The following is a 43,939-nucleotide window of genomic DNA, read 5'->3' on the forward strand; positions in this document are numbered from 1 at the left end:
AAGCTGCCGCTGGCCGAGGTCGCTGAAGGCTACCGCGCCATGGACGAGCGTCGCGCCATCAAGGTCATGCTTTCGGTGTGAGCAAAGATCGGGCGGACGGCCTGTGCGCACCACAACTCAGAAAAGGGACAACATATGACGATGAGATTGAAGATTGCCGCCCTTGCGCTTGCGCTTTCGGTCGCCACGCCGGCTTTCTCGCAAGAATCCGCGATCATCGGCGCATGGCGCATGATTTCGCTCGAGGCCGGCGCCGAGGGAAACCTGAAGCCCGTGCCATATTCCGGCCAGGTCATCTTCACCGAGGCCGGCACCCTCTCTGTGCAGGCGCAGAACCCCGACGCCAAGGCGCCGGACACGCCTTACACGGCGAATGGCTACGAAGCCTATTACGGGCCGGTCGCCATCAACGACCAGGACAAGACCTTCGTCATCACCATCGAGTCCTCCCTGGTCCGCGACCTCGTCGGCAAGAGCATGAAACGCAAATTCGAGGTCTCGGACAACAAACTGGTCCTCACGCCTGACAACCCGGCCGAAGGCTGGCGCGTGACCTACGAACGCTACTGATCCGAACAGTTGGGCTGCCGATGGCCAAAATGGCGCGGATTCCAGACCGAGATGGCGTCATGGCGGAGCTGGTACCGATCATGGCGGCCGTCTTCGCCGGCTTCCTGCTGATCGGCCTGGCGCTACCCGTCCTGCCGCTGCATCTTCACCAGCAGCTCGGCTTCGGCCCCTTCGCAGTGGGACTGGTGACGGGCAGCCAGTTCGTCGCCTCGATGCTGTCGCGCATCGGGGCTGGAAACTATGCCGATGGACGCGGCGGCAAGCGCGCCGTCGTCGTCGGCCTCATTGCCGCTGCCCTTGCCGGGTTATTTTACCTCGGCTCGCTGGCATTGCTCGACCGGCCGGTAGCGTCCGCATCGGCGCTGTTCGCCGGCCGGGCGGTGCTGGGCGCGTCCGAGAGCTTCATCATCACCGGCGGCGTCGCCTGGGGCCTCTCCGTTGCGGGCGGACAGAACTCCGGAAAAGTCATAGCCTGGGTGGGCACGGCCATGTTTGCGGCGCTCGCGCTAGGAGCGCCGGTCGGATCTGCGCTCTATGCAGCGAGCGGTTTCACCGCGATCGCGCTCGCGACGATCCTCCTGCCGCTGGCGACGCTGCTTGCCATCCTGCCGATGCGCGGCACCAGCGCCGCCGCGGGCAGCGTGCCGCAGTCATGGAGGAGCGTGGCGAAAGCGGTCTGGCTTCCTGGCGTCGGAGCTGCTTTCAGCAGCCTCGGCTATGGTGCTATTCTGGGCTTCGGCGCCCTGCTCTTCGCCGAGCGGGGCTGGCAGCCGGTATGGCTTCCTTTCACGGCCTATGCTGCGTCTCTGATTGTGGCAAGGCTGTGCTTCGGCCACCTGCCCGACAGGCTTGGAGGCGCACGCGTCGCCGTGATCTTCGTCGCGGTCGAGGCGGCAGGGCTGATGCTGATCTGGCTTGCGACCGGGCCTGTTGTCGCCGCAATCGGAGCGGGTCTGACTGGCCTCGGCTACTCGCTGGTCTATCCCGGCCTCGGCGCCGAGGCCGTAGGCCATCTTCCGTCGCGCAGCCGCGGCCTGGCCATGGGACTCTACACCGTCTTCCTCGACGTGGCGCTCGGCTTCGGCAGTCCGGCGCTCGGCCTGGTCGCCGCGTCGACCGGGCTGCAATTCGTCTTCTTCGCCGTTGCGGCGGCAACGCTTCCGGCGTTGGGCATCGCTCTGCTGCTGGGTCGCCGTAACGCTCCATTGTAGACAGCTCGCCGGCGCCGTCCGCATGAGGTTCGCTCATAGTCTCTTTCCGGGTTGCCACCAACGCTGAGGCCCTCCCCCGCAAGGTGCAGCGAGCGGCCGGCCAAGCTCCCCGCCCAGACACACTCCAGAAACAAAATTCAACAGTTCGGAAAAACCGGCGAAAAGATCGGGTGGCATAAGCTTCCCGGTCGGGATTCCGGGCACTTCCTTTTTGGAAGCCCTCCACCAACAAAATCGCAGCGGCGGCACAAGCCTGTTCCGGCGGCGGCATGAACAGCCGGGCAATGCCCCAGGACGAGAGAGTATGGACATGGACTACGATATCGCCGGGCTGGACAGCGACGCGGCAACACCGATCGGCGGCCTGCCAGGCATCGATGCGCTGGCACGGATCGCTCGCGGCCCGGCAAGGAACGGCCCGGTCCTGACGGGCGCCGACTTTGCCCGGCAGCCGGGTAAGCGGCTCGATGCGGTCTTCGAGCAGCTCGCCGTCACCTTCGCCGCGTTGCCGGCGGTGATCTCCGACGGGCGCGTCTGGACGTATCAGGAGCTGAACAGCCGTGCCAACCAGTGCGCCCGCATGCTGATCAAGCACGGCGTGCGGCCGGGCCACCGGGTCGGGCTCATTCTCGACCGGTCGGCGGAGACCTATGTGGCGTTGCTGGCGGTGATGAAGGCGGGGGCTGCCTTCGTGCCGCTAGCCACCGCGTTTCCGCAGGAGCGGATGGCGCTGATCATCGAAGACGCCGCCGTCAGCATGATCGTCACCATCGCCGCCTATGCGTCGCGCGCCGGTCAACTGCCCGTTCCCCATGTGCTGATCGACAGCGCCGCCGCCGAAATCTCCGCACAGTCGCCCGCGCCGCTGAAGCAGCAGGCGACCGACGACATTTGCTACATCCTCTATACCTCGGGCACCACCGGCAAGCCCAAGGGCGTGGTCATCACGCACCAGAGTTTCGTCAATTTCATACACGTCGCGGCCGCCTCCTATGGCTACCGGCCGGGCGACCGGGTCTATCAGGGCATGACCATTGCCTTCGACTTTTCCTCCGAAGAGATCTGGGTGCCGTTCGTCGCCGGCGCGACGGTGGTGCCGGCACCTGGCCAGATGCCGCTGGTGGGCGAGGAACTGGCGGATTTCCTGCGCCTCCATGACATCACCTGCATGGCCTGCAGCCCGACATTGTTGTCATCGATGACATCGGACGTTCCCAGCCTGCGCACGCTTCTGGTGGGCGGCGAGGCCTGCCCGCACAATCTGGTGGTGCGCTGGTCGAAGCCGGGCCGGCAGATCCTCAACACCTACGGGCCGACTGAGGCGACCGTCACCGCAACGATGGGGGCGCTGACGCCGGACCGTCCGGTGACCATCGGCGCTCCGTTGCCGACCTACTCGATCGTCATTCTGGACGCTTCGCTGCCGCAACTTGCCGAGCCCGGTGAACTGGGCGAGATCGGCATTGCCGGCATCGGGCTCGCCGTCGGTTATCTGAACCGGCCGGACCTGACCGACCAGAAATTCATCGCCGATTTCGTCGGCCTGCCGAACAACCCGTCGCAGCGCATCTACCGCACCGGCGATCTTGGCCGGATCAACGATAGCGGCGAGATCGAGTATGCCGGGCGCATCGACACGCAGGTGAAGATTCGCGGCTATCGCATCGAGCTCGGCGAGATCGAGGCGGTGCTGCTCGACCAGCCCGAGATCGCCCAGGCCGCCGTCACCACCTGGGAGATCGAACCCGGTCGCGTCGAACTGGTTGCCTATTACGCGCTTAAAACCGGCGTAGCGGCGATTTCCCGAGGGGATCTCGCCCAGACGATGAAGCGGCGGCTGCCCGACTACATGGTGCCCGCCTATCTGGAGGAGCTGCCTGCCATCCCGATGACCGTCTCCAACAAGGTAGACCTGCGCCAACTGCCGAAGCCGACGAGCGTCCGGCTTTCGGCCGATCGCACGATGGTGCCGCCCGGCAATGAGGACGAGCGATTCCTGGCGGAAGCGCTGGCCACGGTGCTGAAATTCGACGCGGTGTCGGTCGAGGATCACTTCTTCGACGATCTCGGCGCCAACTCCTTGCTGATGGCGCATTTCTGCGCGCGCGTGCGCACTAGGAAGGAATGGGCGACGACGTCGATGCGCGACATCTATCTCTATCCCACGGTGGCGCGCCTGGCGCTGCATCTGGGGGTAGCGGAGGAGATGACGACGGCAACCAACGAGCCGGTCCTCACCCGCCGGGCCTCGAATGTCGCCTACTGGACCTGCGGCGCGGCGCAGCTTTCGTTCTACAGCCTCTACAGCTACGTGGCGCTCTGGGCGATCAATGACGGCCTCAACTGGATGTATGACGCGCTCGACGATCCGCTGCAGCTCTATATCCGGTGCGTGGCGCTTTCGGCGGCCGTGTTCTTCGGCATGTCGGGCTTTGCCGTCCTTGCGAAATGGGTGCTCATCGGCCGCTGGAAGGCCGAGGCGTTTCCGATCTGGGGCGTGCGCTACTTCCGCTTCTGGGTGGTCAAGACATTGATCCGCACCGCGCCCGTCGTGCTGTTCCGCGGCAGCCCGCTCTACAGCCTCTATCTGCAGCTGCTCGGCACCAAGCTCGGGAAAAACGCCGTCATCGAATCGAAATCCGTGCCCGTCTGCACGGATCTTATTTCCATCGGCGCCAACACCATCCTGCGCAAGGAATCGATGATCCTCGGCTTCAGGGCCCAGTCCGGTTATATCCACACCGGGCCGCTGACCATCGGCCGCGATGCCTTCGTCGGCGTCGGCTCCACGCTCGATATCGACACCAGGATCGGCAACGGCGCCCAGCTCGGCCATTCGTCCTCGCTGCATCGCGGGCAAAGCATCCCGGACGGCGAGCACTGGCATGGATCGCCGGCGGTGCCGACCACGGCGGACTATTGCAAGGTGCGCAATGTCAATCCTTACCAGGTCCGGCGCTTCCTCTATGAAGCGCTGCAGCTGATCGGCCTGTTTGGCCTCGTCACCCCGCTGCCGCTCCTGTTCCACAGCTACTGGGAATATGTCGGCGACGACTATCAGGAGACGATCGGCCTTGTCGCAATCGGCACCACGGTCACGCTTTTCGGCTATATCGCGGCGGCTTTCCTGGCAGCGACGCTGGTGCCGCGCCTGACCAGCCTCATCTTGAAGCCGGGCCGCACCTACACGCTTTACGGTTTCCGCTACTGGCTGCAGACCGTCGCCGAATTCGCCAGCAATTCCCGCGTGCTCGGGCTCCTGGCCGGCGACAGCTCGGCCATCGTGCACTACATGCGCGCCATCGGCTGGAACCTCAACAGAGTGGTGCAGACCGGCTCCAATTTCGGCTCCAACCAGCAGCACGAAAATCCGCTTCTGTGCGAGATCGGCACCGAGACCATGGTCTCGGACGGGCTGTTCATGATCAACATGCACAAGTCCGCCTCGGCCTTCAGGCTCGAGCCGACGCGCATCGGCGAACGCAACTATCTCGGCAACAACATCTATTATCCCCCGGACGGCCGCACCGGCGACAACGTGCTGCTCGGCACCAAGGTGATGATCCCCATCGATGGGCCGGTGCGCGAGAATGTCGGCCTTCTCGGTTCGCCTGCGTTTGAAATCCCGCGCATGGTGAACCGCGACAAGGAGCTTATCGCCGGCGTCGACGAGGCCGACCGGCGCCGGCGCATCCCGCACAAGAACCGCCACAACCTGGTGACCATTCTTCTGTTCCTGGCAACGCAATGGGTCATGCTGTTCGTCACGCTGGCGATCTGGGACCGGGCGCTGAACTACTATACGGAATGGGCGGAGGTCGCCCTGTTCGCCGCCGTGCTTTTGACCTCGGCGATCACCATTCCGTTCTACATTCTGGTCGAGCGGGCAAGCCTTGGCTTTGGCCGGTTAAAGCCGCAGATGACGACGATCTACGACGTCACCTTCTGGCGCCACGAACGCCACTGGAAGCTGGCGGATTCGCCGATCGTGCGCCTGTTCGCCGGCACGCCGTTCCGGCCGATGATCCTGCGCCTGCTCGGCGTCAAGGTCGGCAGGCGGGTCTATGATGGCGGCAGCAACCTGACCGAGCGTTCGCTGGTCGAGATCGGCGACGACGTCACGCTAAACGAAGGCTGCGTCATCCAGGCCCATTCGCTGGAAGAAGGTGCGTTCAAGTCCGATTTCATCCGTATCGGCAAGGGCTGCACGCTCGGACCGTCCGCCTTTGTCCACTACGGCGTGGTGATGGGTGAAGGGTCGATGGTCGATGCGGACTCCTTCGTGATGAAGGGCGAAGAGCTGGAGCCCAACTCGATCTGGCGGGGCAACCCGGCCAAGCTGCATCGCTTCGTCACGCCGGTGCCGGAGGATAGCGTCAAGGCAACGGCTTGATGAGCGCAGACATCCGCCTCGTTTCGGTGACCGGGGCCAACCGGGCCCTGGTCGCGGCTCTGGAACTGGCTGCGGATCAGATGGATTTCGTCGCCAGCAATGCGGAGTCGCTGGACGAAGCCGAAAGCGACGGGGACGCTCGGCCGCGCGTCGTCATGGCAGGGGATCGCGTCGTCGGTTTCCTGATGTACGAGGCGCCGCAGGACGACGACGAGGCGCGGATCTACCGCTTCATGATCGATCGCGTCCATCAGGGCCAAGGCTACGGCAAGGCCGCTTTGCGCGAAGTGCTGGATGAAATCATGCGGCTCGGCCACATCAGCCACGTTTCGATCTGCTACGAACCTGGGAATGAAGCGGCACGCCGCCTCTATCGCGCTGCCGGTTTCGTCGAAGAAGGGCCCGACGAGGACGGGGAAATGATCGCCGACCTCGCTCTGCGGGGCGAACAGCCATGACGCGCCGGCTCGATGCCGGTGCCAGCCTGTCGGCGCAGTTGCTGGCGGCGATGGCCGCCATGGCACCGGCCGGCGTTCGGATCGGATGCCGCACGATCCGCGAAGGCGATGAGAACCATTTGCTGCCGCAGGAAGCACGCTCCATCCCGTCACGCCTGCCGCTGATGCGGCGGGCGAGTGGCGCGGCGCGGTGGATCGCGCACGAGCTGCTGGCGGATATGGGCTTGAACGACGTCGCTATCCTCCGCGGCTCCTCCGGCGCACCGGTATGGCCTCATGGAGTAACGGGGTCGCTGGCTCACGACGACGAGATAGCCGTGGCGGCCGTCGCGCCGCTCTCCCACGTCGCCTCGCTCGGCATCGATATCGAGCCCGCTTTGCCCCTGCCCGACGACATCTTCGCGCTGGTTGCAGTCCCCGCTGACCGGATCGACGCAACCGACTTGTGTCTTGCCGGTCGCATCCTTTTTGCCGCCAAGGAAGCTGTCTACAAGGCCGCCTACCCGCTTGATGGCGAAGTGCTGGGCTATGAGGACATCACCGTCGATCTCGACGCAAGCGACGCTGTGACGAAGACGGGCCGCAGAGCGAGACTGGTTTACTGCGTTGCTCCGTGTGTGGTCGTTCTGGCGTTTGTCGATGGTGTCCGAAGCGCCCCCCTTTAAGCGCGATGGGCCAGCGCCCGACAGCAACGCCTGCTCAACAAAGCGCTTTTTTTTCGCAGAGCGGTCGCAAAAGGCTCACACGGTTCGTCCTTTGACAGAAGAAGGAGAGCGCCATGAGAAACCTTATTATCACCGAGTTCATCAGCATCGATGGCATCGCCGAGGTCGAGAAGCTGCCCAGCGTGACCTGGAACGATGAGATGCAAAGGTTCAAGGAGGACGAGCTTGCCGACAGCGGGGCCATGCTTCTGGGGCGCACGACCTACGAGATTTTTGCCGGCTCTTGGCCCAAGGAAACCGGAGACTTCGCCGACCGGTTCAATGCGCTGCCGAAATATGTCGCGTCGACAAGCCCGAAGGCACTCGACTGGAAACCGGCCGAGTTGCTGAAGGGTGTGTTGCCGGAAGCGGTTCGGGCGCTGAAGCAAGGCAGCGGCGGCAACATCTATGTGCATGGCAGCCTGAGCGTCGCGCGGGAATTGCTGCGCCATGGTCTGGTCGATCGCGTCAGGCTGCTGAGCTACCCTGGCTCCGTCGGGGAGGGCAAGAAGCTGTTCCCGCCCGATATGCCGGTGGCGTTGGAGCCGATCTCGACCGTACAGTTCAGCAATGGCGTGGTGGCGCTGGAATATGCGGCTGGGAGGGTGTGAGACGCTGGTAGGTAATCTCCCCTTGAGGGGAGATGTCGCCGAAGGCGACAGAGGCGGTCGGTCCGTCCTGACGCAACCTCCTATCGACCGTAGGAGGTCGAGCTTCACGCGAGACGACCCCCTCTGGTCCGCCGGCCATCTCCCCCTCGAGGGGGGAGATCGGCAGCTCACCCTGCTTTCTTCCCCCGCTTGCCCTTGGCATGCGCCTCGACCACTCTTTCCACCTCGCGCTTCAGTTCGTCCTTGACCTCCTGCGTCTCGGCCAGCAGCGTGTCGATCTTCATGAAATCGAGCACGCGGTATTTTGACACTGGCGGGCGGATCAGTATGTCGGGGGGGCGCTGGTTCAGCTTGTGGGCGATGATCGACTGCATCATCAATTGCGTGGCGCCGTACATCAGATCGACGGTGGTCGGGTGCTTGCGCTCGGCCTCGCTCGGCGCACCGACGACGTCGATCGCGATGATGATGTCGGCGGCGTCTTCGATGAGGTCGAACGGCACCGGATTGTAGATGCCGCCGTCGATCAGCACGCGGTCGTCGCGCGTCACCGGGCGGAACACGGCGGGAATGGCAGCCGAGGCGGCGAGCGCCGAATGCAGGTCGCCCTCGTCGAAGACGGCCAGCTTGTGACCGAAATAGTCCGTCGCCGTCACCTTGAGCGGGATCATCAGCTCGGCGAAGGTTTCCGGGATGGCTTCCGGCAGGAACGCCTTCAAGATGCGCTCTATGTTGAACTGGCTGACGCGGATGCCGCCCTGCATCGCCTCGGCGATGGTGCCGGGACGCGAGCGCCACATGCGCGCCGCCACCTCGGCGCGGCGGCCGAGGATCGAGCGGGCGTAGTCCTCGATGTCCTTTCCGCTCATGCCCGAGGCCATGCCGGCGCCCATGATGGCGCCGATCGAGGAGCCGGCGATGGCCACGGGCTTGATGCCGAGCTCGTCCAGCGCCTCGACGATGTGGATATGGGCGAGGCCGCGCGCGCCGCCGCCGCCAAAGGCGATACCGAAAGTCGGACCTGTCATTTGGCCTCCAGCTTCGGCCCGATGCTCATGATCGCGGGCGCCGGCGTCAGCAGCTTCTTCGCCGCTGCCTTGACCTGATCGAGCGTCACGCCGTTGATGAGCGCCGCGCGGCGCTGCACGTAGTCGATGCCGAGATTGTCGAGCTGCAATTCCACCAGGGTCGCGGCAATGGCGCTGGAAGAATCCAGATTGCTGATAGCATAGGAGCCGACCATGTATTTCTTGGTCGCGTCCAGCTCGGCCTCGGTCGGCCCCTCCTGCGCCATCTTCTTGACCACCTCCTTGACGATGGCGAGCGTCTCGGCGGCGCGGTCGGAACGCGTCGCCGTGGTGATGATCAGCGCATTGGAATGCTGGTGGTCGACCAGGTTGGAATCGACGGAGTAGGCCAAGCCGCGCTTTTCCCGCACCTCGTCATAGAGGCGCGAGGTGAAGGTGCCGCCGCCGAGAATCTGGTTCATCAGCACCGCGGGGAAGAAATCCGGCGCATCGCGCTTCACACCGGGATAGGCAAACTGCAGCGAGGTCTGCGGCAGGTCGTAGTCGACCTCGAGCTGCTGGCCGAGCTTCAGCTCGGTATCGGCAACCGGTTGCAGCACCTGCTTTTCCGGCAGATCGCCGAAGACCTCATCGAGCTTCCGTTTCAGCGTCGCGGCATCTATGTCGCCGACCACCGCAACATGCAGGCCGCTGCGGGCGAAATTGGCCTTGTGGAAGGCAGCCAGATCCGCTGCCGTGATGGTGGCGATGCTGTCCTTGGTGCCCTGGTCGGGCCTGGAATACGGATGGTCGCCATAGATGGCGCGCAGCCATTTGGTTTGCGCGACGGTGTTGGGGTCACGCTCATTGGCGATGATGCCGGACAGGATCTGGGCGCGGATACGGTCGATCGGCGCCTGGTCGAAGCGCGGGCTGGTGACCGCCAGCCTGAGCAGGTCGAAGGCCGCATCCTTCTGCTCGGCCAGCATCCGCATCGCGCCATAGGTGCCGTCGCGCGCCGCTTCGAAGCCCATTTCGGCGCCGGCATCGTCAAGCTTGATCTGGAAGGCCTCGCTGTCGAGGTCGCCGGCGCCCTCGTCGAATAGGCCGGTCATCAGATTGACCAGCCCTTCCCGCCCCGCCGGATCCTGCGTCGAGCCGCCATCGAAGACGAAGCGGATGGCGACGATCGGAATGGAGTGGTCCTCGACCAGCCAGGCGTTGACGCCTTTCGATGAGGTCACCGGCTGAATGTCCATCGCGTGCGCGGCAAGCGCCGGCAGGATGAGGAAGAAGATGCCGAGGAACAGTGTGGCGAAGACGTGGAGAACCGCGATGCGCCTATGAGTAATCGCATCAGGCCATTGATCGCCAAGGTCAGCTCCGCCCCTCATCGCGCTGCCGGGCACTTCTCCCCGTATAGTGACGGGGAGAAGGGGTCTCGCCGCGACGCTGGCGCTCTTCTTACGACGCTGATGGTTGGCGAAATCGACGATGACAGCGCCCCTCTCCCCGTCACTATAGGGGGAGAGGATGCCGGCAGGCAGGTGAGGGGCAGCGCTAACGCTCAATCTCGTCATCATCAATTCCCCGCCTGTTGCTGCGGCAAGAGATAGCCGGTCGTCGTACGATCGAGCAGCAGATAGCGTGCGGCGACCGCCTTGATCTCATCGGCGGTGACCTTGCGAATGCGGTCCGGCCATTCCTCGATATCCCTGACGTTGCCGCCGGTGGCGAGCTCGGCGCCGTAGAGATTGGCCATCTCGTCCTGCTTGTCGCGGGCGAAGATCATGGCCCTGATATAGCGGGCCTTGGCCTTCTCCAGCTCATCGGCGGTGACGCCGTCCTTGACGATGCGGGCGATCTCGGCGTCGACGGCCGCCTCGACGTCGCTCAGCTTGGCGTCGCCGCGCGGCGCGCCATAGACGGTGAAATTGGTGGCGTCGAGCATCGTACCCTGGAAGAAGGCGCCGGTCGCCGATGCGATGCCTTGCTTGACCACGAGTTGCTGGTAGAGCCTGCTGCGGCTGCCGCCGCCAAGGATCTCTCCCAGCAGGTCGAGCGCCTCGGCCTCGCCGGGTTTTGCCGTGTGGTAGGACGGAACCACCCATTGCGTCGAAAAGCTCGGCACCGAAACGCGCCCATCGGTGAGCGTCACCGTGCGCTTGGTGTTCTGCTCCGGCTCGACCGGGCGGATGCGCGGGGGCAGGTCGGGACCGCGCGCGACCTTGCCATATGTTTTTTCGGCCAGCGCCTTCACGACCTCCGGCTCGACATCGCCGGCCACGATCAGCACCGCATTATTGGGGCGGTAGTATTTGTCATAGAAGGCAACCGCATCGGTGCGGTTCAACTGCTCCATCTCCTGCATCCAGCCGATCACCGGAATGCGGTAGGGCTGGTTCTGCCAGAGCGTCGCGTCGACCTCTTCGTCGAGCACCGCCTGCGGATTGCTGTCGATGCGCGCGCGGCGCTCTTCCAGGATCACGTCGCGCTCGGTCTTGATGACCTCGTCGGTCAAGATGAGGTTGCGCATGCGATCGGCCTCGAAGCTCATCATCTCACCAAGTGCCGAGGGCGCCACCGTCTCGTGGAAGGCAGTGTAGTCATATGAGGTGAAGGCGTTGTTGGAGCCGCCGATGGCCGATATGGCGCGGTCGAACTCGCCCGCGGCGTGGTTGGTCGTGGCCTTGAACATCAGGTGTTCGAAGAAGTGCGCTATGCCGGACTTGCCTGGCGGCTCGTCGGCGCTGCCGATCTTGTACCACACCATATGGGTGACGATGGGGGCGCGATGATCGGGAATGACCACCACCTCCATGCCATTGTCGAGCAGGAAGTTGGCCACCTTGCCATCATCCGCGGCCAGGGCCGGGCCGGCCATGGTCAGCGCGGTGGCGAGCAAGGCTCTCCGCAGCCATTCAGTATGAGATGTCATTGATGGCTCCGGTTGTTATCGCGCGACGATAGGCAAGGTCAGCCGCGGAGGCAAAGTGAATTGTGCGTCATTTTGAAGGCGCCGATCGCCACACCCTTACGCAAGCTCGATGAACCGGACCACCGTCTCGCCGTAGTTTCGTTCATCAACCACCGAGAATTCCGGCCCAATCTCGAAGGGCGCCGAGGCGGCTTCCTCGATCACGCAGAGCGCGCCGGGCAGCAACCAGCCGCCATCCCTGGCCGAGCGCAGGGCGCGCTCGCCAAGGCCCTTGCCATAGGGCGGATCGGCGAAGACCAGGCCGAATGCCGCAAGCGTACCGGCCTCACCCAGGGCGGTCGCGTCGCGGCGGAAGATCTTGGTGCGGCCGGTAAGGCCAAAAGCCTCGACATTGGTGCGGATCAGGCCGCGCCCTTCGGCCGATTCTTCGATAAAGACGCCATAGGAAGCGCCGCGCGACAGCGCTTCGAGGCCGAGAGCGCCGGTGCCGGCGAAAAGGTCGAGCACACGCGCGCCGTCGAGCTTGTCGGCAAAGCGGTGCGCCAGCACGTTGAAGACGGCCTCGCGGGCGCGGTCGGTCGTCGGGCGGATGGCATGGTCGCGCGGCGTCGCCAGCGGACGCCCGCGAAATTGGCCGCCGACGATTCTCATTTATGCCCGGGTCTCATTTAAGGCCAGATCTCATTTAAGTCCCGGCATCATCTGGTCCTCGGGCCCTTGGGACCGTTGCGTGGCCGCTCGCCGCCCCGACCGCCATCCGGACGCTCGCCACCCGGCTTGCCGAACGGCTTGGCTCCGCCCGGCTTGCCATAGGCCGGCTTGCCATAGGACGGCTTGAACGACGCCTTGCGCGCCTTGGCCTCGGCCGCCTTGGCGGCATCGGCTTCCGCCCTGCCCTTGCCGATCGGACGCGCGCCCGGCGCCATCCAGACATTAGCCTTGCGCTGGCCCGGCGGATCGATCGGCCGCTGCTCGCGCTCGGGCTTCTTGCCGCCGCGCGGTTTGTCACCAAAGGCGCCGCGCGGCTTGTCGCCGAAGCCTCCACGGGGCTTGTCGCCAAAATCGCCGCGCGGCTTTTCGCGAAACTCGCTGCGCGGCTTGTCCGAAAACTCGCTGCGCTCGGGTCTCGGGCCGCGTTCGCCAAAGCTCTTTTCCGGCCTCGCGCCCCTTTCGGGACTGGTCGACAGCTTGCCGAGCGCTTCGTCGCGGCTGCCTTCGCGGCGCTTGCGGTTCTTGATAAGACCGCCCTCGCCGATCGGCCGATGGTCACCCTCGCGGGTGACTTTCGGCCGTTCCGGCTCCGCGTCACGCTCTCGCCGCACCGGCTGGTTGGAAAACGGCTTGATGATCTCGGCGTCGAAATTGGCGCCGGATTCCTCGACCAGTCGCTCGCCGAGCTGGTCGCGCAAGACGCGGCCCTTGATCTCCAGCACATGGCCTTCGGCGAGATCGTCGAGCTGGAACGGTCCGTAGGAGATACGGATCAGCCGCGTCACGTCGAGGCCGAGCGATCCAAGGATGTTCTTCACTTCGCGGTTCTTGCCTTCGCGCAGGCCGATCGTCAGCCAGGCGTTGGTGCCTTGTTCACGATCGAGCGTCGCCTCGATGGCGCCGTAGAAGACGCCGTCGACGGCAATGCCTTCACGCAGGCCTGCGAGCATGCTTTCCTCGACCTTGCCATGAACGCGCACGCGGTAACGGCGCAGCCAGCCAGTGGCAGGCAGTTCGAGCACGCGCGACAGACCGCCATCATTGGTGAGCAGCAGCAGGCCTTCGGTGTTGATGTCGAGGCGGCCGATGGTCATCAGCCGTGGCAATTCGGCCGGCAGCACGTCGAACACGGTCTTGCGGCCCTCGGGGTCGCGGTTGGTGGTAACGACGCCGGCCGGCTTGTGAAACAGGAACAGGCGGGTGCGCTCGATCGGCGGGATCTCCATGCCGTCGAGATGGATGATGTCGCCCGGCATGACGTTGAAGGCCGGCGAGGTCAAAGCCCGGTTGTTGACCTTGACACGGCCCGCCGCGATCAGGTCTTCGGCGTCGCGGCGCGACGCCAGGCCGGCGCGGGCCAGCCGCTTGGCGATACGCTCGCCGGCTTCTTCAGCCTCGGCCGGACGCGGGCGCGGCTTGAAGGGGCCGCCAGATGCTTGCGGCCGGTCACCACCGAAATCGCGCTTGGGGCGATCGCTGAAGTCACGCTTGGGACGATCTCCGGCGTCGCGCTGCGGGCGATCGCCAAAATCGCGCTTTGGCCGGTCAAAACGCTTTTCGCCCTCGGCGGAAGCAGGCCGATCGCCACGCGGTGCGTAGGGCTTGCGCGGCCCTTCACGCTTTTCGAAAGGCTTGCCTTCGGGACGCGGCCCCTTGCTGAACGGCCGATCGCCGCCCTTGAAATCGCGCTTTGGCCGCTCGCCATCGGCCGCAACCGGCCGATCGCGGCGCGGTGCATAAGGCTTGCGCGGCCCCTCGCGCTTTTCATACGGCTTGCGTTCACCCTCGGCCACCATAGGGCGATCCCCACGCGGCGCATAGGGTTTGCGCGGCCCTTCGCGCTTTTCATACGGCTTGCGCTCGCCTTCGGCTGCCATCGGCCGGTCACCGCGTGGTGCATATGGCTTGCGCGGTCCCTCGCGCTTTTCGAAGGGCTTGCCTTCGGAACGCGGACCTTTGCTGAATGGCCGGTCGCCACTTTTGAAATCGCGCTTGGGCCGCTCGCCCTCAGCCGCTGCGGGCCGGGCGCCTCGCGGTGAATAGGGTTTCTTGGCCCCGAAGGAGGGTTTGCCGCTTTTGCCGGCGGCGCCATCGCGGCGCGGCCCCGCGGCTCCAGGGCCGCTTTTGCCCGGGCCTTTGTGGCGCGGAGATTTCTTGTCGTTGTCGTCCATGTGGCCTTTGCCTTGTTGCGCTGCTACAGCGTGGCGCATCCTTTCGGACGCGCAAAGGACGCTATAGCACTTTGATTTGGCGCATGATCATTTCCGAAAATCTGTTCCGATATTCGGGTTGACGCGCTCCATAACAGGATCACCGCCAAGTGGCGAGGAGATAATCGGAATGGAAACCGCGTGAAGCGGCCGGATTTCATGGCGCTGGCGCTGAAAGAGGCGCAAGCCGCCGCCTTGCGCGGAGAAGTTCCGGTTGGCGCCGTCATCGCCAGCGGCGACACGGTGGTGGCATCCGCCGGCAACCGCACCCGCGAACTTGCCGATCCGACGGCGCATGCCGAAATGCTGGCCATCCGCGCGGCCTGCCAAACGCTCTCCAGCGAGCGGCTGACCGGCCACGACCTCTATGTGACGCTGGAACCCTGCGCCATGTGCGCAGGCGCCATTTCCTTCGCCAGGCTGCGCCGGCTCTATTTCGGCGCGGCCGACGAGAAGGGCGGCGCGGTGGTCAACGGCGTGCGCTTCTTCGCTTCGCCGACCTGCCACCATACGCCCGACATCTATCCGGGCATGGCCGAGGCCGACGCGGCGCTGCTGCTCAGGGAATTCTTTCGGGAAAGACGCGAAACGTAGAGCCTTCAGCTACCGAAGGCGACGGTTCCTACCAGGAGGGCAGCCAGTCGAAGAGCCCGCCGCTCTTGCCCTTGGCGGCCGCTTCCTTCTTGAGGCGGCGTTCCTTCTTGTATTCATCCTCGCCGAGTTCGCCCTGCGGCGCCGTGTCGGAGGCAGCCCGATAGGCCAGAGGCGGCTCGCTCAGATATCTGCGAGTGTTGGGATCGCCCTGCTTTTGCTCTGCGGTGCGGCGCTGGATCTCGGCGGCGCGGCCCTTGTCTGAATCCTTCGGCGACCAGGCCGGCGGGTGGCTTGAGCCCGAATCCGCCAGCGCCTTCTTCACGGAAGCCGGATCGGTCTGCACGTCGTCGACGATCCCCGACTGATAGGACGGGTCGTCCTGGTGGGCAGTGGCGTCGGCACGCAGGCGGGCGCGGCGCTGCTCGGGCGATTCGGGCCAATCGGTGCTCGCCGTCTCGATGCTTTCCTGTGGCGGCGGCAGCACTTCCTTCTGCCCCGGCGCCGGCTTTACCAGCTCCGGACGCGGCCTGTAGTCGATCTGTTCCTTGTGCTTGGGCGTGATCGCGAAGGCGCCGGAAAGGTCGCCCGCAAGCTGCTCGCCAGCCGTCTTGTCGGTGCCGTAGGTCGGCGAACCCATGCAGCCGGACAGAGCGAGGCCGGACACGACAAGCGGCGCCAGCAGCGCAACGCGCGCATAAGTTCTCTTGGTCATGCCAAAAAGTCCCACTCTAGACAGCCTCTCGATCGCCACCGGCCGAAGGTCCGGTCCCCATCGTCCACGCTCTTGCGACGGAATTCCGGCGACAATTTGTCTTCCGGAGTTTCGTCTGTTTAGCTGAACCACTCGTTAAGGGCAACGCGCGGGCGGTTTTCACCCGCCCGCCGTGGCATTTGTGCACCGGCTATGAGCGCTTACAAACGCCCCAGAGCCTTGAGTTCATGCAGCACGGCGGCATCGCGGGCAGACACGTCGGGGAATTCCACGTCCTGCCCGACATCGGCGGTATAGCGCCACGAACGCGCGCATTTGACCAAGCCGCGGTCCTCGGCCTTTTCGACCACCACCGCGACACCTTTGACATCGTCGAGCGCAAAGGCGCCTTCCGGCGCCTTGCCATGGGCGATGACGAGATCGCTGGTGATCGCCATCTCGGCCATGTCGACATCGGCGATCGCGGCTTCAAGCGTGGCATCGTCGAGGCTCACGACCGGCACGGCTTCCAGCGAGGCACCGATGACCTTCTGAGCGCGTGCGATCTCGAGCGCGCCGGTGACGACACGGCGGACCTGCCGCACCTTGCGCCATTTTTCCGCCAGTGCCTCGTTCTTCCACTCGGCCGGAATCTCGGGGAACTGGTCGAGATGCAGCGAGACAGCATCCGGATGACGGTCGAGCCAGGCTTCTTCCGTGGTGAAGGGCAGCATCGGCGCCAGCCATTTCACCAGGCAGTCGAAGAGGTGGCGCACCACTTGCACCGAGGCCTTGCGCTTCACGCTGCCGGGCCCCTCGCAATAGAGCGCGTCCTTCCTGATGTCGAAATAGAAGGCCGACAGCTCGACCACCATAAAGTCCAGCAAAGTGCGGGTGATGCGTTTGAACTCGAACGCGTCGTAGCCCGAGCGCACGACCTCATCGAGCTCGGCCAGCCGATGCAGCATCAGCCGCTCCAGCTCCGGCATCTTTTCGAGCGGCACTTCCTCGCCATCGTCATGGGCGAGCGTGCCCAGCATCCAGCGGATGGTGTTGCGGAGCTTGCGATAGGCATCGATGTTGGTCTGCAGCACGTTCTTGCCGAGACGCTGGTCTTCCCAATAGTCCGTCGTCACCACCCATAGCCGCAGAATGTCGGCGCCGGACTGCTTGATGACGTCCTGCGGCACGACGGTGTTGCCGAGCGATTTCGACATCTTTCGCCCCTCTTCATCCATGGTGAAGCCATGGGTGACGACGGTGTCGTAGGGCGCCCTGCCCCTGGTGCCGCAGCTTTCGAGCAGCGAGGAGTGGAACCAGCCGCGATGCTGGTCGGAGCCTTCGAGATAGACGTCGGCCGGCCATTTCAGGTCCGGACGGTCTTCCAGCGTGAAGACATGCGTCGAGCCCGAATCGAACCAGACGTCGAGGATGTCCATCACCTGCTTCCATTTGGAGGCATCATGATTGCCGAGGAAACGCTCCTTGGCGCCGGCAGCGAACCAGGCGTCGGCGCCTTCCTGTTCGAAAGCATCCATGATGCGCTGGTTGACGGCTTCGTCCTTCAGCACGTTGCCATCCTCATCGGCAAAGACGGCGATCGGCACGCCCCAGGCGCGCTGGCGCGACAAGACCCAATCCGGGCGTTCCTCGATCATGGCGCGGATACGGTTCTGGCCGGCCGCCGGCACGAAGCGTGTGTCGTCGATCGCCTTCAGCGCACGGCTGCGCAACGTCGTGCCGTCGCCGAGGTCCTTGTCCATATAGACGAACCATTGCGGCGTGTTGCGGAAGATGATCGGCTTCTTCGACCGCCAGGAATGCGGGTAGGAATGCTTCAGCCGGCCGCGCGCGAACAGCGCGTTGCGCTTGATCAGTTCGTCGATGACCGCCTGATTGGCATTGCCCTTCTTGCCGTTGTCGTCGATGACGCGCGCGGCGCCACCTTCACGGTCCGGGCCGAAGCCTGGCGCGTCTCTGGTGAAGAAGCCGGCGTCGTCTACAGTGAAGGGGATGGCAGGGTCGATGCCACGTGCGCGCAAATCCGATGCCGCATCCATCCAGGCATCAAAGTCCTCGCGGCCATGGCCGGGCGCGGTGTGGACGAAGCCGGTGCCGGCGTCGTCGGTGACATGATCGCCGGCCAGCATCGGCACGGCGAATTCGTAGCCGCCGCCGAGACCTTTGAAGGGATGTGAAAGTGTAAGGCTTCCAAGCTCTTCGACCGAAACGCTGCGAAGCCGATTCAAGGTGACCTTGGCCTTGGCCGAGGAGTCTTCGGCAAGCGCATCTGCAAAGATCAGCTTTTCACCGGGCTGTGGACCGAACGAATTTTCGGCTGCTGTAACTTCATAAAGGCCGTAGCCGATCCGTGACGAATAGTTGACGGCACGGTTGCCGGGGATCGTCCACGGGGTTGTCGTCCAGATGACGACGTGGGCGTTGTCCAAAAGTGCAACGCTTTCCGGAACGCGCATGGACGGTGCAGCGTCTGATGCAAAGTGCTCAACGCTCCAAAATCCTGACACAACTGGAAACTTCACCCAGATCGTATCCGACTCATAATCCTGGTACTCGATCTCGGCCTCGGCCAACGCGGTGCGCTCGACCACACTCCACATCACGGGCTTGGAGCCACGATAGAGCTGGCCGGACATGGCGAACTTCAACAACTCCCCGGCGATGCGTGACTCCGAATGGAAAGCCATCGTCGTATAGGGGTTCTTGAAGTCGCCGATTACGCCCAGTCGCTGAAACTCCGCGCCCTGCACGGAGATCCAGTTCGCGGCGAACTCGCGGCATTCGTTGCGGAATTCGTTGACCGGCACCTCGTCCTTGTTCTTGCCCTTGGCGCGGTACTGTTCCTCGATCTTCCATTCGATCGGCAGGCCGTGGCAATCCCAGCCCGGCACATAATTGGCGTCATAGCCGCGCATCTGGAACGAGCGGGTGATGACGTCCTTGAGGATCTTGTTCAGCGCATGGCCGATATGGATGTTGCCGTTGGCGTAGGGCGGGCCGTCATGCAGCACGTATTTTTCGCGGCCGGCCGCCTCCTCGCGCAGCTTGCGATAGAGGTCCATGTCCTGCCAGCGCTTGACCAGCAGCGGTTCCTTTTCCGGCAAGCCGGCGCGCATCGGGAAATCCGTCTGCGGCAGGTAAAGCGTCTTGGAATAGTCGATCGTTTCAACAGTGTCGGTCATTGGTCTGCCATATGCATTGCCCGGCGGGCGTAAAAGCTCGGGCGTGAACTATCATGATTGGAAAAGCGCGAGGGGGCGCGCAAAACTCCCGGCGGCTCCGGCGGCGCTCAGGCCGCCCGGAACACCGGGCCTGTAATTCGTATCGTCAGCGCGCGAAGGCGTGAAAAGCTCGTCATTGCCGGGCTTTTAGCCGAGAAAGCCGCAGGAATAAAGCGTCTCTTGTTCGATTCACTTGCATCGCGAAGTCGAAGCGATAGGTGGTCGAGACGCCGACCGTGAACTGGTTACGGTCGCCGCGCTCCTTGACCAGGCTGGAATCGGCGGCCGGGCCCATCAGGCGCGCATATTCGCCGAACAGGCTGGCGGTCATCGGATCGGTCACCTTCCAGGTGATGGCGCCACCAAGGCCGGTCGATTTCAGGCCGCCGCCAGGATGGTATTCGCTCAGGTCCGAGGCCGCAGCCTCCTTGGCGTTGACACCATAATAAGAGTCGAAATAGCCCGACGAGGCAAAGGACACGCGTGGTCCGCCCGAAATTCTGACAGTCGGCGTCACGTCGTAGAAAGCATCGGCGGCGATGTCGGCGACAAAGCCATCATGGGCACGAATGCCATGGCGCAGTCGGCGCGGGCGCGCAGCCAGTCCGTCGGATAGATTTCGAAGAAGCCGCCGACCTCACCGCCCCAGCGCACCGGGTCGAGGCCCTTGAGCTCATCCTTGCTGTCGCGGGAAAACAGGAATTTTCCGGTCAGGCCGGCGCGGACGCCGCCATCGTCGACCAGCGCCAGCGAGATGTTGTCGTTGCGCGAGGTAAAGCGCGCGGCCGGGCCGGCCTTGCCCAGCGAGATGATCGGCGATGCGCTGAGCAGATAGCTGTTGGAGCCCTCGAATTTCGGCGCGACCATGCCGGTGGCGCCAAGCGTCAGGTACCAGTCGCCGGACATCCAGCCGAAGGCACCCTCGCCCGCATTGGCGGTGGACACAGTGAGCAGCGCCGAGGCGAGAAACAGCGGAATCGTCCAGACAATACGCATCATCACCCCATACGCGAAACAAACGGAGAGAACACCCGGCAGCCAAAGCCATGGCGCCGGTTCGGTAAAATTTGACTTAAAATCTACAGCAGTGGCGGCAACTGCGACCCTGTTTTTTGCGCTGTGGCCCATTTGAACAGGGCGCCGCCGGGCCTGTGGCGAGTTGACAGAAATAGCGAGGTTGCCTAAATTCGCGTTAGTGCAGACTAACATGAACAGATGGACAGCGCTTGGCGACCCGACCAGGCGGACGATCTTCGAACTGCTGGTCGAACAACCCTGTTCGGTCGGGGAATTGGCTCGTGCGCTTCCTGTCACCCGGCCGGCGGTCTCGCAGCACCTGAAGGTGCTCAAGGACGCCGGCCTCGTGGCCAACACACGGCTAGGCAAGCAACGCATCTACCGGGTCGAACCGGAAGGCTTGGCCAGCCTGCGCGCCGAACTCGACCGGTTCTGGAGCAAGACCTTGGCGGCCTACAAAGTGGTCGTCGAACAGCCCTTGAAGGAGCAGGAATGAGCACGCATCAACCGCCCGTGAGGCACTCCATCCTTGTCGAGGCTACGATCGCACATGCCTTCAAGGTCTTCACCGAGGACTTCGGCAGTTTCAAACCCAAAGAGCATAACCTGCTTGCGGTGCCGATCGCGGAGACGATCTTCGAACCCCGCGTTGGCGGTCACGTCTACGACCGCGGTGTGGATGGCAGCGAGTGCCGCTGGGCACGGGTGCTGGCCTACGAGCCGCCGAACCGACTGCTTCTGAGTTGGGATATCAGCCCTCAATGGCAGATCGAGACCAATCCGGACAGGACCAGCGAGTGGGAAGTCCGGTTTACGGCGGAGACGAATAGCCGGACCCGCGTCGAGATCGAGCATCGCAATCTCGAACGTCATGGCGAAGGCTGGGAAGGCGTGCGCTTTGGGATTGACGGTGATCGAGGCTGGCCGCTGTATCTCAGGCGATTCCAGGATCTTTTTGCCAGCAAGGTGACCTGAAGGAGCACAATTATGGAACCCTATTGGCTAAGCATCCTCGGTGTACTGATCCTCTGTCTTTTGTCAGTCGCGCTGGCGGTTTACTCGGGTTCGTCCAAGGGATTTGCCGGAGCGCTTTCCGGTCCGGTGATCCCGGCCGACGACGCCAATCTCCTCTACAGGATCGACCGCGTGCATATGAACTCGGTCGAGGCGCTGGCGCCTTTTGTCGTCCCGGCGGTGCTGGCCATGATGGTTGGCGTTGGGTCGGCCACGTTGGCGACCATTGTCTGGGTTCATGTGGCGATACGCCTGCTTCACCTGGGGGTTTACCTACGCGGCGGCAATGCCGCCAAGGGTGGCAGTGTCAGAACGATCGTCTACGTCTCTGGAGCGATCGTCACGCTTGTCCTCGTCCTTGTGACTGGGTGGGCTGCCATAAATTGACACGTACGCGCGAACCTCAAGCCACCGACGCTTTGTTTGTTTGCTAGCCGTCGCCATCGGCTGGACGTCCGCTACAGCCGGGGCTAACCTCCCGGCAAGGTGCCAGGCGATTTCGAGGAGATGCAGCCATGACCCTGCACGGTGATACCCTCAAAGATGCGATCGGCCGGACACGGGACAAATGGGGGTGGTTCGTCGCGCTCGGCGTGCTGCTGCTCATCTTCGGCGGCATTGCCTTCGGCAATCTGTTCATCGCCACCGTCGCCTCGGTCTATGTCGTGGGCTGGCTGATGCTGATGGCCGGCATCATCGAGATCGTGCATGCCTTCGGCGTGAAGACCTGGAGTCGCTTCTTCTATTGGCTGCTCAGCGGCCTACTTTATGCCGTTGCCGGTTGCTTTGCCTTCGACAATCCGCTGCTGGCCTCGACGGTGCTGACCTTGCTGCTGGCGGTGGCGCTGGTCGCTTCAGGCGCGCTCAGGGCCTGGGTCGGCTATAGCCACCGACCGGAAAAGGGCTGGGGCTGGGTCGTCGCGGCGGGCCTGATCAGCGTGCTGGCGGGGCTGACCATCGCCATGGGCTGGCCGGTCAACAGCCTGTGGGTGCTCGGCCTGTTCCTGGCCATCGACCTGATCTTCCAGGGCTGGAGCTTCATCGCTCTCGGACTGGCGTTGAAGAAGTAGGGGCTTGAAGAGGTAAGCGGCCGGAAGGCTCAAAAAGCGATCGCGCTGTCCAACTGCGAAAGCGGCCTGACGCCGGCCAGCAGCGCGCGCGCCTCCGCCTCGTCGCGCTTCATTTGTGCCACCAGCGCATCGAGCCCATCGAACTTCACCTCGGGGCGCATAAAGCCGAAGAACGATACGTCGCAGATCTCACCATAGAGATCGCCGGCAAAGTCGAAGACGAAGGTTTCGAGCAGCGGCGCGCCATTGTCGTCGACGGTCGGACGGCGGCCGAAGCTGGCCACACCGTCATAAAGCGTGCCATCGGCGCGGCGGAAGCGGACGGCATAAATCCCTTCCTTGAGAGTCGCTTCCGGAGAAAGCCTCATGTTGGCTGTCGGGAAGCCGAGCGTGCGGCCGAGTTGCTGGCCACCGATGACTTCGCTTTCGACAGTGAAGCGATAGCCGAGCAGGCCGGCGGCTTCGGCCACCTCGCCCTCGCAGAGCAGCGCGCGGATACGACTCGACGACACCACCTCGGCGCCCTCGTCGCGAAAAGCGTCGACCAGGGTGACCCCGAACCCGTGGCGCTCGCCTGCCACCATCAGAAAGGCCGGGCCGCCTTGCCGGTCCTTGCCAAAGTGGAAATCGAAGCCGGTGACGGCATGGGTGATGCCGAGGTTCGTCTCCAGCACATCGGTTACGAAAGCCTCGGCCGACAGGCCGGCAAAGGCGCGCGTGAACGGCTGTTCGACGAGTGCGGCAAAGCCCAGATGCGACAACAGCCGCGCCTTCATCGGCGGCGGCGTCAACACGAACAGCGGCATATCCGGCCTGAACACCTTGCGCGGATGCGGCTCGAAGGTCAGCACCAGTGCCGGCACGCTGCGCCGCCCGGCTTCGGCAAGCGCGCGATCGAGCACCGCCTGGTGGCCGCGATGGACGCCGTCGAAATTGCCGATCGCCACCACGCCGCCGCGCAAATGCGGCGGCAGCGGCGCGGTTGCTGAAATGTGTTCGAAAGCTGCGCTCATGCAGCAACCCTACCGCAGTCTCGGAATGACGGCGACCGGCCGGTAGCCGTGCTTTTGCAGAAAGGCTGCAAGCCTGGCGGGGTCCGGCTGCATGGGATCGCCATAGTCGCGCGCGTGAATGCCGCCCGAGACGTAAAGCACGTCGATGCCGTTGTCGGCGGCGCCCTTGACGTCGGTCATCATGCCGTCGCCGATGGCCAGCACCTCGGTGCGCGCGACGTCTCGGCCTAGAAGCACGGCAACCTCCCGCAGCGCTACGTCATAGACCGGCGCATAAGGTTTTCCGGCGATCAGCGTGCGGCCGCCAAGCTGGGCATAGTCGCGCGCCAATGCGCCGGCGCACCAGATCATGCGCTCGCCGCGTTCGACCACGATGTCGGGATTGGCGCAGATGAAAGGCAGGTTCCTGGCGCGCAGCCGGCGCAGCAGATCGGCGTAATCCTCAGGCGTTTCCACCTCGTCGTCGAACAGCCCGGTGCAGACCGCGCCGGAGGCCTCGAACTCCTCGACGAGCTCGACGTCCAGACCGTCATAGAGGGTGAAATCGCGGTCGGCGCCGATATGGAAGATTTTTCGTGGGCCTTCGGCGATAAGGTCGCGGGTCACATCGCCTGAGGTCACGACGCGGTCGTAGGCGGCGGCGGGAACGCCGATCGCATTCATCTGCGCCACCACATCGGCATTGCGGCGCGGCGAGTTGGTGATCAGGACGACCGGGACCTTCGCCGCACGCGCGGCGGCAAGCGCTTCGGCAGCCGCCGGAAAATGCCATTCGCCATTGTGGATCACCCCCCAGACATCGCACAGGATGGCCGAGTAGGCGCCCGACAAATCCGCGAGCGAGCCGATGATGTCAGGCGAATCCGCCATGCCGTTTTCCTGCTGTGACGATCATTGCGAGAGCTGCAGCCGACGGTCCGCCGCAACCGGCCCCGCATTAACCGAAGCGTTTCATCCTGTCACCAGCTTTTCGGCACTTGCCAGGCTGTTGCGCAACGGGCTGATCGAAGGTTGCAACAGGCAGGAACCACCCTTCTCCGAGCTTCGGTCGATCGAAACAATGTCGCACCGCTGATCACCAGGGCCGAGTGGTTAACGAGCCTTGAAAAGATGGGCCGATGTTGAATGTATTTCAGCAACCTGAAATTTAACGATTTTGTGGGCATCTTCGGACCGATATTGGGTCCTGGCAGGGGTGCTGAAGGCATGATCCGCAGATTTCTGAACGACAGACGCGGCAACTATGCCTTGATGACAGTGATCACCATGGTGCCCTTGATGGGCGCGCTGGCGCTTGCAATCGACTACACCGATCTCCTGCGCCAGAAGCAGAACATGCTGAACGCGCTGGATGCCGCCGGGATTGCCACGGCACAGCAGATCGTCACCGGGGCGACCGACACGGCAGTCAAGGCCTATGCGAAGGATTTCTTCGAAGCCAATCTCGGAAAGGTCAGCTCGGCCAATACGGCCCTGACGGTGACGCTGCCCAACAACAACGCAGGTGGCGGCACGCTGAAGCTGTGCGCCAGTTTGACGTTCCACCCCTATTTCCTGCCGGTGGCGGCCATGCTGATCGGAAGAACGTCCACCGATGCCAAAACCTCCGCGTGCTCCGAGATCCGCCTCAAGAACACGCTGGAAGTGTCTCTCGTGCTCGACAATTCCGGCTCCATGAGCATCAACGGCTCCGGCACCGGCCAGCCGCGAATAGATTTGCTCAAGAAGGCCGCTACCGAGCTTGTCAATACGATGGCGCTCCAGGCCGCACAAATGAGGCAGGTCACCAGGCCGGTGCAGTTCTCGCTGGTCCCGTTTTCTGCGTCGGTCAATGTTGGCCCAGCCAACAAGGACGCAACCTGGATGGATACGACCGGCATTTCGCCAATCCATCACGAGAACTTTGATTGGCAGTTCATGTACAAGAACGCGTCATCTGGTTATGACTCGAATAAATACATTGAAAAGGTTGGCAGTGCTTACTGGAAGCGCGGCACTGGCTGGGGCACCGGGCAATACGGCCAAAATACCACGGCGACGCGGTTCAGTCTCTTTGCAAACGACATGAAGGCCACGAGCTGTACGAAAAAGAACTCGAACGGCAGTTGCAAGACCTCTGTGACCGCCCAATACGAAGCCTGGAAGGGCTGCGTGGAGGCGAGGCCGTATCCCTATAATGACGACGACACATCGCCGACCACGAGCACGCCCGCCACCATGTTCGTGCCGATGTTCGCCCCGGACGAAGCCGGCAATTTCTGGCTCGACACAACTCGCACCAGCACATCGACATGGGGTTACGCCAACAATTGGTGGATCGATTATTCCGACACGCTGACTGTCCCCAAACGCCAAGCGGATATGCGAAAGTATTTTCTGACAAAGCCCTGGGACGCAGCGGCCGCAGGCTCTGATGATGGACCCAATGCGGCATGCACGACCGCCGCGATCACGCCGTTGCAGGACATAACCACCACGGCCGGCAAGAAAATCCTGACGGACGCCATCAATGCCATGGCGCCGACCGGCAACACCAACGTGCCGGAAGGGCTGGCCTGGGGCTGGCGGACGGTGTCGAGCAACGAGCCATTCACAGAAGGCCGGCCGAACACCGAAAGGGGCAACGACAAAGTCGTCATCGTGCTGACCGACGGCGCCAACACCTACAGCATCGGCCCCACAAACGACATGACCAGCAGCTATGCTAAGGACGGATCGACCTACGCCGCCTATGGTTATACCGGCCCGAAAACGGGGGAAACCGCGACCCGCCTTTTCGTCAACACGACCGTCCCCAAGACAACTTATACGGCGGCCAACTACACAACCGCGCTTGACCAGCAGATGCAAACGCTTTGCACCAATGCGAAGAATTCGAACATTCTCTTGATGACGGTCTCGCTTGACCTGGTTACCACCAAGCCGGCGGAAAAGACTGCCATAGACGCGCTCAAGAAATGCTCCTCGGATTCGCGCTTCCGCAAGGATCCGACCGACCCGAGCAAACCGGCGAAGCTGTACTGGAACGCGACCGGCGCCACCTTGTCGCAAAGTTTCAAGGAAATCGCCGACGAACTGTCGAACCTGCGCATCGTCAGCTGATCGGCGCGATCTTTTGAACACGGCGCTCCGCCTCGGCGGGGCGTTTTGTTGCGGCGTTGCTCACGTGTCCGTGCATTTGGTTAGCGCCTGGTGAAGCGCTATCCGCGCAATCGAGCAGTTTCCCAAACCCATCCTTCAACGTTTTGTGAAACTGTGGCGGCATTGAAGAATCCGCAGGCGGGGCCGCTTACATCACATGCGTGAACTCTGGCGCACATTCCGGCGTGACTTCTGGCGTGACCGCCGCGGCAATTACGCTCTGATGACCGTTGTGGCGATGGTGCCACTGATGGGCGGAGTGGCAATGGCTGTCGACTACACCGGCGTGGTCAGCGAGAAGCAGAGGGTGGTCAACGCGCTCGACGCCGCCAACTTCGCCACAGCGCGCCGGCTGGTGGAAGGCGCCACCGACGACCAGTTGCGGGCCTATGCGCTCGACTTCTTCAAGGCAAACCTCAACGACGTCAATCCCGCCGACACGACGCTCAGCGTTACGCTGCCCAGCAGCACGACCGGCGGCGGCATCGTCAAGCTGTGCGCCAGCCTGGTCTACAAGCCCTATTTTCTGCCGGCAGCGGCGATGCTGATCGGCAGGACGTCGGAAAACGTCACGTACTCCGTGTGTTCGCAAGTCCGGCTGAAGAACACGCTGGAAGTGGCCATGGTGCTCGACAATTCGGGGTCGATGTCGAACACGGGCACGGGTGCCGGACAAAAGCGCATCGACCTGCTCAAGCAAGCCGCCAAGCAGCTCGTCGACACGCTTGCCTTGCAGGCCGCGATGATCAAGCAGATCGACAAGCCGGTCCAGTTCAGCCTTGTGCCGTTCGCCGCCTCGGTCAATGTCGGCGCCAGCAACGACAACGCGTCATGGATCGACGCCTACGGGCTGTCGCCCATCCACAACGAGAATTTCGCCTGGTCGACGCTTAACGCAGCCGACAAATATGCCCAGAAGATCGGCGGCATCTGGTACAAGAAAGGCACTGGCTGGGGTGAGCAGGAGGGGCAGATGCTGACCCGCTTCTCGCTCTACCGCGACATGAAGGTGGTCACCAGCCACGAGCGCATCGTCGGCAGCAAACGCGTGGTCTGCGACAAATATCGTGCCAATCATACATGCTCGGACAGCCACAACGAATACGACTACAACGACACATACGGACCGTTCGCCAGCTGGCAGGGCTGCGTCGAGGTCCGTCCCTACCCCTATAATGTCACCGACGCGCCGGCCTCCGGCGGACCGAACAACACCGGCACCGGCGTCGGCGATCCCGCGACCATGTTCGTGCCGATGTTCGCGCCGGACGAGCCGGGCAATCATTGGTACATAACGCAGGACCCCGACGAGGTGGCCCCTAAGACCTATGGCGCGGCCAACAGCTGGTGGAACGACGATCCGGCGAGCACCACCGGCAAGACCAGGCAATCCAACATGGCCAAATATTTCCAGCCACGGCCGATGAACGCGCCGGTGCTGGGGACGGGTGCCGGTCCGAATTACAGCTGCACCACCACGCCGATCACACCGCTGACCGACGTCGCCAACGCCGCCGGGCTGACCAAGATCAAGGCCGCAATCGACCTGATGGCCCCCAACGGCAACACCAATGTGCCGGAAGGCATGGCCTGGGGCTGGCGCACCGTCTCCAGCACCGAGCCCTTCACCGAGGGCCGCCCGGAGACCGAGCGCGGCAACGACAAGGTGGTCATCGTGCTCACCGACGGCGAGAACACCTATTCGACGGTGAACAGCGACCCGGCCGGCAACAAGTCGACCTATGCCGGCTATGGCTATACCGGCGTCGGCTACAACGGCACTGCGGTCACCCGCCTGTTTGGCGGCACGTCGAGCGCCATCGGCCAGCTCAACTATTCGTCGAGCAACTACACCGCCGCCCTTAACGAGCAGATGGCGACGCTGTGCAACAACGCCAAGGCGGCCAACATCATGGTGATGACGGTAGCGCTCGACATGTCGACGACCGACGCCGGCGACAAGAGCGCGATGGAGGCACTGAAGACGTGCTCGTCGGACTCGCGCTTCCGCAAGGATCCGACCAACCCGAGCAAGCCTGCAAAACTGTTCTGGAACGCGACCGGCGCCACGCTGTCCGACAATTTCAAGGAAATCGCCAACGAGCTCTCGAACTTGCGCGTGGTGAGCTGAGGGTTGAAGCTGCTGATCTTCCCCACCTTGCGGGGGAAATTGGCGGCTTCGCCGCTTTCGTCATTTTCGACGCTGGCGCAAAGGCTCCGGCCATCATGCTCTTGCGGTGAGTCAAAACGCGTGATGGGTATCGTCACCGCTTCCCGGAGATCGCTCGTGCCCGAAACCGCCAACCATCTCGCCTTCGCGCTGGTCTGCCTCGGCATGGTGCTGACGCCCGGGCCGAACATGATCTACCTGATCTCGCGCTCGCTGTCGCAAGGCCCCAAGGCCGGGCTGATCTCGCTCGGCGGCGTGGCGGTCGGCTTTCTGTTCTATGTCGTATCGGCTGCGCTGGGCATCACCGCGCTGCTGCTTGCCGTGCCGTTTGCCTACGACGCACTGCGCATTGCCGGCGCGCTCTATCTACTATGGCTCGCCTGGCAAGCGGTGCGGCCCGGCGGGCGCTCGCCGTTCCAGGTGCGCGAACTGCCGAGGGACAGGCCGCGCAAGCTGTTCGCGATGGGCCTGATGACCAATCTCCTCAACCCCAAGGTGGCGGTGCTTTATCTGTCGCTGCTGCCGCAATTCATCTCGCTGGGCAAGGGCCATGTGCTGTCGCAGCTTCTGGTGCTCGGCGCCACGCAGATCTCGATCAGCCTGACCGTCAATGCCATCATCGCGGTAACGGCCGGTTCGATCGCCACCTTTCTTGCCGGACGGCCGCTATGGATGGTCATCCAGCGCTGGATGATAGGGACGGTGCTCGCCGCGCTGGCGCTTAAAATGGCGACCGACGCGCAACGCTGATCGGACGCAGCGCGCCGAGACTACATCGGCCGCCGACCTTCCCATTCGAATCGGCCGGCCGAACCTGCACGGAGGCCAGCGATTGAGATTTTCGCAGCCCTGCCCGGCAAAAGCCATGATCGCCGCTAAGTCAGGCAGGCATGACAATGATCTGCACCACCAATCATCCGCTCGCGCAAACCCGCTCTGGCGAAGCAAGTCCAAAATCAAACAGGCGCCTACTGCTGATCGGCCTTGCAGCCATGGCTGGCCTCGCTGCTTGCAGCACGGTCTCGGTGCCGACCGGCGAAGGCGCCGGTGTGTCGTCCTCGGCCACCGCGGCGCTGGCCGGCATCCGAGCTTCGGCCGGACTGCCGGCGCTGGTGCCGGACGCCCAGCTCGAGCAGGCCGCTCTGCAGCAGGCCGGCTATATGGCCTCGCGCGAACGCATGAGCCACACGACCGGCTGGGGCAAGGATTTCGCGTCGCGGATGAAAGACAATGGCGTGCGGGGCGCTGCTGCCGAGAACATCGCCGAGGGCCGCTTCGACCAGCAGAAGCTGTTCGACATCTGGATGCATTCGGCCGGCCACCGCCGCAACATGCTCGATCCGGATTTCAGCCGCTTCGGCCTCGCCTATGTACGCGACGGGCGCGACAGCGCCATCCGCTACTGGAGCCTGGTGCTCGGAAAATAGCAGCCAGCGGTCACGGCGCGACCCAGCCGTCAGCCTTTCGCGATCAGCTCGCCGATATCCCCAGGCGACAGGGGTTTGCTGAAATAATTGCCCTGCACCTCGTCACAATTGTTCTTGCGCAGGAAGGCGACCTGGTCTTCCGTTTCGACACCTTCGGCCAGCACCCGAAGGTTCAACTTCTGCCCCAGGGAAATCACGGCGCCAGTGACCGCCTGATCGTTCTCGTCGGTCGCGAGATCGTTGATGAAGGACTTGTCAATCTTCAGCCGCGCCACCGGAAACGTCTTGAGGGCGCTGAGACTGGAATAGCCTGTTCCGAAATCGTCGATCGATATCTGCACGCCGAGCTTTTGCAGTCCGTTCATCGTTGCGACCGCCAGCTCGAAATCCTGCATGATCAGGCTTTCCGTCACTTCGAGCTCGAGATACCTCGCCTCCAGGCCGCTTTCCTTCAACGCGTTGACGACGCGGTCGATCAGGTTCTTCTCCCGGAACTGCCGCGCCGACACGTTGACGCAGACGGTTACGGGCGACAGACCGGCGCGCTGCCAGGCTTTGTTCTGCCGGCAGGCTTCGTGCAGGATCCAGTCGCCGAGCGGCACGATCAGCCCGGTCTCCTCGGCGGTCGGGATGAACATCGCCGGCGAAACCAGGCCTCGCGTCGGGTGGTTCCAGCGCACCAGCGCTTCGACGGCGAAAACCTGCCCCGATCGCAGATCCACCTGTGGCTGATAGTGCAGAGCGAATTCCGACCGGGCGAGCGCGTTTCGCAATTCCTCCTGAAGCAGGAATTTTTCATGTGCAGTTGAGTTGAACTCCGGGGCATAGAACTGGAAATTGTCGCGGCCGAATTCCTTGGCGCGATACATGGCGGCGTCGGCATTGGCCAACAGCGTATCCGGGCTGGTCCCGTCCTTCGGGTAATTTGCGATGCCGATGCTGGCCGTCGTTCTCAGCCGATGCTCTCCGACAAGAACCGGTTCCGCGATCGCATCCCTGATCGTCTGCAGGGTTTCCGAGACCACATCGACATTGGTGGTTTGGTCGAACAGGACGATGACAAATTCGTCGCCGCCAAGCCGCACGACGGTGTCGGTGGCCTTCACGCATCCAACCAAACGGCTGGCGACGGTCTTGAGGAGTTCGTCGCCGGCATTGTGGCCAAACGTATCGTTCACCAGTTTGAAATTGTCGAGATCGATGAACACCACCGTCATCCAGCGATTGTATCGCTGCGCGTAGAGGACCGCCTGGGAAAGCCGATCCTCCAGCAAAGCGCGATTGGGCAGGCCGGTCAGCGCATCATGGTTGGCCATGAAGTGGATCTGGTCTTCCGCCAATTTGCGCTCGATCGCGATGCCGGCAATGTGTGTGGTGAATTCGATCAGGCGGGTCTCGGCATGGGTGGGTTCGCGCACGGTCATCGAATACATGGCAAAGGCGCCCAACACGACGCCCCGATGCGACAGGATCGGGGTTGACCAGCACGAACGATAGCCATGGGGTGCCGCCAGTTCGCGGTAATCGTCCCAAAGCGGATCCTGCAGAATATCGGTAACAATGACCGGTTCCCGCCGGTAGATGGCGGTTCCGCAGGATCCCAACTTGGGACCGATGGCCGCCCCATCGATGGCGCTCGTATAGGCTTTCGCCAGGCCCGGCGCCGCACCGTGACGCAAATGAATGCCGTCCTTGTCGAGCAGCAGGACGGAACCGAATATCCCCTCCAACTGAGCCTCGACGAAGCGCATGAGGCGGTCGAGCACGTCCTCCAGCGGCGCGCTCGTGGCAATCATTTCGAGGATCTGCGCCTGCCCGCTGCGAAGGACATCCGCCTGTTTGCGGGCGGTGATGTCGTGGGCGATGCCAACCAGGCCGAAGATTTCATTTTGGCGATTGCGCAACGGCACCTTCGTCGACGAAAGCCATTTGTCGTTCCCCGACGCATCGACGACGAACTCTTCCGCATCGATCATCGGTTGTCCGCTCTTGAGCAGGCGCTGCTCGACCAGGCGAAATTTCCGCGCAACTTCCGGGGGGTGGAGATCAAAATCGGTCAAACCGATCATGTCGCTGGTCTTGTTGCGCCCACTATCGGTCGCAAGGGCGCTGTTGACCACGACGAAACGGCTTTGCGTATCCTTGACCCAGAGATAATCGGGCACCCAGTCGATCAGCGCCTGCAGCGAAATGCGCTCGTCGACGATCTGCCGATTGGCGAGGAGTTCAGTGATGTCCTCATGCGTGGCGATCCAACTGCCATCGGGCATCGGCTGGTTACGGATCTGGATTGTGCGACCATCGACAAGTTTGGCGGTCCAGAGCCGCGAAGCCTTGCCCGAATTGATCGAGCGAGCCGTCGCGAGATAGGTGTCGGCGGCCGTCGCCGCCGTGCCGGCGGCGACGCGGCGCTCGACGATTTCGCTCAGTGTCACGCCAGGCCGCAATTCCTCGGGCGCTATGCGGTAGATTTCCGCATAGCGCCGGTTGCTCAGGATCAACCGTTCATCGGCATCGAAAAAGCAGATGCCTTGCGAAATATTCTCGATCGCAGTCTCGAAGCGCAGGGTCTGCCCTTCGAGAGCCGCAATGGTCGTGCGAAGTTCTCCCTCGAGCGTGTCGTAGGAGACGTCAGCCAGTCTTGCCAATGCGGCTACGCCCACCGGCCCGCGCGCCCCGACGGATCTTCTGGATGACTTTGTGACCAAACAGACCTCCTCCGGTTTGGCACCTGAAACAAGAAAGGGCCTCTGTCGTGCCAGACGAAAGTCGACTGACAATGTTACAGATGTGCTAATTCAAGATGAACTGTAACGGAATTGGAGGCGTCAGCAACCAGATACCAAAGGTGCAAATGTCATTCCAAATCAACTTCCAACGGCTCATTATCGATATTTTTTTGCACACGCGGGTTTTGACGATCAACCGAGCAACAAATCATCAGGGGCAACCAGCTTGCTGCCAGCGCTACCGGCGCCCGCCTCAATCCATATGCGCGGCAGGAGCGGCCGCGCCGGCCGGAGCGGTCTTCGGCTTGCGCAGCAGGAAGACAAACGGAATGGCAACCAGCGTCATCACCATCAGCAGTTTGAAGTCGTTGACGTAGGAGATCATCATCGCCTGGATGTTGACCATGCGGTCCACCTGCGAAAGTGCCGTCGGATCGCCGCCTGCTGCCGCCGGCGAGGCCGCCCACAAATTGGGGTTGAACGGGTTGATGAAAGCCGACAGTTCGGTGTGATTGACCTGCGTGTTGCGCACCATGAGAACCGTCACCACCGACACGCCGATCGACGAACCGAGATTTCGAACCAGGCTGAACAGGGCCGTGGCGTCGGTGCGGAAGCGCACGTCGAGCGTGGCGAAGGCCACCGTGGACAGCGGCACGAACACCATGCCCATGCCCAGGCCCTGGATGACGCCGGAGCTGAGGATCAGCCAATTGTCCATCTGCGGCGTGAAGGAGGACATGGTGTAGAGCGACTGCGCGGTGAGCAGAAAGCCGATGACGACGAGGATGCGGGCGTCGATCCTGCTCATGAGCCGTCCAACGACAAGCATCGAAATCATCGTGCCGACACCGCGCGGCCCCAGGACGACGCCGATGGTCACGGTCGGATAGCCGAAGATGGTCGACAGCATCGGCGGCAGCAGCGACATCGAGGCCAGGATCAGCACGCCCATGACGAAGATGAAGGCCAGACCGGTGACGAAATTGCGGTCGAGGAAGATCTTGGGGTCGATGAAAGGACGTTCCGCCGTCAGTGTGTGGATGATGAACACCCAGAAGCCGGTGATCGAAAGAGCAAGCTCGATCCAGATTTCGACCGAGGAAAACCAGTCGACCTCGCCGCCGCGGTCGAGCAGCAGCTGCAGTGCGCCGACGCCGAGCGAAATCATGGCGAAACCGAAGAAATCGAAGCTGCGTATCCGCCGGGCAATGACCGGCAAATAGGCTGCCATGCCGAGGAAGGCGATGATGCCGACCGGCAAATTGATGAAGAACACCCAGCGCCAGTTGAAATTCTCGGTCAGCCAACCGCCCAGCGTCGGACCCAGGATCGGCCCCAGCATGATGCCGGCGCCCCAGATGGCCATCGCCTGGCCGTGGCGTTCCCTGGGGTTGATGTCGAGCAGGAAGGTCTGCGACAGCGGCACGATGGCTGCGCCGAACACGCCCTGCATCAGCCGGAAGAACACAATGCTCTCCAGGCTCCAGGCAATGCCGCACAGCATCGAGAACACGGTGAAGCCGACAACCGCCGCCAGGAACAGTTCCTTGCGGCCGAAGCGGTCGGCCAGCCAGCCGGTCACCGGCGTCATGATCGCGGCGGCAACGATGTAGGAGGTCAACACCCAGTTGATGTTGTCGGGCGACGCGCCGAGGTCGCCGGTCATGGTCGGCAGCGCGACATTGGCGATCGTGGTGTCGAGCGCCTGCATGACCGTCGCCAGCATCAGCGCCACAGTGATCAGGCCGCGATGCGGCACTTCCTTGAAAGGTTCTGGTGTGGTCATGATGCGGAACTTCCGACAGGTAACAAAAACGTGTACATTAGGTTTCCGGGCGGCGAGGCCTTCTCTGGTGAAGAGACCCTCATCGCGGTGGGACGCGATCTATCGATGTGGGGGTTACATCGATCGAAGGTCTCGACACATCAGGCGCTTGCCGCCCGGAAATCCAAGGTCCGAAGGATGGGCGCCGAGATGGTCCAGGTTCTGGGCAGGCCGCGATGCGGCCCGGTCCAATCCACCCCTCGTTCAACCTGCCGTCGGACCGATCCTGGCATCTCAACTTCACCTCGCCTGCGGCGGGCGTTCTGCCGGGCCGTGATCCTGCTTTTCGAGATCACGGTCCATTCACAGTCTATTGTGCTTCGCCTGCGGTGGCGTGGCCGAAGATAGCGGGGAACCCGCGAGCAACGCCGGTATCCACCGTAACCGAGGCGCTCATACCGGTGCGCAGCGCCATTTTGGCGTCGGCATCGGTCAGCTCCAGGCGCACCGGAATGCGCTGCGTGACCTTGACCCAGTTGCCGGTGGCGTTTTGAGCTGGCAGCAGCGAAAACTCCGCGCCGGTGCCGGCGCCGATCGCCTTGACGGTGGCTTCGAAAGTTCTGCCCGGATAGGTGTCGACGACGATCTCGGCCTTCTGGCCAGGCTTCATGTGGGTAAGCTGGGTTTCCTTGAAATTGGCATCGATCCAGATGTCGCCGGTCTCGACCAGCGCAAACAGCGGCGTGCCGGAACCGACATACTGGCCGACCTTGAACGAGGAGGCCTGGCTGATGACGCCGTCGGCCGGCGCCTTGACCGTGGTCTGCGCCAGATCGTAGGCGGCCTTGTCGCGCGCGGCGAGTGCGGCCATCACGGTCGGATGCTTGTCGGTCTCGATATCGGGATTGCCGGCGAGAGCCGCCTTGGCGCTGATGATGCCTTGCTCGGCAACGGCCAGTTGCTGCCTGGCCTTGTCGAGATCGTTCTTGGCCTCGTCCAGCGACGATTTGGCGTTGATGCCCTTCTGGGCAAGGTCGGCGGCGCGGTCATATTGCGACTGCGCGTAGTCGACCTGGCTGGCATCGGACTTTTCCTGCGCCAGTGCCTGGCTGTAGGCGGCGCGCAGCTGTTCGATTCCGACGCGTGCGACTGCGACCGCCGCGTCGGCCTGCGCCAACGCGATCCGGTAGGGCTCGGGGTCGACGGCAAACAGCACATCGCCCTGCTTGACCTGCTGATTGTCTGAGATGCCGACCTGAACGATGCGGCCGGCCGTGTCCGAGGCGATCGACACCTTGGCCTGCTGCAAATTGGCGTTTTCGGTCTCCTGATAGCGGCCGCCAGTCACCCAGACGTAGCCCCCGCCAATGGCCAGTGCCGCCGGCAGGGCGACCATCAGCAGCAGGCGGCCGAGGCGGCGCTTCTTGACCGGAGCCGGAGCGGGCTGCACCGGGGGAGCCACAGCGACAGGTGCTGCGGCCGGCTGTGCAGGCGCTTCGGCGGCAGGCTGTGCCGGCGTCTCGATCTTGGTTACATTCTCGTCTAGCTTGGCTGCCGCGTTCATGCTGCTGCCCCTTCCGTACTCTTCAAGGACGACGTCTCGCCGTCCGCCAGGTTTTGCACGATGGTGTCCAGCGCCCGGATCAGGACGCGGCGGTCGTCCGGCGAAACGCCGACCAGCGATTCCTCATAAACTTCGCCAGCAAGGCTTTTGACCTCGGCATAGGCCGCGTTCGCCTTGGCTGTCGGGAAGATCATGCGCACGCGCCGGTCAGTTGCATCGGAGCGCCGTTCGATCCAGCCGCCCTCCTCCATCCGGTCGACGAGGCGTGAAACGCTGATCGGCTCGATTTCGAGAAGTTCGGCGAGGCGAGCCTGGGCGACGCCGGCCTCCTTGGCGACGCGAACCAGAAGCCGCCATTGTGCCGAGGAAAGGCCAAGACCGCTGGCGCGCGCCTCGAAGCGCTTGCGCATGAGGCGCTGCACGTCGTGGATCAAAAAGCCCAATCTATCTATGCCGTCGGAAACCATGAGCGGTATATATTATAAGCGTGCTTACCATTCAAGGTGCCGCATTGCGCCAGAGCCGAAAAAGAGGGATGGCAGCCATGCAGATGCGGTCATGGCGCTGTCAATGACGGTTGCGGATGACCTCCCGACCGAGACGTGAATTGCCGTCGAGAACGCCGCGAGAAGAAAGGTCGTCTTGCGCGTCCTCTCCACCGGCACACCTAGGCTTTCGGCGGCATTTTCGCCGGCGGGGAAGGCATCGAGCCGGCGGTGGTTCCACAGGGCATAGGCAGGATGGTGCCCGCACCCAGCGCGCCCGGATATTGTCCCAGCGAGCCAGGCCGAGGCCGCCCAGCAGCGGCTTTCCACGATGGTGACCTGCCACAGTCGACCAGCGCCCTTCGATTTTACGACAGGCGCAATTTCGATCAAACTGGCCTCGCAAAAAGCCGACAAAATGTGCCGCCAAATGCGAGGAGACCTATGAACCCGACCGAGAAAGCGCTGTGGTTTGTCGAGAGCCATCTGCCGGAAGCGATCTCGCTTGAAGATGTCGCGCAAAGCAGCGGCGTCTCGCGCTTTCATGTGACGCGCGCCTTTGGCGCCGCCACCGGCCGTTCGGTGATGGGCTATATGCGCGCGCGCCGGCTGACCGAAGCGGCGCGCAAGCTGGCTTCCGGCGCGCCCGACATCCTCGCGGTCGCGCTCGATGCCGGCTACGCCTCGCACGAAGCCTTCACCCGCGCCTTCCGCGACCAGTTCGGCACGACGCCGGAACTGGTGCGCGCGCAGGGCAGCCTCAGCAATCTCGATCTCGTGGAGCCGATCCTGATGGACCAGTCCTTTCTCGCCTCACTGCCGCCGCCGCGCTTCGAGACCGGCCGTCCCTTCCTCATTGCCGGCCTCGGCGAGCGCTACAGCTGCGAAACCAGCGCGGCCATTCCGATGCAGTGGCAACGCTTTGGGCCCTATATCGGCAACATCCCGGGCGAGACCGGCGACGTCGCCTATGGCGTCTGCGTCAATGGCGACGATGCCGGCAATTTCGACTATATCGCCGGGGTCGAAGTTTCGGATTTCTCGGACCTGCCGAAGGAGCTTTCGCGGGTGCGGGTGCCGGCGCAGAAATACGCCGTGTTCACCCATGCCGAGCACATCTCCACCATCCGCCGCACCGTCAACACGATCTGGAACAAATGGCTGCCGGCCTCGGGGCACGATATAGCCGACGGCCCCGAATTCGAGCGCTACGGCCCGGAGTTCGATCCGCGCAGCGGCAATGGCGGACTGGAGATATGGGTCCCGGTGGCCTGAACGCCGCTACAGCTCCAGGTTCCAGTTCTGGCCGACCAGATCCTTGCCGAAGGCGTGATGGCGCTCTTCGTCCACCAGCCTGAAGCCGGCACTCTCGTAGATGTGGCGGGCGGCGGTCAGGATGTCGTTGGTCCATAGGGTCAGCGTCGTGTAGCCCTTGGCACGAGCAAAGCCGATGCACTCCTGAACCAGCCGCTTGCCGATGCCGAGGCCGCGCGCCGATGGTTCGACATAGAGCAGGCGCAGCTTCGCCACCGCGTCGGATTTGCGCACGACGAAGACCGAGCCGACCACCTCCCCTTGCCGTTCGGCAATCCAGCTGCGTTCCCATTCTGGATCGAAGGATTTTACGAAGGCGCCGAGGATTTCGGCGACCAGCGCCTCGTAGGTTTCGTCCCAGCCATAGTCCTGTGCGTAGATCTGTCCTTGGCGGCGCACCACCCAGCCGATGTCGCCGACCTGCAAGGGGCGCAGCATATACGGCACTTTGGACTCCGGGCTGTCGCCCAGGAGTTGCTGCACCGTCTGCATGGCCTTGACCAGCCGGTCCTGTTCGGCAGCAGGAAGCCGCTCCAGCAAGGCCGCGACCTGGTCGTGCGAAGCCCGGTTCAGCGGCGCGAAGGCCTGCCGCCCCACCGGCGTCAGCGTGATCGACGACTGCCGCGCATCCGACGCCAGCGGCGCGCGCGCAATCAGCTGCAGGTGCTCGAACTTCTTCAGGAGCCGGCTGACATAACCGGCGTCGAGGCCGAGATCGCGGATGAGATCGCTGGCGGTCAGGCCATCGCGATGCGCCAGTTCGTAGAGCACCCGCGCCTCGGTCAGCGAGAAGGCGCTTTTCAGCAGGCCTTCGTCGAGCAGACCTATCTGGCGGGTGTAGAAGCGGTTGAAAGCCCGCACCGCGTCGATGCGTTCCTTGCCGGGTTGATGATGGATCGTCATGGGAAGCCTCCTGCCCCATCAACGATCGGTCATTTATTTGACTTAGTCAAGTATCGAGGAGATGCTCCCCCGGTCGTGTCTCAGGCGATGGCGCGGCGGCGCCGTGCGATCAGGACGAACAGGCCGAGCAGCACAACGCTGGCCGCAGCACTGGCGGCGGCAAATTCCGGCACCGGCCGAAAATCCTTGCCGTCGATCAGCAGCGATGCCGCGACCGGGCCGATCGCCAGACCGAAAAGCTGGGCCGCCGGCACCAGAAGCACGGCCGTGCGCGTCTCGTCGGCGGTGATCGCCAGCCGGATCTGATAGGGCACGATGAACAGAAGGATGAGGCCCATGATCAAGGCCGCGACCCAGAAAACCGTCAGGCCGGGGCTGCCGGCGAGCATCACGGAACTGGCGACGGCGACCACGCCGATCGCCACGATGGCGAAGCGGTAATCGATGCGCGCCTCGAAGACGGTAGCCGTCATTGCGCCCAGCACCTGCAATGCGAGGTTGGCCGAGACGATCAGGCCGACGGTGCGGCCATCGATGCCGTATTGTGCGCCAAGTGGCTCGAGAAACGCCCAGACCGAGCCGAAGAACATGAAGTAGCAGAAGACGCTCAGCAAAGCGGCAAGCGAAGGAACGGTCAGCACATTGCTGAACTGTTCCTCCTTGGGCAGGTCGGCATAGCTATCGGGGACGATGAAGGCGACGGCCACCGAGGCGATGCAGACGACGGCAAGAACGATGAAGCCGCCCGCCGATCCGGCGGCCGGGATGACGTAAAGCGCCAGCAGCAGGGCAAGGGCGCATTGCGCCAGGGTCTGAAGGGTGACGAAGAAGCCGCCGATGCGCTCGGCCCGGCGTGAACGGGCGATCAGTTCCGTGGCGACCGCCACCAGCCCACCCTCGGCGAGGCCTGCCACCGCGCGGGCGGCAATCAGCGAGGTCGAGGTCAGCGCATAGGCGGTCGCGCAGTTAGCCAGCGCCAGCAAGAGCAGAAGGACGGCACTTTTCAAGCGCATATTGTGGGCGGACAGCATCATGGCGATGGCCGCCGATCCGATGCCGATGGCGATCATCTCCGCCGTGGCGACCAGCGCGAGTTCGTCACCGCTGACATGCCCTTCGGTGTAGAGCGCGCCGAGAAGCACCGGCTGCAGCCCGAGAATGAGCAGCCCGACCGAGCCGATCCACAATGCCGAGGCGAGTTGCGCCCCAGTGGGGTTGCCGACCAGCCAGTCGCCGTTCCCGGCATCCGCGTTACCAGCAGAAGTCACGGTCGCCTCCCAACGTCCTTGCCTGACGGCAAAAAAACTGACAGTCTGTCAGCATTTAGAAACTGATACTCGATCATATTCGTTTGTCAATCAGTAGCGGGACTTGGCACCAACAAGGCTGGGGATGGTCTTGGCGATCGAATGGTCTGGGCGATCGAGAGGATGGCGGCATGAACGAAGCAGTGCAGATGACGACCGAACCGAGGCGCAGGCCCAAACAGGAGCGCAGCCGCGAGCGCATCGACGCCATCCTGTCGACGACCATGCGGCTGATCGGCGAGAAAGGCATCGACGCCGTCACCATGAAGGAAGTCGGCGCACAGGCCGGCGGGCCGATCGCCACCGTCTATCATTACTTCCCCAACAAGTCGGCGATCCTGGCGATGCTCTACGAGCGATTCTCCGAAGTGAGCCGCGCCCGGCTTGCCGCGATCGTTGCCGACGTCGGCGGGCTGAGCGACGTTATCGCTGCGGCCGACCGGCTGCTCGACGACTACTATGAGCGCGTCGCCGGCGACCCCGCCATTCAGGACCTGCAAAACGCCATCCAGGCTGACAAGGCGCTGAAGAATCTCGACATCGCCGAAACCCGGCGCCAGGCGACGATGTTCTGCGACCATGTCGGCCCCTTTCTCGCGCCAGAGCGACGCAATGAGTTCGGCCGTATGGTTTTCCTGATCTTCCAGCTGGCCGGCGGCGTCGTGCGCATGGCGCTGACCCAGAACCAGGAGGAAAGCCGCCACACCATCGAGGACTACCGGTCGATCATCCATACGCAGTTGGGACTGTTTCTCTAGCGCCCGATTCGACCCCGTCCGGTCTGGTGGATGAGGTTTTCGAAGCCGTCGGCCAGGTTGGCTGTGCCGGCGGCAACAATCTTCGACAGGTTCCTGGCGCGACCTGGGGTCTTGTTGGCATCGAGCAGCACGGCCCTGCCCTCATGCACGACAAAGTCGAATTTGCCATAGTCGAAGCCCAGCTTCCGACGCAAGGCGCGCAGTTCGTCGGGAACCGCAACCGGCTCCCGGCGGACGGTGTCGTCGCCCTTGACCAGGCGCTGCGGCGAGACATAGCGGGTGCAGCGCTCCCGATCGCCGCAGAATATCCAGAACCGCGCCGCAAACCCGTCGGGCTCGATTTCGGGAATGAATTTTTCCACGATCAGGTCGGCACGCCTGAAAATCTCCGGCGCCACATCGGCCAGCGAGGCATGCACCTGATAACGGCCGAAGGTCTGCGCGCCCGGGAAAGGCACTGCCTTGCCGGCGCGAACGGATTTTCGGTTGAGCTGCTCCTCGGGCGTCCCCCAATGATTGAGGTTGCTCTTGACGATGACCTGGCCGCTCCAGTTGGCACCCTCCTCGAGGATCGCACCACTGATGCGGCGCTTGGAAATGTCGGTTGCACCAAGATTGAGACAAATCGGAAATCCGCGCGCGTAGTCGACATAGTCCGATGGCGTCACTGTCGCGTCGACATGCAGGACGGCAATATCGGCGTTATGACTTGCCGAGGGTCCACGCATGATCTGCACGGAGTGACCGCGCCGTTTCAGCTCCGCCAGGACGTCGAACAGCATGTAGGGGCTGTCCTGGCGCAGCAGGAGGCCCCGCCGGCTCTGGAAGCGGTCAAATTCATGCGTTATGACGGCAATGCGGGCCATGGCCTTTCCTGCATGAGGTAACTCGCAAGGCAACCAACAGCCTGGAAGGAAATATGTCCAGCCTTTCCCCAAACCGTTCCGCATGACTGAGCATTGGGACGCAATTCGCCGTCATTGGCGGCTTCTCGGGTCGCCGCTGTGTCCGCCCCCGGAAGCTGTCGCCGCCTATGAGCGCGAACTTAGCCTGCAATCAGTCGATGTGGTGCTGCTCGGGGTCACGCCGGAGCTTGCCGGCCTCGGAAGGACCATGCTCGCGATCGACGAGTCCACTGCCATGATATCGGGCATCTGGCCGGGCGATACCGCCTCACGCAAGGCGGTGATCGGCAACTGGCTGGAGTTGCCGCTGGGCGACGAAAGCGCCGGGGCGGTGATCGGCGACGGCTGTCTGTCGGCGCTGGACTCCTCGGTTGCACGGCAGGCGCTGCTTGCCGAGATCGCGCGTGTGCTGAAGTCCGATGGGCGGGCTGCATTGCGCGCCTATGCAAGCCCTCAGGTGCCGGACGATCTGCAGGAGGTCCGGGCGCTGACGCTGTCCGGTGGTGTCGCGACCTTCCACGAACTCAAATGGCGCATTGCCATGGCTTGTGCCGGCGGCGATCCCGACCGCGCCATTCCGGTGCGGGCGATCCTCGACGCCTTCGATGCGCTGTTTGCCGACCGGGAGGCCCTTGCCGCGACGACCGGATGGGAGATGCCGGTCATCGGCACCATCGATGTCTATGCGAATTCGCAGACTGTCTACAGTTTCGCCCCGGCGGCGACGCTGGTCGAAGAGGCGAGCCGGTTTTTTGACAGTGTCCGCCTCGCGCCGACAGGGACCTATGGGCTGGCTGAACGCTGTCCGCTTCTGGTGCTTATATCGCCGCGGCGCCGGTAGGGTCTGCCGTCGGATCGCGGCACGGCTCCAATTGGCACAATTGTGCTCACCGTTCGCCTTGACTCTCGAAAGCCACGCGCTTATTTCAGCGCACGTTAGCACTCTCCCCAGGTGAGTGCTAACGCACATCCGGCACCGCCGGATCGAGGAACAGCTCTCACCGTTCTCATTCGAGGAAGAAAAAATGGCAAAGTCGAAGTTCCGCCCGCTTCATGACCGCGTGGTCGTACGCCGGGTCGAATCCGAATCCAAGACCGCCGGCGGGATCATCATCCCGGATACGGCAAAGGAAAAGCCGCAGGAAGGCGAGATCATCGCCGTCGGCTCCGGCGCTCGCGACGAAGCCGGCAAGCTGGTCCCGCTGGACGTCAAGGCCGGCGACCGCATCCTGTTCGGCAAGTGGTCGGGCACCGAAGTCAAGCTCAATGGCGAAGACCTTCTGATCATGAAGGAATCCGACATTATGGGCATCATCGGCTGATCATCGGCCTCACCGTCAACTAATTTCGGGCTTGATCGCAAGCCCCCTGCCAGGAGCTAAAAAATGGCTGCTAAAGACGTAAAATTCTCCCGCGACGCCCGCGAGCGCATGCTGCGCGGCGTCAACATCCTCGCCGACGCGGTGAAGGTCACGCTCGGCCCCAAGGGCCGCAACGTCGTCATCGACAAGTCGTTCGGCGCACCGCGCATCACCAAGGACGGCGTCACCGTCGCCAAGGAAATCGAGCTTGAAGACAAGTTCGAAAACATGGGCGCGCAGATGGTCCGCGAAGTTGCTTCGAAGACCAACGACATCGCCGGCGACGGCACCACGACCGCGACCGTCCTGGCGCAGTCGATCGTCCAGGAAGGCCACAAGGCCGTTGCCGCCGGCATGAACCCGATGGACCTGAAGCGCGGCATCGACCTGGCCGTGACCGAAGTCGTCGCGGCTCTCGGCAAGGCTGCCAAGAAGATCAAGACCTCCGAGGAAGTTGCCCAGGTCGGCACGATCTCGGCCAATGGCGACGAGTCGGTCGGCGCCATGATCGCCGAAGCGATGCAGAAGGTCGGCAATGAAGGCGTCATCACGGTTGAAGAAGCCAAGACCGCCGAGACCGAGCTGGAAGTCGTCGAAGGCATGCAGTTCGACCGCGGCTATCTCTCGCCCTACTTCGTCACCAACGCCGACAA

Annotated in this window: 38 protein-coding genes and 1 pseudogene (1 of these 39 running past the window's edge); 21 read left to right on the forward strand and 18 right to left on the reverse strand. The window is 63.3% G+C overall.

Annotated elements, in window-relative coordinates:
- The 7 genes from NKI15_RS26315 to NKI15_RS26345 form a co-directional block, all read left to right on the forward strand.
- A protein-coding gene (locus NKI15_RS26315; protein ID WP_023724824.1) for a zinc-dependent alcohol dehydrogenase family protein crosses the window boundary here: on the forward strand, positions 1–81 show its 3' portion. 936 nt of this gene lie to the left of the window's left edge; the window shows 81 of its 1,017 coding nt (coding positions 937–1,017); its start codon lies off the left edge, out of view; the stop codon is at positions 79–81.
- 54 nt (positions 82–135) lie between these two features.
- Positions 136–570 (forward strand): lipocalin-like domain-containing protein, encoded by a 435-nt coding sequence (locus NKI15_RS26320; RefSeq protein ID WP_352514930.1) that lies wholly within the window; start codon positions 136–138, stop codon positions 568–570.
- Between the two features lie 29 nt (positions 571–599).
- The gene (locus NKI15_RS26325; RefSeq protein ID WP_031238846.1) at positions 600–1,781 is read left to right on the forward strand and encodes an arabinose transporter; all 1,182 of its coding nucleotides are present in this window, start codon (positions 600–602) and stop codon (positions 1,779–1,781) included.
- A gap of 304 nt (positions 1,782–2,085) precedes the next feature.
- A complete protein-coding gene (locus tag NKI15_RS26330) occupies positions 2,086–6,174 on the forward strand; it encodes a Pls/PosA family non-ribosomal peptide synthetase (RefSeq protein WP_352514929.1) in 4,089 nt (1,362 codons plus the stop codon).
- Entirely contained in the window at positions 6,174–6,632 is a 459-nt protein-coding gene (locus tag NKI15_RS26335) for a GNAT family N-acetyltransferase (RefSeq protein WP_023697683.1), read from the forward strand. Before NKI15_RS26330 ends, NKI15_RS26335 begins: the two co-directional genes overlap by 1 nt.
- Positions 6,629–7,297: a 4'-phosphopantetheinyl transferase family protein gene (locus tag NKI15_RS26340; protein ID WP_023697684.1), complete on the forward strand. Its 669-nt coding sequence runs from the start codon at positions 6,629–6,631 to the stop codon at positions 7,295–7,297. The genes NKI15_RS26335 and NKI15_RS26340 overlap by 4 nt, the downstream gene beginning before the upstream one ends.
- Before the next feature lie 113 nt (positions 7,298–7,410).
- Positions 7,411–7,947, forward strand: a complete 537-nt coding sequence (locus NKI15_RS26345; protein ID WP_023697685.1) for a dihydrofolate reductase family protein — start codon at positions 7,411–7,413, stop codon at positions 7,945–7,947.
- Between the two features lie 167 nt (positions 7,948–8,114).
- Here the strand turns inward: NKI15_RS26345 and NKI15_RS26350 are convergent, their stop codons facing one another.
- The 5 genes from NKI15_RS26350 to NKI15_RS26370 form a co-directional block, all read right to left on the reverse strand.
- Entirely contained in the window at positions 8,115–8,975 is an 861-nt protein-coding gene (locus NKI15_RS26350; protein WP_023694766.1) for a patatin-like phospholipase family protein, read from the reverse strand.
- The gene (locus tag NKI15_RS26355; RefSeq protein ID WP_023697687.1) at positions 8,972–10,348 is read right to left on the reverse strand and encodes a M16 family metallopeptidase; all 1,377 of its coding nucleotides are present in this window, start codon (positions 10,346–10,348) and stop codon (positions 8,972–8,974) included. Before NKI15_RS26355 ends, NKI15_RS26350 begins: the two co-directional genes overlap by 4 nt.
- Before the next feature lie 188 nt (positions 10,349–10,536).
- A complete protein-coding gene (locus NKI15_RS26360) occupies positions 10,537–11,892 on the reverse strand; it encodes a M16 family metallopeptidase (protein WP_023750501.1) in 1,356 nt (451 codons plus the stop codon).
- 96 nt (positions 11,893–11,988) lie between these two features.
- Positions 11,989–12,543, reverse strand: a complete 555-nt coding sequence (gene rsmD / locus NKI15_RS26365) for a 16S rRNA (guanine(966)-N(2))-methyltransferase RsmD (protein ID WP_023697689.1) — start codon at positions 12,541–12,543, stop codon at positions 11,989–11,991.
- Between the two features lie 47 nt (positions 12,544–12,590).
- Positions 12,591–14,774, reverse strand: coding sequence for a pseudouridine synthase (locus NKI15_RS26370; protein WP_352514927.1), 2,184 nt, complete (start codon positions 14,772–14,774; stop codon positions 12,591–12,593).
- 180 nt (positions 14,775–14,954) lie between these two features.
- Between NKI15_RS26370 and NKI15_RS26375 the strand changes: the two genes are divergently transcribed.
- Positions 14,955–15,407, forward strand: a complete 453-nt coding sequence (locus NKI15_RS26375) for a nucleoside deaminase (RefSeq protein ID WP_023694762.1) — start codon at positions 14,955–14,957, stop codon at positions 15,405–15,407.
- Positions 15,408–15,435: 28 nt separating this feature from the next.
- Here NKI15_RS26375 and NKI15_RS26380 read toward each other — a convergent pair whose 3' ends face one another.
- The 3 genes and pseudogenes from NKI15_RS26380 to NKI15_RS26390 all read right to left on the reverse strand — a co-directional run.
- A complete protein-coding gene (locus tag NKI15_RS26380) occupies positions 15,436–16,119 on the reverse strand; it encodes a hypothetical protein (RefSeq protein ID WP_023705739.1) in 684 nt (227 codons plus the stop codon).
- 200 nt (positions 16,120–16,319) lie between these two features.
- Positions 16,320–19,301: an isoleucine--tRNA ligase gene (ileS, locus tag NKI15_RS26385; RefSeq protein WP_023705738.1), complete on the reverse strand. Its 2,982-nt coding sequence runs from the start codon at positions 19,299–19,301 to the stop codon at positions 16,320–16,322.
- Between the two features lie 235 nt (positions 19,302–19,536).
- Positions 19,537–20,336, reverse strand: a pseudogene (locus tag NKI15_RS26390) (MipA/OmpV family protein); the annotation flags it as partial.
- A gap of 211 nt (positions 20,337–20,547) precedes the next feature.
- Here NKI15_RS26390 and NKI15_RS26395 point away from each other — a divergent pair.
- From NKI15_RS26395 to NKI15_RS26410, 4 genes are all read left to right on the forward strand, one after another.
- The gene (locus NKI15_RS26395) at positions 20,548–20,853 is read left to right on the forward strand and encodes an ArsR/SmtB family transcription factor (protein ID WP_023689559.1); all 306 of its coding nucleotides are present in this window, start codon (positions 20,548–20,550) and stop codon (positions 20,851–20,853) included.
- Positions 20,850–21,332: an SRPBCC family protein gene (locus NKI15_RS26400; RefSeq protein ID WP_023705736.1), complete on the forward strand. Its 483-nt coding sequence runs from the start codon at positions 20,850–20,852 to the stop codon at positions 21,330–21,332. The genes NKI15_RS26395 and NKI15_RS26400 overlap by 4 nt, the downstream gene beginning before the upstream one ends.
- 12 nt (positions 21,333–21,344) lie before the next feature.
- Complete coding sequence (locus NKI15_RS26405; protein ID WP_023671536.1) at positions 21,345–21,758, forward strand: MAPEG family protein; 414 nt, start codon at positions 21,345–21,347, stop codon at positions 21,756–21,758.
- A gap of 128 nt (positions 21,759–21,886) precedes the next feature.
- Complete coding sequence (locus tag NKI15_RS26410) at positions 21,887–22,441, forward strand: HdeD family acid-resistance protein (RefSeq protein WP_023708514.1); 555 nt, start codon at positions 21,887–21,889, stop codon at positions 22,439–22,441.
- Between the two features lie 29 nt (positions 22,442–22,470).
- Here NKI15_RS26410 and NKI15_RS26415 read toward each other — a convergent pair whose 3' ends face one another.
- Positions 22,471–23,454: a bifunctional riboflavin kinase/FAD synthetase gene (locus tag NKI15_RS26415; RefSeq protein WP_023705734.1), complete on the reverse strand. Its 984-nt coding sequence runs from the start codon at positions 23,452–23,454 to the stop codon at positions 22,471–22,473.
- Between the two features lie 9 nt (positions 23,455–23,463).
- Positions 23,464–24,324 carry a TIGR01459 family HAD-type hydrolase gene (locus NKI15_RS26420; RefSeq protein WP_023671533.1) on the reverse strand — a complete coding sequence of 287 codons (861 nt, stop codon included), beginning with the start codon at positions 24,322–24,324 and terminating at the stop codon, positions 23,464–23,466.
- A gap of 336 nt (positions 24,325–24,660) precedes the next feature.
- Between NKI15_RS26420 and NKI15_RS26425 the strand changes: the two genes are divergently transcribed.
- The 4 genes from NKI15_RS26425 to NKI15_RS26440 all read left to right on the forward strand — a co-directional run bounded on the left by NKI15_RS26425 (position 24,661) and on the right by NKI15_RS26440 (position 30,192).
- Entirely contained in the window at positions 24,661–26,556 is a 1,896-nt protein-coding gene (locus tag NKI15_RS26425) for a TadE/TadG family type IV pilus assembly protein (RefSeq protein WP_352514926.1), read from the forward strand.
- A 196-nt stretch (positions 26,557–26,752) separates the two neighbouring features.
- The gene (locus tag NKI15_RS26430; RefSeq protein WP_352514925.1) at positions 26,753–28,726 is read left to right on the forward strand and encodes a pilus assembly protein TadG-related protein; all 1,974 of its coding nucleotides are present in this window, start codon (positions 26,753–26,755) and stop codon (positions 28,724–28,726) included.
- A gap of 156 nt (positions 28,727–28,882) precedes the next feature.
- Positions 28,883–29,515, forward strand: coding sequence for a LysE family translocator (locus tag NKI15_RS26435; RefSeq protein ID WP_352514924.1), 633 nt, complete (start codon positions 28,883–28,885; stop codon positions 29,513–29,515).
- Positions 29,516–29,757: 242 nt separating this feature from the next.
- A complete protein-coding gene (locus tag NKI15_RS26440; protein ID WP_245265806.1) occupies positions 29,758–30,192 on the forward strand; it encodes a CAP domain-containing protein in 435 nt (144 codons plus the stop codon).
- 29 nt (positions 30,193–30,221) lie between these two features.
- Here NKI15_RS26440 and NKI15_RS26445 read toward each other — a convergent pair whose 3' ends face one another.
- The 5 genes from NKI15_RS26445 to NKI15_RS26465 all read right to left on the reverse strand — a co-directional run bounded on the left by NKI15_RS26445 (position 30,222) and on the right by NKI15_RS26465 (position 37,131).
- Positions 30,222–32,840: an EAL domain-containing protein gene (locus tag NKI15_RS26445; protein WP_352514923.1), complete on the reverse strand. Its 2,619-nt coding sequence runs from the start codon at positions 32,838–32,840 to the stop codon at positions 30,222–30,224.
- Between the two features lie 334 nt (positions 32,841–33,174).
- On the reverse strand, positions 33,175–34,710 hold the full coding sequence (locus tag NKI15_RS26450; protein WP_023694754.1) for a DHA2 family efflux MFS transporter permease subunit: 1,536 nt from the start codon (positions 34,708–34,710) through the stop codon (positions 33,175–33,177).
- Positions 34,711–35,059: 349 nt separating this feature from the next.
- A complete protein-coding gene (locus NKI15_RS26455; protein WP_023705729.1) occupies positions 35,060–36,253 on the reverse strand; it encodes an HlyD family secretion protein in 1,194 nt (397 codons plus the stop codon).
- The gene (locus tag NKI15_RS26460; protein ID WP_023705728.1) at positions 36,250–36,720 is read right to left on the reverse strand and encodes a MarR family winged helix-turn-helix transcriptional regulator; all 471 of its coding nucleotides are present in this window, start codon (positions 36,718–36,720) and stop codon (positions 36,250–36,252) included. The genes NKI15_RS26455 and NKI15_RS26460 overlap by 4 nt, the downstream gene beginning before the upstream one ends.
- 24 nt (positions 36,721–36,744) lie before the next feature.
- Complete coding sequence (locus NKI15_RS26465; RefSeq protein WP_023742988.1) at positions 36,745–37,131, reverse strand: iron chelate uptake ABC transporter family permease subunit; 387 nt, start codon at positions 37,129–37,131, stop codon at positions 36,745–36,747.
- A 51-nt stretch (positions 37,132–37,182) separates the two neighbouring features.
- Here NKI15_RS26465 and NKI15_RS26470 point away from each other — a divergent pair, with 51 nt between their 5' ends.
- Positions 37,183–38,013 (forward strand): AraC family transcriptional regulator, encoded by an 831-nt coding sequence (locus tag NKI15_RS26470; RefSeq protein WP_023705726.1) that lies wholly within the window; start codon positions 37,183–37,185, stop codon positions 38,011–38,013.
- 6 nt (positions 38,014–38,019) lie between these two features.
- Here NKI15_RS26470 and NKI15_RS26475 read toward each other — a convergent pair whose 3' ends face one another.
- The gene (locus tag NKI15_RS26475; RefSeq protein WP_023712754.1) at positions 38,020–38,955 is read right to left on the reverse strand and encodes a bifunctional helix-turn-helix transcriptional regulator/GNAT family N-acetyltransferase; all 936 of its coding nucleotides are present in this window, start codon (positions 38,953–38,955) and stop codon (positions 38,020–38,022) included.
- A gap of 80 nt (positions 38,956–39,035) precedes the next feature.
- On the reverse strand, positions 39,036–40,223 hold the full coding sequence (locus NKI15_RS26480) for an MFS transporter (RefSeq protein WP_023724805.1): 1,188 nt from the start codon (positions 40,221–40,223) through the stop codon (positions 39,036–39,038).
- A gap of 170 nt (positions 40,224–40,393) precedes the next feature.
- Between NKI15_RS26480 and NKI15_RS26485 the strand changes: the two genes are divergently transcribed.
- The gene (locus NKI15_RS26485; RefSeq protein WP_023682986.1) at positions 40,394–41,020 is read left to right on the forward strand and encodes a TetR/AcrR family transcriptional regulator; all 627 of its coding nucleotides are present in this window, start codon (positions 40,394–40,396) and stop codon (positions 41,018–41,020) included.
- On the opposite strand, the gene NKI15_RS26490 is transcribed toward NKI15_RS26485, so the two are convergent.
- Entirely contained in the window at positions 41,017–41,886 is an 870-nt protein-coding gene (locus NKI15_RS26490; protein ID WP_023682987.1) for a hypothetical protein, read from the reverse strand. The genes NKI15_RS26485 and NKI15_RS26490 overlap by 4 nt on opposite strands.
- Positions 41,887–41,968: 82 nt before the next feature.
- Between NKI15_RS26490 and NKI15_RS26495 the strand changes: the two genes are divergently transcribed.
- From NKI15_RS26495 to groEL, 3 genes are all read left to right on the forward strand, one after another.
- Positions 41,969–42,766 carry a class I SAM-dependent methyltransferase gene (locus NKI15_RS26495; RefSeq protein WP_023682988.1) on the forward strand — a complete coding sequence of 266 codons (798 nt, stop codon included), beginning with the start codon at positions 41,969–41,971 and terminating at the stop codon, positions 42,764–42,766.
- A gap of 184 nt (positions 42,767–42,950) precedes the next feature.
- Entirely contained in the window at positions 42,951–43,247 is a 297-nt protein-coding gene (groES, locus tag NKI15_RS26500; protein ID WP_006203049.1) for a co-chaperone GroES, read from the forward strand.
- A gap of 63 nt (positions 43,248–43,310) precedes the next feature.
- On the forward strand, positions 43,311–43,939 hold a 629-nt coding region (gene groEL / locus NKI15_RS26505), incomplete at its 3' end, for a chaperonin GroEL (RefSeq protein ID WP_352887388.1).

It is taken from the genome of Mesorhizobium sp. M0862, assembly GCF_040319795.1.
In the GTDB taxonomy this organism is placed as follows: Bacteria; Pseudomonadota; Alphaproteobacteria; order Rhizobiales; family Rhizobiaceae; genus Mesorhizobium.

Bases quoted from the DNA above. Each gene is read 5' to 3' on its own strand.
- NKI15_RS26415 (WP_023705734.1), bottom strand. From the start codon at position 23,454: ATGAGCGCAGCTTTCGAACACATTTCAGCAACCGCGCCGCTGCCGCCG.
- NKI15_RS26395 (WP_023689559.1), top strand. From the start codon at position 20,548: ATGAACAGATGGACAGCGCTTGGCGACCCGACCAGGCGGACGATCTTC.
- NKI15_RS26380 (WP_023705739.1), bottom strand. From the start codon at position 16,119: ATGACCAAGAGAACTTATGCGCGCGTTGCGCTGCTGGCGCCGCTTGTC.
- NKI15_RS26360 (WP_023750501.1), bottom strand. From the start codon at position 11,892: ATGACATCTCATACTGAATGGCTGCGGAGAGCCTTGCTCGCCACCGCG.
- NKI15_RS26320 (WP_352514930.1), top strand. From the start codon at position 136: ATGACGATGAGATTGAAGATTGCCGCCCTTGCGCTTGCGCTTTCGGTC.
- NKI15_RS26425 (WP_352514926.1), top strand. From the start codon at position 24,661: ATGATCCGCAGATTTCTGAACGACAGACGCGGCAACTATGCCTTGATG.
- NKI15_RS26475 (WP_023712754.1), bottom strand. From the start codon at position 38,955: ATGACGATCCATCATCAACCCGGCAAGGAACGCATCGACGCGGTGCGG.
- rsmD (WP_023697689.1), bottom strand. From the start codon at position 12,543: ATGAGAATCGTCGGCGGCCAATTTCGCGGGCGTCCGCTGGCGACGCCG.
- NKI15_RS26355 (WP_023697687.1), bottom strand. From the start codon at position 10,348: ATGAGGGGCGGAGCTGACCTTGGCGATCAATGGCCTGATGCGATTACT.
- NKI15_RS26410 (WP_023708514.1), top strand. From the start codon at position 21,887: ATGACCCTGCACGGTGATACCCTCAAAGATGCGATCGGCCGGACACGG.
- NKI15_RS26485 (WP_023682986.1), top strand. From the start codon at position 40,394: ATGAACGAAGCAGTGCAGATGACGACCGAACCGAGGCGCAGGCCCAAA.
- NKI15_RS26440 (WP_245265806.1), top strand. From the start codon at position 29,758: ATGGCTGGCCTCGCTGCTTGCAGCACGGTCTCGGTGCCGACCGGCGAA.
- NKI15_RS26335 (WP_023697683.1), top strand. From the start codon at position 6,174: ATGAGCGCAGACATCCGCCTCGTTTCGGTGACCGGGGCCAACCGGGCC.
- ileS (WP_023705738.1), bottom strand. From the start codon at position 19,301: ATGACCGACACTGTTGAAACGATCGACTATTCCAAGACGCTTTACCTG.
- NKI15_RS26370 (WP_352514927.1), bottom strand. From the start codon at position 14,774: ATGGACGACAACGACAAGAAATCTCCGCGCCACAAAGGCCCGGGCAAA.
- groES (WP_006203049.1), top strand. From the start codon at position 42,951: ATGGCAAAGTCGAAGTTCCGCCCGCTTCATGACCGCGTGGTCGTACGC.
- NKI15_RS26495 (WP_023682988.1), top strand. From the start codon at position 41,969: ATGACTGAGCATTGGGACGCAATTCGCCGTCATTGGCGGCTTCTCGGG.
- NKI15_RS26470 (WP_023705726.1), top strand. From the start codon at position 37,183: ATGAACCCGACCGAGAAAGCGCTGTGGTTTGTCGAGAGCCATCTGCCG.
- NKI15_RS26325 (WP_031238846.1), top strand. From the start codon at position 600: ATGGCGCGGATTCCAGACCGAGATGGCGTCATGGCGGAGCTGGTACCG.
- NKI15_RS26405 (WP_023671536.1), top strand. From the start codon at position 21,345: ATGGAACCCTATTGGCTAAGCATCCTCGGTGTACTGATCCTCTGTCTT.
- NKI15_RS26345 (WP_023697685.1), top strand. From the start codon at position 7,411: ATGAGAAACCTTATTATCACCGAGTTCATCAGCATCGATGGCATCGCC.
- NKI15_RS26330 (WP_352514929.1), top strand. From the start codon at position 2,086: ATGGACATGGACTACGATATCGCCGGGCTGGACAGCGACGCGGCAACA.
- NKI15_RS26450 (WP_023694754.1), bottom strand. From the start codon at position 34,710: ATGACCACACCAGAACCTTTCAAGGAAGTGCCGCATCGCGGCCTGATC.
- NKI15_RS26420 (WP_023671533.1), bottom strand. From the start codon at position 24,324: ATGGCGGATTCGCCTGACATCATCGGCTCGCTCGCGGATTTGTCGGGC.
- NKI15_RS26340 (WP_023697684.1), top strand. From the start codon at position 6,629: ATGACGCGCCGGCTCGATGCCGGTGCCAGCCTGTCGGCGCAGTTGCTG.
- NKI15_RS26490 (WP_023682987.1), bottom strand. From the start codon at position 41,886: ATGGCCCGCATTGCCGTCATAACGCATGAATTTGACCGCTTCCAGAGC.
- NKI15_RS26430 (WP_352514925.1), top strand. From the start codon at position 26,753: ATGCGTGAACTCTGGCGCACATTCCGGCGTGACTTCTGGCGTGACCGC.
- NKI15_RS26455 (WP_023705729.1), bottom strand. From the start codon at position 36,253: ATGAACGCGGCAGCCAAGCTAGACGAGAATGTAACCAAGATCGAGACG.
- NKI15_RS26400 (WP_023705736.1), top strand. From the start codon at position 20,850: ATGAGCACGCATCAACCGCCCGTGAGGCACTCCATCCTTGTCGAGGCT.
- NKI15_RS26350 (WP_023694766.1), bottom strand. From the start codon at position 8,975: ATGACAGGTCCGACTTTCGGTATCGCCTTTGGCGGCGGCGGCGCGCGC.
- NKI15_RS26460 (WP_023705728.1), bottom strand. From the start codon at position 36,720: ATGGTTTCCGACGGCATAGATAGATTGGGCTTTTTGATCCACGACGTG.